A 57536-nucleotide genomic window follows, 5' to 3' on the forward strand; every position below is an offset into this window, starting at 1 on the left:
ATAATAGCGAATTCGATATGGATATTTCGCGACGCATCAAAATTCGGCATCTGGAAGCTTTCGTCGAAGTCGCTCGCCAAAAGAGCGTCGGGAGGGCGGCGATCACCCTGTCGCTGACGCAGCCGGCGGTGACGCGAACCATCCGCGAACTGGAGCAGATCGTCGGCGCGCCGCTGATCGAACGGGATGGCAGGGGCATCCGGTTGTCGCACCAGGGAGAGGTCTTTCTCTCGCATGCCGGTTCCGGGCTTGCCGCGGTGCGCGGCGGAATAGCGGCGCTTGCCAATGTTGCGACCGCGGCTGGCCCCCCGCTGCGCATCGGCGCATTGCCGACCGTGTCTGCCACCATCATGCCCGGCGCGGTGGCCGATTTCCTGGCGTCGGGGCTGAAAAGCCCGTTGATGGTAACGACTGGCGAAAACCGGGTGCTGCTCGACCAGCTGCGCAAGGGCGACCTCGACCTGGTTATGGGGCGGATGCCTGCGCCCGAGAACATGGCAAGCCTTCGTTTCGAACAGCTTTACCGGGACCGGGTGGTGTTCGTTGTCTCCAACACCCATCCGCTGGCGGGACAGCGGCAGGTGGCGGCGGATATTCTCTCGCGTCATCCGGTTCTGGTCCCGCCTGCGGGATCGATCATCCATCCCTTTGTCGAGCGGGTCATGCTGGAGCAAGGCATGGCGCCGCCGGCCCAGGCGGTGGAGACCGTGTCGGACAGTTTCGGCCGCGCCTTCCTGCGCTCAACGGACGCCATATGGATCATTTCACGCGGTGTGGTCGCCGCTGAACTCGGATCCGGCGAGTTCGTTGCGTTGCCGATCGATACCGGCTCGACCATGGGCGCCGTGGGCCTGATCACCCGCGATATCGACCGTCCGCATGATGCGGCGCTGTTTTTTGCCGACATCCTGAGGCGGCGCACGGCGCAAAGCTGAGCGGGGGGCTGTTATACGTTGCTGGCGATGGCGTCCGGCACAATCACCCGGGTTATCAAGCTGAAACAAGGAACGCATTGTGATTTTCGTTTCTTTCGTTTTAAAATGGACCCGAAACCAGCGAACGTCGGAAAATCATGCTTATGTACCTCGCGCCGCGCCATTCGGAAATTGTTGAACTCGCCAAGACCGAGGGCAGGGTTCTGGTTGACGATCTGGCCAGCCGTTTCGAAGTGACGCCGCAGACCATCCGCAAGGATCTCAACGATCTGTGCGAGCGGCAATTGCTCACACGCATCCATGGCGGCGCGGTCATCCCCTCGAGCACCCAGAACATGGAATATGCGCAACGCGGCAAGATTGCGGCTGCGGAAAAGCAGGCAATCGGCATCGCCGCAGCTGCACTGATCCCGGACAATGCATCACTCTTCATCAATATCGGCACGACCACAGAGGCGGTGAGCCAGGCCTTGCTGCGGCACGGGCGGCTGATGATCATTACCAACAACATCAATGTTGCCAACAGGATGCGTCCCTATACCCAGTTCGAGGTGGTGATCGCCGGTGGCGTTGTGCGTGCCTCTGACGGCGGTATTGTCGGCGAGGCGGCGGTGGATTTCATCCGGCAATTCAAGGTGGATTACGCGGTGATCGGCACCTCGGCGATCGATCCGGATGGCGCGCTGCTCGATTATGACTTCCGCGAGGTCAAGGTGGCGCAGGCCATTATCGCCAATGCAAGGCAGGTGATCCTTGTTGCCGACTCGACCAAGTTCGAGCGTACCGCGCCGGTGCGGATCGGTCATCTCGAGCAGGTTGACACCTTCGTCACCGATCAATGTCCGGATGACAGGGTGCGCAAGATCTGCCGCGAATTCGATGTCGAGCTGATCGAAACCATGCGGCAGCCCTAGGCCTGGCCGCAGCAAAACCGGAATTATTACCGGGCTCGACAGGTTGCTAATATCGAAAATGCGCTATCTGTTGCAGTGAAGTCACTGTATGACGGCTTTAGCGTGAAAGCCGCCATTTCTGGGCTGTTGAGCTTTTTTGGTCTCGCTGCTGCCACTATATAGCCCGAAACACTGGTATCCGATTTCAATCGATTTGCCGTCCGCATGCGCGTTGTCAACCGGTGCAGCTTCAGCTGCGCCCTTGCGCAAAACAATTTTGAGAGCAGGTTTTCTATGGCCAAGCCAAGGTTTCACACCATTGCAGCATTCGTCGTGCTGGCTGTATCCGCCGCATGGGTGCTTACCGGCGAGTTCTCGTCAATTGGCAGCGCGGCAAATGAAACGCCGGGCGAAGAGGCCGATGCCGCGAAGACGGCTGCGCCTGCGGAAAAGGTATTGCGCACGGTGGCGGTGATCGAACCTGCCTTCGTCCAGCACAACCGCATCATCCGTATCTCCGGAGTGACAACGCCGGACAAGCGCACGACGCTTGCAACCCGCAGTGCCGGGATCCTCGGTGAGCTGAAGGTGAAAAAGGGCGACACGGTTCAGGCCGGCGATGTGGTTCTGGTGCTGGATGGCGCCGAAAAACAGGCGATGGTGGATACGGCCAAAGCGCTGCTGGACCAGCGCCGCAAGGAAGCCGAGAACATCGAACGCCTGGTCAAGAACGGGATTTCGCCGACGACGCAGAGCGACAGCGCCCGTTCGGCGCTGGCGTCGGCGCGTTCGCAACTCGAAGCTGCGCAGGCCGACCTGGACCGGCTGACCGTGGTGGCGCCGTTTTCGGGTGTCATCGACCAGGTGATGGTCGAGGAGGGCAGCTGGCTGCCTTCGGGCGAAGCGGCGGCGGTGCTTTTGCAGCTCGATCCGGTGGTGGCGCTGGGCGAAGTCAGCGAGCGGGAGATCGCCTATGTCAGCGTTGGAAGCGAAGCAGATGTGCGGCTGATCAGCGGCGACGTCGTTTCCGGCACGGTGCGGCATGTCAGCCTCGAGGCCACAGCGGGCACACGGACATTTCCGATCGAGGTCGCGATTGCCAACCCGGACAACGAGATCCCGGCGGGCATGACCGCCGAAATCATGATCAAGTCCGAGGCGGTAACCGCCGTCAAGCTGCCGCGCTCTGTGGTGACGCTGGATGCGGCCGGCAATCTTGGCCTGCGCATTCTCAATGAAGACAACACGGTCGGGTTTGTGCCGATCGACCTGATTGACGATTCACCTGCAGGTCTCGTGCTCAGCGGTGTTCCGCAGAACGCCAAGATCATCGTGGCCGGCCAGGATCTGGTCAGCGACGGGGAAACCGTCAATGCGGTGCCCGCCGACACCAGCCTGATCACCGGCGCGACCGTCAAGGCTGCGGAGAAGTCGCAATGAATTTTGTCGATGTCGCGATCCGCAATGCGCGGCTGACACTGGCGGTTCTTTTGTTCCTGATCGTTGCGGGAACGATGTCCTATATCTCGATTCCGAAGGAAGCCGAGCCGGATATCCAGATTCCGATCATCTATGTCAGCATGGCATATTCCGGAATTTCACCGGAGGATTCGGAGCGTCTGCTGCTCCGTCCGATGGAAACCAAGCTGAAAAATATTACCGGCATCAAGGAAATGCGCTCGACCGCCTATCAGGGCGGCGGCAACGTGATCATCGAGTTCATGGCCGGGGCCGACCTTTCCAAGGCGCTGGATGACGTGCGCAACAAGGTATCGGACGCCAAGCCCGACCTGCCGCAGGGCGCAGACGAGCCGACGGTCAACGAGGTCAATATCTCCGAGTTTCCGGTGCTGGTGGTGACGCTGGCGGGTGATGTGCCCGAACGCGCCTTGACCCGTGCGGCGCGCGAACTTCGTGACCGGATCGAGGAAGTCAGCGGCGTGCTCGATGCTTCGCTGCAGGGCGCGCGCGATGATCTGGTCGAGGTGATCATCGACCCGGTCAAGCTGTCGTCCTACGGTATGCAGCTCGATCAGCTGATCGCCGGGGTCAACGCCTCCAATTCGGTGGTTGCCGCCGGTGCGCTGGAAGGCGTGGAGGGGCACTATGCGGTCAAGGTGCCGCTGCTGATCGAAACCGCCGAGGATGTCGCAAACCTGCCGATCATCGCCGGTTCGAATGCGGTGGTGCGGGCACGTGACCTTGCCACCATCCGCTCGACCTTCAAGGATGCCGAGACGATCACGCGGCTCAACGGCAAACCGGCCATCGCCATCGAGGTTTCCAAGCGCACCGGCGCGAACCTGATCGAGACCGTCGATGCGGTCAAGGTGGTGGCAAACGAGTTCAAGACGCTGTTGCCGGAAGGCGCGGTCATCGGTTTCAGCCAGGACAAGTCGACCTCGATCCGGCAATTGCTGAGCGATCTGCAGAACTCGGTGCTGACGGCAGTCATCCTGGTGTTCATCGTGATCCTGTATGCGCTGTCGGGCAGGGCGTCACTGCTGATCGGCTTTGCCATTCCGGCGTCGTTCCTGATGGGCATCCTGGCGCTTTCGCTGGCCGGGCTGACGGTCAATATCGTGGTGCTGTTCAGCCTTATCCTTGCCGTCGGCATGCTGGTCGACGACGCCATCATTGTCACCGAATTCGCCGAGCGCCGGATGAGTGAGGGCATGGACCGGAAAGAGGCGTTTTCGCTGGCGGCCAAGCGCATGGCCGGGCCGGTGGTGGCGGCGACGCTGACCCGTGTCGCGGCGTTTTCGCCGCTGTTGTTCTGGCCGGGCATGGTCGGCGAGTTCATGAAATACATGCCGATCACGTTGATCGCGACGCTGTCGGCTTCGCTGCTTTACGCATTGGTGTTCACACCGACGCTGGGCGCGATGTTCGCCAAGCCAACTGTCGAGGACGGCCCCAAGCGCGACGGGCTTTACATGCGGTTTGTGGCGCGTGCCGTCCGGCATCCGTTCATCGTGGTGTTCTGCACACTGGCGGCGCTGATCGTAGTGCCTGTCGCTTATGGCAAATACGGCAATGGCGTCGAGTTCTTCCCCAGTGTCGAACCCGATTACGGACTGCTGTATGTGCATGCACGCGGCAACCTCTCGCTCGATGAAAAGGACGCGGCTGTCCGCATGGTCGAAAACCGGGTCATCGGTTGGCCTGGCCTGACCAGTGTCTACACCCGTGTCGGCAAGGTCAGCGGCGGCGGCAACGATGTTGCCGAAGACGTGGTGGGCGTGATCCAGTACGAATTCGTCGACTGGCGCGAGCGCAAGCCGGCGGGTGAAATCCTTGATGATTTCCGCCGCGAGCTGACCGGATTCCCGGGCGTCGATATCGAAGTCCAGGTGCCCCAGGGTGGCCCGCCGACCGGCAAGGCGATCCAGATCCAGTTGTCCGCCGTCGATCCGGCGGGGCTTGCCGATGTGGCGAGGCAGGTGGCGGCGCAACTCAAGCAGACGCCGGGAGTGATCGACATCTCCGATGGCCTGCCGCCGCCAGGTGTCGACTGGGAAATCAAGGTCGACCGCTCGGTGGCCGCGCGTTACGGCATCGGACCGGCTTCCGTCGGTACGGTGGTGCAGCTTGTGACAACCGGGCTGAAGCTGACCGACTATCGTCCGGCGGGCGCCGATGACGCCGTCGATATCAGGCTGAGACTGCCCGAAGACCGGCGGACGCTTTCGACGCTGGACGATCTGAGGATCGAGACCAGCCAGGGTTCGGTGCCGATATCCAACTTCGTCACCCGCGAACCTGCGGCCAGCGTCGGCACGCTGACCCGGATTGACGGGGTTCGGACCATCACCGTTTCCGCCGGAATCAGCGAAGGCATCCAGGCCGACCCTCTGCGGCAGGGCATTGTCGCCGAACTGGAGAAGGCGGATCTCAATTCGATGGGGATCCGCTGGAAACTGGCGGGCGAGGATGAAGAACAGAAAGCGGCCGGCGAGTTCCTGAGCAAGGCGGCGGCGGCTGCGGTGTTCCTTATCTTTGTCGTGCTGCTGGCGCAGTTCAACAACTTCCTGTCTGTCGGACTGGTGTTGTCGGCCGTGGTCATGTCGACCATCGGTGTTTTCCTCGGACTTCTGATCACCGGACAGCCGTTTGGCATCGTCATGACCGGTATCGGGGTTATTGCGCTGGCCGGTGTGGTGGTGAACAACAACATCGTGCTGATCGACACCTACGATCATCTCAGGCGGGAGGGCAGCGACAAGCTCGACGCCATTCTCGAGACCTGCCGCGAACGCGCACGGCCTGTGGTGCTGACCGCAGTCACCGCGATCCTGGGTGTTTTGCCGATTGCCTTCGGTTTCAACCTCGAGATCATGGCGCATGAGACGACCTATGGCGCGCCTTCAACGCAGTGGTGGATCTCGCTGTCGAGCGCCATCGTGTTCGGGCTCGCGTTCTCGACCATACTGACGCTGGTGGTAACGCCGTCGCTGTTGATGATTGTCACCCGCTCGAAAGACAGCAAGGTCACGGCCTGGTGGCTGCGTGTGAAAGCGCGCGTCGGACTTGGTGGCAAGCAGGACCTGCCGGACGCGCCGGGCGAGGCTGCGGAGTAGCGGTTTTCATCTCCATGACGGATTGATCAAAGGGTGCCCGGATTTTGCTATCCGGGCGCCCTTTCTTTGGAAAGGCTGCCTGATGCCGGCCTTATTCCGGCAGGCAGATCTGCTTGCCGCGGATTGCCTGCGCGGTGCGCACCACAAGTGTTGCAACGGCGAAGGACAGAACGATCACAAGTCCAAAGCCGATCATCCTGTGGCCGTAGGAACCGGTTTCGTGGGCGAAGACGAAGGAGGCAACGGAAAGTGCGGCCACGGGGAAGGTCAGCGCCCACCAGGACAATGCGAAGGGCAGGCGGAAGAACCGCGGTGCCTGGGTCAGCACGATCAGGGCAAAGACATAGCCGGTGTTCAGAAGGACGCGGGCGAAGGCGTCGACATCACCCGTCAACCTTACCCATGCAACAAAGGCCACTGCCGGCGGGGCGATCAGGATCACCAGTGTCGGCATCAGCCGCGCAGGCAGCGGTTCGTGAAAGATCAGGCGGTTCATCACCAGTGTCAGCAGGACAATCCAGAACAGCAGGCCGGCGGAGAAGAACAGCCAGGACAATTCGATCACGCCGAAATCGACGCCGGCGAGAGGCACCAGCACATTGCCAACCGCCGGGATGAACCAGGCCGGCGACAGGTGCAGCGGCTGGAAGGAGCGGTGACCGATCCAGTTGGCGATGACACTGAGTGACAGAAGCCCCTGGGCCGCGACGCCGATGCTCCAGATAACGTAAGCGGCAGCCGGTATCTGCGGGGCCATTGCAGTTCCCAGCAGCAGCAGCGAGATCGAGATTGTCGGGAAGAAGGCAATGCGGACCGGATGGTTCCATTCGGCGAGGACGGCGCCGGGGTGCCGCACCAGCTTCAATCCGTAGAAGAAGGCCAGGACCGCAAACACGGCGACGGAAGTTCCCAGGATGAATTGCGAGACGTTGCCTGCCGATCCTGCGGCCTTCTCTGCTGCGGCCATGGCCAGCGCCAGCCCCAGCAACCCCATCATGACGGCAAAGAAAGTGACGGGGAAGTTTTCCAGCCGGTCAGGTTCGGCTCCAGACATGTCGACCATTTCGAAACAGCTCCTTAATTGGATTTCCACCGATGAATTGCCCAATCCTGTCTTGTCGGTCCATGACAAGGATCAAACGGGACGCACAGTTGCAGAACACTGGTGGAGGTGGGGCGCCAGTGCGCGCAAAGGATCGCTTGTTCAGTTGTAGCAGGCAGGGCCGCTGAATAGAACTTAACTTGTTCATATTAAAGCTGAAACCGGATCGTCAAAATTTGTTTTCCCGGTTCTGTGCGGTGAGCCTCACCCTACCCAAATCATTCGTGATCAACTCGATCCCGCTCTCGCAACCAAGCCAGTTCTTGTCGCATTTGAGACATTCCGGCGAGCTTCAGCGACGCCGAAACCGGTCGCATCAACTTGACATCATCATCTAATTGCTGAACGATCATTCAATATTAAATGGGGTTTCAGCCGCGGATGGCTGTGGTTCCCGGCGTTTCAAATCCTCTGGGGCGCAACCTGAATGCGACTTTCCGGTCGTTGAATTTTTCAAACAGGAGTGCCTTTGAAAACCTCGACACAATCTGACGGAGAGCCGTCGCCTGCAGATGACAATTGTGCGGTTGCAGTTCGCTCCCTGAGTAAAGTGTTTGGCACTGGCGCCAATGCATTTCGAGCACTCGACGATGTGTCGGTGGATATCCAGAAAAACGAGTTTTTCACCTTGCTGGGACCGTCGGGCTGCGGGAAGACGACGTTGCTGAGGCTGATCGCCGGCTTTGAACAACCATCGTCCGGCGCGGTTCTGCTCGATGGAATAGACCTGTCGTCAAAGCCGCCCTATCAGCGCCCGGTCAATACGGTATTCCAGAACTATGCACTGTTTCCGCATATGACCGTGTCGGAGAATATCTCGTTCGGTCTGGAAATGCTGGGCCGGCCCAAGGAGCAGATCAAATCGGTGACGGCGGAGATGTTGCGGCTGGTGCGGCTCGAGGCCATGGCCGACCGCAGGATCACGCAGATCTCCGGCGGCCAGCAGCAGCGTGTGGCGCTGGCGCGGGCACTGGCGCCGCAGCCAAAGGTTCTGTTGCTCGACGAGCCGCTGTCGGCGCTTGACCTGCAGCTGCGCAAGGAGATGCAGCTGGAACTCAAACGGCTGCAGACCGACACCGGCATTACCTTCGTGTTCGTCACCCACGACCAGGACGAGGCCTTGACCATGTCGGACCGGATCGCGGTGATGAATGGTGGCGAAATCCTGCAGATCGGTTCACCGCGCGAGATCTACGACAAGCCAAAACATCGTTTCGTTGCCGGGTTCATCGGCGAGATCAACCTGCTTCCGGCCAAGGCCGCGGGTGAGGGCGAGTACATGATTGCCGGTGTCGGAGGCTTGCGCTCCGACGACAGGTCCGGATTGGGAATGGGCGCGGCTGCGATGATCGCGGTCCGTCCCGAGCGCATCAGGATCGTAACGCCAACGCCGGGCGCATTGCCGGGTGTGGTGTCGAATGTCGTCTATCACGGAACCGACACGATTGTTCATTTCAAGCTTGCCGATGGGGTGGAGATGCGCGCCCGGCTGCAGAACAACACGGCGCAAAGTCGGTCGTTTGCCAAGGGTGACGAGATCGGCTGGTCGGTTGATGCGTCCTCGGTTTCCGTTCTGGCCGATGACCCGTCATGACCCGGGCCGGTAAAAACACGTTGTTTCGCGTGCTTCTGATCGGGCCGGCGCTGCTGGCGATCACAATCTTCATGATCGTGCCGCTGGGTCTGATGGCTTATATCTCGTTCAGGGGCAGGGACTATACCGGCGGTGTGCTGTGGGACCAGTTCAGTGCCGAGGCCTATGTCAGGCTGTTTTTCGAGCGCGAACTTGATGGCACCCTGGCGCTGAACTTCAATTACATGTTCATCATCCTGCGCTCGGTCTGGCTGTCGTTCCTGACCATGGTGATTTCGCTGGCCGTGGGGTTGCCGGTGGCGATGTTCATGGCCACCCGGGACCGCAAATGGAAAGCGGTTCTGGTGTTCATGGTGACGCTGCCGTTCTGGACCAATCTGCTGGTGCGCAATTACGCCTGGATCCTGCTTTTGCGCGATCACGGCACCATCAATTCCACGCTGATGTGGTTGGGCATCATTTCCGAGCCGCTGCCGCTGCTGCACAATGCCTTCGCGGTCGCTGTCGGGCTCACCTACTCGTTTTTGCCGTTCATGGTGCTACCGATCTACTCGAGTCTTGAGAAAATGGATTTCCGGCTGGTCGAAGCGTCGTTCGATCTCTACGCCAACCGCTGGCAGACCATCCGCCGGGTTATCCTGCCGCTCGCCTTGCCGGGTATCGTCGCCGGCTGCGTGCTGGTGTTCGTTCCTGCACTTGGTGCCTACATCACGCCGGAACTGCTTGGCGGCGGCAAGACTCTGATGATCGGCAATCTGATCGGGTTCCAGTTCGGTGCTGCGCGCAACTGGCCGTTCGGCGCGGCTTTGGGGCTGTTCCTGCTGGCGCTGGTCCTGTTTTCGCTGGGGGCCTATGCACGGCGGTACCGCGGTACGCTGGAGGGATCGGAATGAAGCTCAATCCATTCCGCCGCCGCTCCTTTCCCGGCGACGCCCGGCATTGGCCGGGGCTGTTTACCGCCACGGCAGCTTTCTTCGCCTATGTCTATCTGCCGATCCTGATCCTGATTGCGCTGTCGTTCAATGAAAACCGGACGGTGACCGTCTGGACCGGATTCTCGCTCGACTGGTACAAGATGGCGCTTGCCAACCGCGACATTGTCGGGGCTGCCACCAACTCGCTGATCATCGCATCAATCGCCTCGGTGAGTGCGACGACGCTGGCCACGCTGGCGGCGCTCAGGATGGCGAGCAATGACCGGTTCCTCGGCAAGACCGGCATCAACGCCGTGTTTGCCCTGCCGATCACCGTCCCCGAAATCGTGCCTGCCGTGGCCACGCTGATGTTTTTTGCCAGCCTTGGCTTCACATTCGGTCTCGGCACGGTGATCATCGGGCATATCGTCTTCTGCATTCCCTTTGCCTACCTGCCGATCCGGGCGCGGCTCGAAGGCATGGACCCGAAGATCGGGGAGGCGGCGGCTGATCTGTATGCCAACCCGATCCAGGCATTCTGGCGGGTGACGCTGCCGCAACTGATCCCGGGAATCCTTTCGGGACTGGTGCTGGCATTCATCATCTCGCTGGATGATTTTGTCACCACGTTTTTCCTCGGCGGTGCGGGCTCGACCACATTGCCCATCTACATCTTTGGATTGGTAAGAACCGGCGTTACCCCGGAGGTCAACGCGATCTCCTCGCTGATGCTGCTCTTGTCACTCTCTCTTGTCTCCCTGTCCCTGTTCCTGGGGCGGGACCAAAACCGGAAATCAGGGCCCGGTTGAGACGCAAAGCCCACAAACAATTGGAGCAACTCATGATCAAGAACAACAGGGTAGCAAGGCATACGGCCAAATTGCTGATGGCGTCGGCAATTGCGCTCACCGCTTTGAGCGGCAGCGCGATGGCGGCCGGCGAACTGCATCTTTACAACTGGTCGAACTATTTCGCACCGGAGCTGCTCGAGCGGTTCGAGAAGGAAACCGGCACCAAGGTGACGGTTGACAACTATGCTTCGGAAGAGGACCTGCTGGCCAAGCTGCAGGCAGGCGGCAGCGGATATGATGTGATCTTTCCCGGCAGCACCACTCTCGGAGTGATGGTTTCAAAGGGCATGCTGGCCAAGATCGACGTCTCCAAGATGGAGAATTTCAAGAACCTGCTTCCGGCGTTCACGACCATGGCAGGCGATGAAAACCGCGATTATTCAGCACCCTACATGTGGGGCACGACCGGATTTACCTACGATCCGGCAATGGTCCCCGGCGGCAAGATGGAAGAGAGCTGGAAAGCGATCTTCGAGCCGGCCGAAGAGCTGAAAGGCAAGATCGCCATGCTCAACGAAATGTCTGACGTCTGGAACGCGGCAGCTTATTACAAGGGCATCGACAAATGCACCGAAGACCCGGCCGAAGCTCAGGTGATCCTCGATGTGCTGATGGCGCAGAAGCCGGATGTGAAGCTTTATTCCAATGACGGCACAATCGACCGGATGATTGCCGGCGAAGTTCCCGTGCACATGCAGTGGAATGGCGCGGCGCACCGGGTGAAGGCCAAGAAGCCTGAGGTTGTCTATGTCTATCCGAAGGAAGGCACCACCTTCTGGACCGATGTGATCGCGGTGCCGAAGGATGCGCCGAACATGGAAGCGGCCAAGGTTTTCGTGAACTGGATGATGTCGCCTGAGGTGGCTGCGACCGCGTCGAACTACACGGGCTATTCCAACGCGGTTGCCGGTTCCGGCGAGTTCCTGAAAGACGATCTCAAGGCTGACCCCGCGGTCAACACACCGGCGGAATACAACGACCGCCTGCGCGCCTACAAGGCCTGTTCGCCGGCCTCCAAGGACCTGCGCGAAAAGGTCTGGACCAAGCTGAAGTCGTAATCTGGAAATATCTATGAAGGGGCCGGGCGCTTGGCTGCGTCCGGCCTTTTTTGTGCAATCAGTTCAGGCGCGCCAGCTTAGCAGCATGCGTTCGGCCCGGCTGATCAGCCAGCCGACTGTCAGGCCAAGAACCGAAAGCATGGCCACGCCTGCGATCAACTGATCTGTGGCAAACAGCGCACCGGCCATGAGGATGTAGGCACCGATGCCGAACTCGGCTCCGATCATTTCAGCGGCGACAAGCAGGATGATGGCAATGGAGGCGGAGATGCGGAAGCCGGACAGGATCGCGGGCAGGGCGCCCGGAATGATGATCTTGCGGACGATCGACATCCACGACAGGCCGAAGGACTGGCCCATGCGGATCAGGTTGCGGTCGACATTGTCGACGCCGCCATAGGTGGCGATGACGGTGGGAAAGAAGGTGCCAAACAGGATGGTGGCGACCTTGGAGCCTTCACCGATGCCGAACCAGATGATGAACAGCGGCAGAAGTGCGATCTTGGGGATCGGAAACAGCGCGGTGATGAACGGCGAGATACCGGCACGCACCAGCGAGAACAATGCGATGGCGAGGCCGACAAAGACACCGATCAGACTGCCGAGGGTCCAGCCGACAACCAGCCGGTAGAGGCTTGCCGAGAGATGCTTCCAGATCATTCCGGTCTCGAACAGATCGGACAGAGCACCGGCGGCTTCCGAGGGGGCGGGCAGGGCGATGTTGGAAATGAAGCCGGTTTGCGAGCCGATTTCCCACAGGATTATCAGTGCGACGAACAGCAGCGGTGCAATGAAGCGGTGCTGGGTGTGAACGAAACCGGCGCCGCGGAACGGCACAGGCTTGATCTTGCTGCTTTGCTGCAGGTCGCTGGCGTTGCGCCGTGGCTGGTTGCGCGCTTCGTTGGTGGCATCAAGCGACATCGGACAGCTCCCGGTCGGCGGCACGGGCCTCGTCGCGCATGGCCTCCCACAGCCTGCGCTGGATGGTGGCGGTTTCAGCCGGATAGTTGATCCGTTCGGCCAGCGGAATGTCGATGTCGACGATCTCGCGTATTTTTCCGGGGCGTCGTGACAGCATGACGATGCGATGGCCGAGCCGCACGGCTTCGGCGAGGTTATGGGTGATGTAGCAGGCGGAAAAGCCGACCTGTCCCCAAAGCTCGATAAGATCGTCCATAAGCAGTTCACGGGTCTGGCTGTCGAGCGCGGAGAGCGGTTCGTCCATCAGCATGACGGCCGGGTTGACCGACAGCGCCCGGGCGATGGCAACGCGCTGCTTCATACCGCCTGACAATTGCCTCGGCCAGGCATTGGCAAATTCGCTGAGCTTGGTGCGGGCCAGCACGTCGGCGATGATGGCGCGGGCCTTGTCCTTGCGCACCGAATGATCCTCAAGCACCAGGCTGATATTGCCCTCGACGGTGCGCCAGGGCAGCAGGGCAAAATCCTGGAACACATAAGTCAGCGGATTGAAACTGTCGGCTGGCGGGTCTCCGGCAATCAGCGCGGCACCGGCATCGGGTTTTTCGAGTCCGCCGAGGATGCGCAACAGGGTCGACTTGCCGCATCCGGACGGGCCGACGATGCAGACGATCTCGCCCGAGCCGACCGACAGCGATATGTCGCTCAAGACTTCAATATCGCCATAGGAATGGCTGACTTGATCAAGGATCAGTTCCATTGTCTCGGCATCCTGGGTTCGGGTGGTGAAGCGCACCCCGCAGCGCATGCCGTTGCGGGGTGCTGTCGTGGCTGGTTTTATTCAGATGTTCAATAGGTCTCGACGAAGCTGGTGTCGACGAGATCGGCCATGGTCACGCCTTCTGGCGCAAGCTTCTCCGACTGGAACCACATGAGCTGGTCTTCGACGCTGGAGATATTGAGCTTGGCGCCGGCATTGATGCGCATCGCGCCAGCGGCAATGCGCGGTCCCGCCTTTTCGATCGGCTGATCGGAATAGACATATTTGTGCACGATGTCGGTGATCTCGGCAACTTCATCGGCGCTCATGGTCTTGTCGACAAAGGCGGCGTTGTAGTCATCAATGCCTTTGGAAAGGCCAGCGAGGAAGCGTGTAACCAGCTCGCGGTTTTCCGTGACGTTCCTGGTCGAGGTGAAGACCGTGGTGACCTGGTAATTGTCGACGTAGTCGGAGACGTTGCCGATTTCGACCACTTCCGGGCCCTTTGTGAGCGCACCGGCGATGTTGGGAACGATCGACCAGGCGTCGATCTGGCCCGATTTCAGCGCGGCGATCACGGCGGGCACTTTCTGCATCGGGGTGATCTTGATTTCCGAACGGTCGAAGCCGGCCTTGTCGGCGATCTTGTGGGCCATGTAGTGGAATGACGAACCTGCGGTGGTGACGCCGAAGGTGTGACCGGCAAGCTTGTCGGGGCTGGTGACGCCTGAATCATAGGCGGCCTTGGAGGCGAGGACCTTCTGGCCGGAGATCTCGGGCGTTTCCTGAAGCGCGCCGCCGATGATGCGGACCGCACCCTTTTCGGCAAGGCTGATGAGGCCGCCGGAAATGGCGGTCATGCCGAAATCGATGTCACCGGATGCAATTGCGATGGCCATCGGCTGGGCGGCCTGAAACTTGACGAATTCGACCGTCAGGTCCTGCTCGCCGAAATAGCCCTTGGCTTCGGCAATCATGCTTGGCGAATGCGAGGTGAAGGCCAAAATGCCGATCTTGACCGCGTCGGCGGCCTGTGCGGCGGTGGACATTCCGGCTGCGCTCACCAGCCCGATTGCGGTGGCGGCAAACATTGAAAGTGCTGTTCTGCGTGTCGTCTTGATCATGTGATCCTCCCTTGGATGCTTTCGTGTCGATTGTCTTGTTTGTGCGTGCCGGTGTGACACTCCTCCCACACGCGAGACTAGATACCCAGATTGCCGAATGGCTCGAGAATGAGCCTTTCGAGTGCTTCGATCGCCCGCTGTTCGTTGCGGGCAAGGACCGCATCGACCAGCCGGTTGCGCGTCATCGTCAATTCCTCCGGGACGATGCCGCGTTCCTTGAGCACTGCAAAACGGAACCGGCGGCTTTCAAAAAACAGCCGGGACTGGAATTCGATCAACCGTGGTGAATTGCAGCGTGAAACCAGCACCGCGTGAAATTCGCGATTGGCCTCGTCCCACTCGAGCGCCAGCGCGTCGATGTCGCCCATGACCATCTGGTCGGCACGATCAACCGCGTGACGGGCGGCGATCAGTTCACCCTCCCAGCGCACGGCGCCATGTTTCATCGACCATTTGAGACCAAGGCCTTCGATCTCTGCGCGCAGCCGGGTGACATCCTCGAGATCGGCCTGCGAGGCCGAGGCGACACGAAAGCCGCGCTGGGTGTTGGCTTCGACAATGCCTTCATTGGCAAGCAGGGTCAGCGCTTCGCGGAAGGAGTGGGCGCTGCCGCCGTAGCGCTGGCGCAGGTCCTCGATCTTGAGCCGTGAATCGGGAGGCAGTACGCCGAAGGAAATATCCCGGCGCACCTGTTCGGCGATGAACTGGACGACCGTTGCCGCATCGTCGTGCTTGAAACCGAACACCGGTATCTCCAACAAACCAGAAAATATTGAAGATTTTGGTATTCGTTGAAGACAGGGGGAGTCAACCGGTTTTGTTGGCCGAGCGGGACCGGATGACCGCTTCAGGATCCTCGTCATCGAGATTGCAGCAGATGCGGTAGGCCTCGAGCCTATCGGCGTCGAGCTTTCCACGCTGGTAGAAATACATCGCCGCGCCATAGCGGCTCATGCCCGACCCGGGCTCACCGAGCGGCAGGGTCAACAGTGCGAGTTGTTGCTTGTCTTCTTCGGTTTCGGTTTCAATTGGCTGCATGGGGGATTGACCTTGCCTAGTCGTCCGCCGGCGGCGTCGCGGTTCGCCGCGGATGCACGAAAAATGGCTTCTTGACCAGATGGCATCTGGCCATCCGGCGCTGCCATCTAATTTCCTTCTGCAGATAGATTTCTACCCAGAGATCGCCCGTGACCGATTGGCCATAGGGGGCATCGAGCCATGCATAGGCAATGTTGCGCTTGCAGGTTGGTGACCACAGGGCTGAAGTGACCTGGCCCACTTCGCGGGTCTTCTTGTGATAGACCAGTGCATTGTGAGCCGGTTTGTCGCGCTCAATCTCGATTGCGATGAGTTTGCGCCGCGGCGTTTGCTTCGATAATTCCACGAGGGCACGGCGGCCGTTGAAATACGGTTTTTCGAGCGCCACCAGCCACTCAAGGCCGAGCTCGTAAGGGGTGCTGGCGCGGTCGGATCTCAGCACCGTTTGCGCCGAGAGGAAATCAACCTTCGGCAATAGGAAACCCGCTTCGATGCGGGCCATGTCCAGCGCCTCGTAGCCGATGATCCGCAGGCCGCGAAGCTTGCCCGCATCCATCAATGCGTCCCATACGGTGAGCGCATCGGCAGGCGCCATCCAGAGCTCGTAGCCGAGATCGCCGGTAAAGCCGGTGCGCGAGATGGTGACCGGCGCGCCGCCGATTGCAAACTCGGCGATGCCGAAGGGCTTGAGCGTTTCTATGCCGGCGAGGCCTAAATCCTTGAGCAGCGCGCAGCTGGTCGGGCCCTGCAAAGCCAGGCCGGCGATGTCGCGGGTGACATCGCTGATGGAAACATCGAACCCCCAGGCGATGTCTTCCAGCCACGACAGTTGCGGTTCCTGACAGCAGAGCCGGAATTCTGTTTCGGAGAACCGGAACACGGTACCGTCATCGACGACCTGGCCATCCTCATCACACCAGATGCAATAGGCGACGCGACCGGGCTTGAGCTTGCGGATGTCGCGGGTGACCAGCCGGTTGACCACAGCTTCGGCGTCCGGGCCGTTGATGGCGTATTTGCACATCGGCGAAATGTCGAACAACGTCGACTGATTGCGGATGGCGAAATACTCGAACTCGACATTGTCGAGCACCGAAGGGGAGGCGTAGCCCATCCAGTTGACCCAGGACTGCTGACGGTTGTGCGCGACCAGACGATCATGGAAGGGGCCGGGTTCAAGCCCGAGGGCCACCTGTGGAACCGGTTTTGCTTTCGCAGCCATCTCAGTTTCCCCCGTCGCGCAGCGCAGCACGGGCCGCATTGAAGCCCGGTGCCCCGGAAATGTCGCCTCCCGGGTGGGCGCCTGCGCCGCAGAGATAAAGCCCCTTCACCGGCATACGGTATTGGGCAGCGCCGTCGAAGGGCCGCAGTATCAGCAACTGATCGACGCGCAATTCGCCATGATGCCAATGCCCGCCGGAAGCACCGTAGCCGGTTTCGATGTCGACGGGCGACATCACCCGGCTGGCGGTGACCGCGGACGAGAGCCCCGGCAGTGCCTCTTCGAGGACGGCAAGAACCGAAGTCGTCAGTTTTGCCTTGGCGTCGCCGGTCCAGCCGCCATTGAGATCATAAGGTGTGAACTGGGCGCTGACGCAGAGCCGATTGGCGGCCAAGTCATAAGTAGCTTCCAGCACCGGCCGTTGCGGCAGGTCTCCATATTTGGCGGCGTTGAAGGCGGTCTCGATTGCCTGCATGGTGGGGGCGATCACCAGCCGTTGGCCATTTTTGAGAGCGGTGCCACTCCCGGGTATCGGTGCTTGTGCAATGTCGAAATCCAGACGGCTGACCATACCTTTGGATGCCATGTTGCGGCAGCGGCGGACGAATTCGCCATCAAGATGCTCGACACCGAGAAGCGTCATCAGGGTGGTTTTGGGTGAGGCATTGGACAGCGCCAGCGGGGCAGTAATTTCCTCGCCGGATTGGAGCCGTACGCCTGCTGCCTTGTCCTGATCGACCAGTATTTTTTCCACCGGTGCGCCTGTGCGGATTTCGCCGCCGGCAGCGGTGACGCAATTGCGCAAGGCCTCGACCAAAGCCTCCGGACCGCCTTCAGGCATCAGCCGCAGGCCGTGGCCGTGGGGAGACTGCGAGGCCATGCGGTAGAGCAGCGTCAGAACCGTGCCGGGCGAGCGTGGGCCCATGGCACCGCCGAGGGTGGAGTCCATTGCCAGAGCCCCGGCCAGCGGTCCGTCGCCGATCTCGTCGTTGAGCAGATCCCAGACGTTGGAGAGAATGATGCGCAACAGGTCGCGCATCTCCGTCTTGCCGAGCAGGCGCATCTTCAACGCCATGCGGGCGAGCGCGGTCATTTCACCAAAACTGGCCTTGCCCAATCCCGGCGGTGGTTGAAGCATCATCACGCCAAGCGCCTTGGCCTGGCGCCCAAGCCGAGCGTAAAGGGTGGCATAGGCTTGGGCCATGTCGGTTTCGACGCCGGTGACTTTTCCTCCAAGAAGGGTGACCGGCGAGCCATCCGGATTTAGCGATATGGTCTCGACGGGTCTTGATGTGCCCATCAGCTGTGCAGGCAGTCCCAGTGTCTTGATGATTTCCGGCCTAAGCGCGTAGGGCAGGGGGGCAACGCGAAAACCGGCATCACCGAGCATGCCGCCGAGATGATCGCGGGCTTCCAGCACCAGCACCTTGCGCCCCTTGCGGGCGAGCATGGCTGCGGCAACAAGGCCATTGTGGCCTGCACCGATGATGATCGCGTCGTAGTGCGCGGTCATGCCGACAATCCCATGTCGATCTTGTGGCCAAGGTCGCTCAGCACTTCGCGCGCGGCATTGGCGCCGGGCGCGCCCATGACGCCGCCGCCGGGATGGGTGGAGGATCCGCACATGTAGAGCCCCTTGATCGGCGAGCGGTACTGGGCGTAGCCGGGCACCGGGCGGTTGAACAGAAGCTGGTCGAAGGTGAGCTCGCCCTGGAAGATGTTGCCCTCGGTGAGACCGACCTGATCCTCGATGTCTTTCGGCGTCCGGATCTCCTTGTGCACGATCAGCTTGCGGAAATCGGGGCTGTGGCGCTCGATCTTGGAGATCACGGTTTCGGCGAAAGCCTCGCGGTTGGTGTCGTCCCATTCGCCGTTTGCCAGCTCATAGGGCGCGTATTGCACGAAGATCGTGGCGTAGTGTTTGCCGGGCGGGGCCATGGTAGGGTCGATCTGGGTCGGGATCAGGAAGTCGACATAGGGGCTGGCCGACCAGCGGCCGTCCTTCCAGTCGTCATAGGCGCGTTCGATCTCGGCCATGTCATCGAGGAAATGCAGGTCGCCCCGAAGGAACGCGGCGTCTTTCGGCGCGCCGGTGAAGGTGGGCATGCCGTCGAGCGCGACATTGAGTTTTCCCGATGAGCCACGGAAGCGGTAGCGCTTGACGCCCTTGACGAAATCCTGCGGCAGCTCTTTTTCCGCGGTGTGGTCGATGAAGGTGCGGCGCACATCCATGCCGGAGACCACTGTTTCAGCCTCAAGCTCGTCACCATTTTCGAGCACCACGCCGCGCACCTTGCCGTCGCGGACGGTGAAGTGGTCAAGTTCGGAGCCAGTGCGGATTTCGCCGCCCGAGGCTTCGAATGATCTGGCCATGGCCTGGGTGATCGAACCCATGCCGCCACGGGCAAACCCCCATGCGCCGATGGCGCCGTCGACTTCGCCCATGTAATGATGCAGCAGCACGTAAGCCGTGCCGGGAGAGTAGGGGCCGAGGCCGGTGCCAATGATGCCGGAACCGGCAATGTAAGCCTTGATCATCGGGGTTTCAAAATACTGGTCGAGATACTCGGCGATCGACATGGTCCAGAAGCGGACAGTCTCGGCCATCTCGCGGGCGCCGAGATTGTGAAAGCGCTTGAGGATGTAGAGCAGCTCCGAGATGTCGCGCGGTTTGAGCGACGCCGGGTCAGGTGCGGTGCGCAACAGCAGCGGCTTGATGAACTTGCACTGGCGCATCACCGCGCGGGAATAGCGTTCATAGCCATCGGCATCGCGCGGCGAATGGCGGATCAACTCGCGGCGCAGCGCGTCATGGTCGGACATGTAGGCAAAATATTCGCCCTTGGAGTTGAACACGCCGCCGCCCTCATAGGGGATCACTTGCAGACCGTGTTTGGGCAGTTCCAACGCGCGGATGATTTCGGGACGCAGCAGCGAGCAGACATAGGAGCAGTTGGAATAGGTCCAACCCGGCGTCAGCGACAGGCTGACAGCGGCGCCGCCGACGTGATCTTCCTTTTCGACGATCAGTGTTTTCAGTCCGGCCCGGGCCATGAAGCAGGCGGCGGTCAGGCCGTTGTGTCCGGCCCCTACGATGATCGCGTCATATTTCATCAGCCGCCCCGGGAATGAGAAAAAACAAGGCTAGAATAAACTGAGCGTTCAGTCAAAAAATTTGTTCTGTCATCTTTCTTTCCTGTGCGTTAGAGATTCGGCATGACGCAAGGGGCTGATACACAAAGGGTGTCTCCGACCAGCATTCGCACACAGGCGCGGGTGATCGAGGCTGTGGTTGAAGTGGTGGCTCGGCAGGGCATCAGCGGTACGACATTCGCCAGTGTATCCGCTGCGGCCGGTGTGTCGCAGGGTGTGCTGGTGTTTCATTTCAAGAACAAGGAACGGCTGCTGACCGAAACCCTGTCGCGGATGCTGCAGGAGTACCGGGAAGCCTGGCGTGAAGCGATTGCCACACCTGATCCGCTGGACCGGATCCTGCAACTGATCCGGGTCGATTTCAGCCCCGAGATCTGCAGCCAGACCAAGCTTGCGCTGTGGTTCTCGTTCTGGGGCGAAGCTGGAGCACAGCCGCTCTACAACAAGATTTGCGTGGAAGCAGAGATCGAGCGAAACGATGCGATGCTTTCGAGTTGCCGCGATCTGGTGGCGGTGTCGGGCGGGCCGGACCCGGAACTGCTGACCCAGTCCATCGACGCCTTTACCGACGGGTTGTGGCTGCAGATGCATATGCAGGGCCATCCGCTCACGCGCGAGGAAGCGCTCGAAGCGGCATTCGCGCATCTGCGCCTTCTTATCCCGGACCATGCGCACCGTTTCTGAACACAGCAGCGCTAGCCGGGCTTGCTGAACACTCTCTGTCCAGATTGCTGTCCGCGTTGTTCCGACTGGAGTGACGAGGGTGCGAAATTTCAACGACAGCCGGATCCGCAGAGTTGGCAGGTGTTTGGCGGAAGATCGCTATTGAATGAACGTTCAACAAATTTGTTGCATTGGTGGTGCTTTGCGCCAATAATTCGCAAAACCGTTTGAACGAGGAACACGACCCATCATGATGGATGGCTTTCCCGCTTCTGCACCAAAGCCCCTTGCCGGAAATCTCCCGGAGGGCGATGTGCCGGAATATGACGATACGGCGATCCGGTTTCTCGAGGCGTTGTGGGGCGAGGGCTTCCTGTCGCCGGGCGGTCCTGATGAAGTGCGCCGGGTCGTCGCCGATATGGATCTTGCGGGCAGGCAGGTGCTCGACATCGGTTGCGGGTCGGGTGGCATCACGCTGTTTCTGGCGCGACACTATCAGCCAGCGGGCATTGTCGGCTTTGATGTCGAGCAGCCGGTTGTCGACCTGGCGATGAAGCGGGCGGCAGAGCAGGGGCTTGCGGACCGGGCCCGGTTCGTGCGCGATGCGCCGGGGCCGCTTCCCTTCGCCGACGAGAGCTTTGACGTGGTGTTCTCCAAGGACGCGCTCATTCATGTGGCTGACAAGGAAGCGTTGTTTGAAGACATTTACCGTGTGCTCAGGCCCGGTGGCCGGTTTGCCGCCAGCGACTGGATGACATCGCATGATGGCGAACCATCCGATGCGATGCGGGCATATCTCGCTGCCGAGGGGTTGAGTTTCGGAATGGCGTCTGCCCGGCGCTATGAGGCGGCCATGGAAAAGGCCGGCTTCACCGATGTCCGGACACTCAACCGCAATGAATGGTATCGCGAGGTGGCACGGGTTGAACTCGAGCGGCTCAAGGGCCCATTGTATGGCCCGGTCGCCGAGGCAGTCGGCGCCGATTATGTCGACAAGAACATCAGGACCTGGAGCGCCATGCAGACGGTGCTCGACAGCGGCGAACACTGTCCGACCCATCTGTTCGGTACCAGGCCAGATGCACACTCAATGCCATGAAGAAGGATCGAGACCCTGAGCGAAGGACGTAAGAACGAGACCGCAGCGCCCGCAACGGAAGCGGCGCGGAGACGCGAACCCAAGGCATTGCGGCGGGAGCAGTTGATCAATGCGACGATCGATTCACTGGCCAAGCGCGGCTATGCGGCAACGACGCTTGCCGACGTGGCCGATGGCGCGGGGTTGTCGCGGGGGATCGTCAATTTCCATTTTACCAGCAAGGACAACCTGCTGAGTGAAACCATCAGGTACCTGCAGGATGAGTACACGTCCAACTGGCTGGCGATGGTGGGCAAGGCGAAGAGCGACACGGCTTCGCAATTGCTGGCGATGGTGACGGCCGATCTCGACCGCAAGATCTGCACGCACCGCAAGCTTGCTGCCTGGTTTGCGCTGATCACGGAAGCCAAGTCACGGCCGACCTATCAGAAGCTGGCATGGGAGCGGGACGACAAGTACCGCACCACACTGGCCCAGATGTGCCGGCAAGCCAAGGATGAGGGCGGCTATGCCTTCGATGCGCAAAGCACGGCCGATGCGATCTACGCGATGCAGGAAGGCCTGTGGCTGCGGATGATGTTGTTCGGCAAGGATTACAAGCGCGAGACTGCGCTCAAGGTCGCTCTCGATACACTGGGCACGATTTTTCCAAAGCACTTTTCAGGTGACGGTACGCCGTTGAGACTTCAGCCAGAAGATCAATGAAGGAGACTAAAATGCATAAGAAAACGTCCAGAGGCATGATTTCCAGTTTCTCCATTGCCTTGTCGCTCAGTGTTGCGCCGATGGCCGCAACGGCGGGTGACAGTGAGCTGACAGTGTTTGACTGGTCAGGCTATGAAGACCCGGCATTTCATCCGGCCTATGTCGAGAAGCACGGGGATTCGCCGACTTTCGCCTTCTTCGGGGATGAAGAGGAAGCGTTTCAGAAGCTGAGAACGGGATTCAAGGCAGATGTCGCGCACCCGTGCTCGCAAAGCGTGGTCAAGTGGCGTGATGCCGGCCTGCTAAAGCCGCTCGATACGTCCCGCATTTCAGAGTGGGACAATATTCTGCCCGGCTTCCATGCGATGAAGGATCTGATGACCACAGAAGACGGCAAGGCCTGGCTGGTGCCGTTTGAATGGGGCAACACCGCACTGACCTACCGCACCGACAAGGTGGACGAGGCTGATATCACATCGCTGTCGGCCTTTGCGGACCCCAAGTTCAAGGACCGCGTGTCCATCGGCGACAATGTTGACGATGCCTATGCGCTGGCCTCACTTGCCATCGGCCTGACCGATTGGGCCAGGATGACGGATGCGCAGTTCGAAGAGGCGTCAGCCTTCATTCGCGACGTGCACAAGAACGTGCGCCTGTACTGGACCGACAACACCGAACTGAGCCAGGCGATGGCCGGTGAGGAGGTTGATCTGGCATGGGCCTGGAATGAAACCGCGACCACGCTGATGGCAGACGACGTGCCTGTGGCGATCAAGAAGGACACGGATGAAGGCCTGTCCACCTGGGTGTGCGGTTATGTGTTGCTTGAGGATGGCGAAGGCAGCGAAGACAAGGCCTATGATTATATCAATGCCACGCTTGATCCGGCGGTGTCGTCCTACATTGTTTCCGAATGGGGGTATGGCCACTCAAATGCCAAGGGCATGGGCGCGATCGATGCGGAAACACTGGAAGGTGCCGGGTATGGCGACGTTGCGGCCTTTGCCGACAAGACGCTGTTCCAGTCACCGGTTCCGGTGGAGCTGAAGCAGAAAATGATCGCCGAATTCGAGAAGATCAAGGCCGGGTACTGATTGCACTTGCCAATCAGATTGAAGCCAATGAAGGCGCCGGGATGTCCGGCGCCTTTTCCACTTGAGCAGGCCCGCAGGGCGGCTGCCTGACAGGGAGATCCCCGTGTCGGTCAGCCCTGCATGATGACAAACGCGTCCGGGTCATAGGTGATGCGAATGTCCGAACCGATCGGAATGTCGTCGGCGCCGAAGTCGTTGGTTTCGACAACCGACAGGTACTGGCTCTGCCCCTCGATGGCGACTTCCAGCGAAGTGACTTCACCAAAGTAATTGCGGTCGACCACCTTGCCGCTGATCATCGGGTCTGCCGTTTCGCCCTCCCAGACGATGCGCAAACGCTCGGGCCTGATGCCGATGATTGCCTTGGCCGGATCGGAAATCGCCTTGCCGGAGAGATGGCCGGTAGTCTCGCCGATACCGGGAAGGGTTGCCTTGAAATCCTTGCCGCTGACAGACAGGTGCGAGGATGTGAGAAAATTCATGCCGCCGAGGAAATCGGCAACCTGCCGGGTGGCGGGATTCTGGTAGATTTCCTTGGGTTCGGCGATTTGGGCGATGCGGCCCTCGAACATCACGGCAATCCGGTCCGACATGCTCAGTGCTTCATACTGGTCATGCGTGACCAGGATGAAGGTGATGCCGATCTGACGCTGCAGGTGCCGGAGCTCGACCTGCATCTGCTCGCGCAACTTCTTGTCGAGTGCCGACAGCGGCTCATCGAGCAGCAGGACCTTGGGGCGCATCACCAATGCGCGGGCGAGAGCGACGCGCTGGCGCTGGCCGCCGGAGAGCTGGTTGCCCATGCGCGGACCGAGCCCGGAGAGCTCGACCTGTTCCAGTGCCTGCCTGACACGGCTTTCCTCTTCCTCGCGTCCCAGCCGCAACCGCTTGAGGCCGTAGGCCACGTTCTCAGAGACATTGAGATGGGGGAAGATGGCATAGCTTTGAAACACCATGTTCGTGGGTCTGAGATTAGGCGGGATGCCGGCCATGGACTTGCCGCCGATCAGGATCTCGCCCGAGGATGGGGTGTCGAAGCCGCCAATCATCCTGAGCAGCGTGGTCTTGCCACATCCCGAAGGCCCAAGAAGCGAGAAAAACTCGCCTTCCCTGATCGAAGCGTTGAGTGTGTCGAGGGCGCGGAACAGGCCGAAGCTCTTGTCGACATTCCTGATTTCGATCATCGGTGAGGGTGTCATGGTCAATCGGCCCATCTGGTCGGGTTGCTGTTCGGCATCGGCTGCAATGCTCATGGGCGGACCGCCATTTTCCGTTCGGCCCTGCGGCGGAACATTTCAGCTGCCGTGAGCAAAACCAGTGATGCGGCAATCAGGATGGAGCCGAGTGCGAGAACATTGGGAAGCTTGGCGGCAAAGCGCAGTTGACCCCAGATGTAGACCGGCAATGTCGGCTCGGCACCGCTGAGGAAGAAGGCGAGAATGAATTCGTCGAGCGAGATGGTGAAGGTGACCAGCAGGCTGGAGACGATGGATGGCATCAACATGGGGAGCGTGACGCGTCTGAGCGTCCCGAAGGCGGTTTCACCGAGGTCGCGCGAAGCTTCCTCCATGCTGGGATCGAATCCTTCGAAACCGGAGATCAGAACCGTCACCGAATAGGGAACGCAGATCAGCAGGTGGCCGAGGATGACGGTGATCAACGAGAGTTGCATGCCCAGACCCAGAAGGACGACGAGCAGGGAAATGGCGATGATGATCTCGGGCAGGATCAGCGGCGCCATGATCAGGCTGCCGGCGGCGGCCTTGCCGCGGAAGCGATGCCGGGTGATGGCGCGGGCGGCGCAAATGCCGAGTGCCGTGGAGAGAAAGGCCGCGCTGACGCCGACGATGAGAGAGTTCCAGGCCGCGCCATGCATGGCTGTGTTGCTGGCCAGGCTCTCATACCATTTGAAGGTGAAGCCGACCAGGGGCAGCTTCGGGGTGGCGGAATCATTGAAGGAGAAAACCGGCAGCAGCAGGACCGGAAAATACAGGATCGCCACATAGATGATCACGTAACTGGAAAGCAGCCGCCGGGACGTGGGAAGGAACCTCATTTGAGCAGCCTCTTCAGCCCGGCAAACAGCACGACAATGGCGCCCGCGACCATCGAGACGATCACCATGGTGCTGACGGCCAGTGCTGCACCCAGCGGCCAGTTCGAGGCCTTGCCGAACTGAACCTGAATGGCATTGGCGATCATCACGCCGTCCTTGCCGCCCACTAGCTTTGGGGTGACGTAATCTCCAACCGTCGGGATCATGACAATCATCAGGGCGGCTATGATGCCGGGCATGGTCAGCGGAAGTGTGATCCGGAAAAATCGGCGCACGGGGCCGTCGCCCAGGTCTGCGGCGGCTTCGAGAAGAGAGCGGTCGAGCTTTTCCAGCGAGACGAAAAGCGGCAGGATCGCGAATGCCGCCCAGCTGTGGGCAAGCGTGATGATGACGGCATTGACGTTGTAGATCAGCGAACTCAGCGGTTCCGAGATAACGCCGAGGTAGAGCAGACCGGTGTTGAGCACGCCCTTGTAGCCCAGGATCACCTTCCACGACAGAATGCGCAGAAGGTAGCCGGACCAGAACGGAACGGTGATGATGAACAGCCAAAGCCCCTTGTAGCGGCCTCCGTAAAACGAGACGAACCATGCGACCGGGTAGGCGAGGATGACAGTGACGAAGGCGACCGTGACCGAGACGAACAGCGAGCGCATCAACAGGTCGCGGTAGATCGGTTCGGTCAGTGCCGCCTTGTAATTCTCAAGCGTGAACGTGCGGTCGATGGTCAGGTAATCCTGAGACCAGAAGCTGTTGGCAACGATCACGATGACCGGTCCGATCAGCAAAAGCATGGCGTAAAGCAGCGGCGGGGAAATCGTCAGCCAGCCCTTGCCGGTCTCAGAGCGCAGGAACCGCATGACCGGCACCTCGCCGGCAGTCCGCTCAACGGGCAGTGTGGAGGCAGACGGATCCAAATGCAGTTCCTCGCCGTGACTGATTGGCCAGCAGGTTTCCTGCCGGCTTTTCGGGGGCCTGTCCTTTCGGGTGTGGCCCGGAACAAGTCACCCCGATTTGAGGCCAAAAGAAAGTTGAATGCAAGCCGTTTTTCTGTCAAATTGAATGAACAGCCATTCAATAAGCAATCCAGATGGCACAGAATCTCTGTCGCGATCCGTCGCCGCGCATACCTTCCGGGAAGTCCGCATCATGTCCGAAAAGCACCCCAATCTTTATGAAAATGCCACGCAGGATGCAGTCGATCACCTGATCCAGCCCTGGCCGTCGGCGGGGTCGATCGGGGCGGAATCGCGCGGCATGCTGGGAGTGGGCGAGGGGGTCTATGTGCACGACGAGAAGGGCCGCAAGCTGATCGACGGTCCGGCCGGAATGTGGTGCACGAATGTTGGCCACCGCAACGAGGCGCTGGCCGATGTTCTCAAGGAACAGGCGATGGAGCTGTCCTACAATTCTCCATGGTACACAACCAACGAGCCGTCGGCGGAACTGGCCCGGCGCATCGCCGGTCATGCACCGGGCGATCTCGATCATGTGTTCTTTACCACCGGGGGATCGACTGCGGTGGAAAGTGCGCTGCGTTTTGCGCAGTTCTACAACAATGTCCGCGGGCTAGAGGCAAAGAAGAAGATCATCTGCCGCGAAGGCGGATACCATGGCAGCACCTATCTCTCGGCCAGCCTGAACGGCAGCCAGCGCTCGCGGAACTGGATGGATTTCGCCGACGATATGATGATCCGGCTGTCGTGCCCCGATCCTTTCCGCCGTCCCCGGGAGATGAGCCTCGAGGAATTTGGCGATCAACTGGTGGCCGAGTTCGCAGAGGCGGTGCGCGAGCACGGGCCCGAGAATATCGCGGCGTTCATTGGCGAACCGATCATGGCGTCGGGCGGTGTGATCGTTCCGCCGGATGGCTATTTCCAGGCCATTCGCGATATCTGTACCGAAAACGATATCCTGTTCATCGTCGACGAAGTGGTGACCGGTTTTGGCCGGCTCGGGCATGTGTTTGCATCGGAAGCCTGTTTTGACGTGGTGCCGGACATCATCACCTTCGCCAAGGGAGTGACGTCGGGTTACTTCCCGCTCGGTGGCATGGTGGTGTCGGACCGGTTGCTTGCCAACCTGCGCACGTCCAATCATCCGGAAGCGATGTATGCGCACGGGCTGACCTATTCCAGCCATCCGATCGGTTGTGCCGTGGCGCTGAAAAACCTCGACATCCTCGAAGAGGACCTGCTCGAATATACGCGCGGGATCACCCCCTACTTTCATGAGAAAATGAAAGCACTGGAAAAACTCGAGCTGGTCGGTGAAGTTCGCGGCATGGGGTTGATGGCGTGCATCGAATGCGTTGCCGACCGGGAAAGCCACAACCCGATCCGGCTCGACACCGAAGTCGGCAACCGGATCGACAAGCATTGCCAGGAACTGGGATTGCTGGTCCGTCCGCTGGTGCATATGTGCGTGATGTCACCGCCGCTGGTGATTACCCGCGATCAGATCGACAGCATGGCGGGGATCCTGCACGAGGGCATATCGCGGACCATGCGCGATCTGCGTCAGGAAGGGATCTGGCAGGGCTGAGACCTGTCTTGCCACGGAGATCAATAATGCAAACACCCGCCCGGAAATCTGCCGGCGGGTGTTTTTGTTTGCGGAGAAACCGGATGGTTCAGGCCTTGGCCGTCATCTCCTGATTGAGGCGCGCGACATTGTCTTCGTGCGGGCGCGCCTCGATCGTGCTGACCGGCAGGATTGCACGGAGGTGGTCGTGATGGCTGCGTACGCCATATTCGAGGTCGGAGAGATAGAAACCCTTGAAGGCGCTTGAATTCATCGCCTCGTTTGACCACTCGGTCAGCCGGACATCCTCGCCCATGGTTTCATAATCAATCCGGATGGCCAGCTTGCGCGCCAGCCTCTGTTCCCGGGTCTCTTCGCGGTACCGGTAAATGCCGCCGCGCAGCAGCGTCTCGCCGGTGGAGAGCGGGAACTCCTGGTAGAACTGCACCAACTCCGGTGTCACGGCGATAACGGCGTTGGGGAACATGCCGTAATAGACCCAGGCGCGCTTGAGGTAATCGGGCATGCCGGGTCGCGGCTGCATGGCCTTGAGGTAGTTGCGGACACTCCAGCGACGGCCGTTCTCGTTGCATTCGGCGTAGGACCTGGAAACGCCATTGACGAAGGGCTCGTCGAAATAGGAGCGGCCATAGAGGTCCTGCAGGGCAGGATGGGCGAGGGCGACGTGGTAGCCTTCATTGTCGACGTCGCGGACGGATTTCCAGTTGACCCTGGAAACCATTGTCCAGGTTTCGCTGCAGGGCACCACGCTGTCGAGATCGAAGTGGGCGATTTCCCCGGCGAAGGGCGAGAACATGTCGGCGACAGAACCCTGCGGGCCTTTCTCGAACCGGACGAAGACAAAGCCGTTCCAGATTTCGGCTTCCAGTGATTGCAAGCCAAACTCGACCTTGTCGAGATCGGGGAAGGATTTCGGCCGTGCCGCGCCGCGCAGGGTGCCGTCGAGATTGTAGACCCAGCCGTGGAACGGGCAGACCAGCGCGCCCTTGCAGGAACCGTGTTCATCCGCGACGACGCGGGCGCCGCGGTGCCGGCACATGTTGTGGAAGGCGCGGACCTCGCCATCGGCTCCGCGCAGCACCAGCGCCCGCTCGCCGCACATGTCGAAGGCGATGTAATTGCCGGACTCGGGCAGATCCGAGACATGGCAGGCGATCTGCCAGTGCTTGCGGAAGAGTTCCTGCTTCTCGAGTTCGAGAAAGGCCTGGCTGTGGTAGGTCCAGCCCGGAAGGCCGCGCCGGTTCCAGTTCTCGGGTACCGAAATATCACGATGGGAAACGGGGCGGTTCATTGGGCACCTATTTTTTGAGCGAATACTCAAAAAATAGGCCGGTGCCGGCGCAAGGTCAAGTCAGGGCAGGATGGCTAACGTCCGGAGGCAGCATGACCGGCGCACAAGTCCGTCCGCATTTGCCGTGTGATGCCGTAAGGGAAGGGGAATGTTCGTTGGCATGGCTGCGCGTCAGGCAGCACGATGCTGGCCGCCTGACGAGATGGTACTGGCGAAGGCGCGGATCGAAACCGCCGGGGCGGAGGCTACATCTGCGAGGGCAGGAACAGCACCAGCCAGGGGAACAGCACCAGGATCAGCAGCCGGACGATGTCCATCATCCAGAACGGGGTGACGCCCCTGAAGATGGTGCCGACAGAGATGTCGCCGACAACGCTCTTGAGAATGAAGACGTTGAGCCCGACTGGCGGGGTGATCAGGCTGATCTCGGTGACCACCACGACGACGATGCCGAACCAGACAGGATCGAATCCGAGCCCGACAACGATCGGGAAGAAGATCGGCACGGTCAGCAGCAGCATCGACAGGCTCTCGAAGACGCAGCCAAGCGCCACGTAGATGAGCAGGATAACCGTCATCACCAGCCAGGGTGACAGATCCGCGCTGGTGATCATCTCCTTGAGGCCTTCGGGCAGGCCTGCGTAATTGACGAAGTTGGAGAAAATCCAGGCGCCGATCAGAACGCTGAACAGCTGGGCGGTTGTTGCCGCTGTTTCCTTGAGAACGGTGATGGTTTCCCTGACCGTCAGCGTGCCGCGGAACAGGGCGATCAGGAAGGCGCCCATAGCGCCCATGCCTGCGGCTTCGGTGGGGGAGAAGGTGAGGTGGATCGGCCAGAAATCCAGCGCGCCGTAGAGTCCGCCGATGACGAGGAAGAACAGCAAAAGCACCGACCAGACGCCACTGAGCGCCTGCATCTTCTCGACGAAGCTGAAACGGCGTCCTGCGGGGCCGGCGGCAGGATTGCGGTAGACCGAGATCTGAACTGCGACCAGGTAAAACAGGATACCGAGAATGCCGGGAATGATGCCGGCGATGAACAGCTTGCCGATGGAGGTTTCAGTCAGAAGACCGTAGATCACCAGAATGACGGAGGGCGGAATGAGAATTCCCAGCGTGCCGCCGGCGGCAATGGACGCCGAGGACAGCTCATCCGAATAGCCGAGCTTGCGCATTTCCGGCATTACTACCTTGGACATGGTGGCGGCTGTGGCCAGCGATGATCCGCAAATGGCGGCAAAACCACCGCAAGCGACGATCGTGGCCATCGCCAGACCGCCACGGAAATGGCCGAGAAACGCGTTGGAGACCTGGTAGAGTTCGCGGCTGATGCCGCCCTTGTTGACGAACAGGCCCATCAGGATGAACAGCGGCACGACCGACAGGCCGTAGTCCTGGCTGGTATCGATGATCAGCCTCGAGACCAGCGAAATCGCCGCCATGAAGTTGGTTTCGTAGGTCATGCCGATCATGCCGACGATGGCCATGGCAAAGGCAATGGGCATGCGCAGCAGCACCAGAACCAGCACTGCGGCAAAACCGATAAGGGATTCAATCATTGGTGCCTCGCAGCAAGCTCGGCCTGAACAGAATGATGGTTCCGCGAAGCGCCATTGTAATTGCAGTCACAAGCGTCATGAATGCGATGAACCATGTGATGTAGAAGACAGGGATCGAGAGGTATTCGGTCAAGTCACCGTAACTTCGGGCGCGGTTGGCCAGGTCGAAGGAACGCATGGCGGGCCAGACGAGCAGGATGCCGCAGACCAGGGTGACCAGGCCATCGAGAATGCGTTCGATACCGGCTTTGCGAAAGAGCGGGTCAAGCAGATCGACGACGATATGCTCGGCTCTGCCGGAGATGACCGGGAGCGCGGAAAAGACGATCACCGCCATGGCGATGCGTGTGAGCTCGGTGGCCGCTTCAATCGGGGCGGAGAAGGTGGAGCGCATGATGACGTCGGCAAATGTCAGCACCATCAGGGCAAACAATGTTGCCGCGGCGAGGAGCATCGGCAACTCCGTCAACCGGTTCAGCGCTCTGGCGATGGGTTTCATGATTGGCTCCCTGATGGCAGATTTGCGGGGGCACGACAGCGCGCCCCCGCAATGATGTTACTTGCCGTAGGATGCCATTGTCGACGCCACCATTTCGTGGGCGGCGTCTGCATCGATCCCGAGAGCCGAAATTTCGGCCAGGACCTTGGTGCGCACGCGCGCAGCCATTTCCGCGAATTCAGCCTGGTCTTCGGCGCTGGCGGTGACGATCTTGTTGTCGCCCGCGGCCATGGTGGCCTCGCGTGCCCGGACATCGCTTGCGTCCCAGGCGATGCCCATCATCTTCGATGCTGGTTCGCCGAAGACTGTTGCCTCGAGCGCGGCCTTGACGTCGTCAGGCATCGAGTTGAACTTGTCTTCGCTCATGAGGACCGCAAACGAACCGCGGTAGAAACCGCCGGGCATTTCATACACATTCTTGGCGACCTCGTTGAGCTTGAAGCTCAGGCGTTCACCCATGTTCATGGCCACGGCATCAGCCGCGCCCGAGGACAAGGTTTCATAGACCTTGGGGGCAGGGACCTGAATGCCGATGAGGCCGAGTTCAGCTCCGACGTCGGCGGAAACGCCGCCGCCGAGACGGGTCTTGAGGCCTTGCAGGTCAGACAGCTTGTTGACCGGCTTGTTGGAGTGGATCTGGCCGGGGCCGTGTGTGGTCAGGGCAACCACCTTGGTTCCCTTGAATTCGTTCAGCTGGGCCAGGTACTTTTCATAGACGCGCCAGTAAGCAACGGATGCGGCCTCGGCATTGCCTTCGTAGCCCGGAAGCTCGATCAGCTTCGTGGCAACGAACCGGCCCGGCTGATAGCCGTTGAAAATGATCGTCATGTCGGCCGCGCCGTCGAGAATGAGGTCCATCTGCGCCGGCGGAGGAGCCAGGCCCAGCTTGATCTCGCCGCTGACCTTGCCGTCGGTGGCTTCTTCCATCATGTCAACGAGGCCTTCGAGCATGTCGACGTTGATCGGATGCGATGGCGGCAGCCAGCTTGAAATGGTCAGGTTGATGTCTGCAGCCATGGCTGACGCGGAAAAACCAACCGCCAGCACTGTGCTTGCCAATAGGGTCCCAAACTTGTTCATGCACTTCCTCCCGGTGAGTGATGGCCAGAAACTCCTCTCCTGACCTCGCAGCCAGAAACATGCAATATCATATAAAAACATGCAATGTCATCTATCCATCTTTTTCACGAATCTGCGATTTCAGGGTTTCTGCCCGGCGAATCAGTAGTGCCGATCCGTCCGGGCTGGTCGGATTCGAGGTGCTGGATCAGTGCCCGCAACGTGTCCTTGATTTCGGTGCCGTCGCCGCCGTGGAATGATCGGAGCAATTCCATCTCGTGGGCTTTTGCGTCCGCAACCAGCTCATCGGCGAGCAGCCGGCCCTGGGGTGTGAGGAACACCCGGACGCGGCGGCCGTCCTTCGGATCGCTCCTGCGGGTGACGAGGCCGCGGGCATCCATCTGTATGATTATCTTTGTCAGTCGCGACTGCTCGATCATGGCGTAACGGGCCAGTTCGGTGACCATCGAGCCGTCGGTGTCCATCAGGCAGGCCATGACGCGCCATTCGGGCACGCGCAAGCCGCGGGTGCGCACGTGACTGTGAAAGCGTGCGCTCGCCGCCTCGCTGGCTGCGGCCAGCAGATAGAGCAGGTAGTTGGGGACAAAAGGGGCCTTGGGGTCGTCGGTTGTGTTGCTCATCCGGATTCCGCACTTTCAGGGGGAGCTTTCATCGCATCCCCCACATGTATCTTCAACAAAAACCTCTTGACAAGAATTATATGAAAATTCATGTTTCTTGACAAAGGGAGAACAGGGAATTGGTTGAGCCGGTCAAATTGAAAGTCGTTTCTGCCCGCATGCTGACAGAAACTGTTCGGGAATTCGAGTTTGTCCGCGCCGATGGTGGCGTGCTTGCAGGCTACACGCCGGGGGCTCATGTCAAATTCCAGTTGCCGGCCGGAGAGCGGTCGTATTCCCTGATCGATTTCGAGCCTTTTTCAACAGATGCCGGTCCCGGCACCTACCGTTTCGCGGTTCAGCTCGAGGCGCAAAGCACCGGCGGATCCCGGCATATGCATGGACTGGCGGCCGGCGATACGGTTGCGAGCTTGCCGCCCGGCAATGATTTTCCGCTGGTTGCGGGCAAGCCGGCTCTGCTGATCGCGGGCGGCATCGGCATTACGCCGATGATCAGCATGGCGACCGCTCTCAAGCACGAGGCAACACCGTTCCGCTTTCACTATGCCGGACGGACCGGTGCGGCGATGGCCTACCGCGATGATCTTGCGCGTGTCTTCGGCGATCAGCTGACGTTGCATTTCGACGACCAGCCGGAAACGATGCTGAACATCACCAGCCTTGCTGCCAGCGTAAGCGCGGACGAACATGTCTATGTCTGCGGACCGAAGGGCATGATCGAGGCAGTGAAATCGGCAATGGAATCCGCCGGTGTCGGACCGGAACGGATCCATTTCGAACTGTTCACTTCCGCTGCCGAACAGTCCGGGGATGCGGCATTCGAGGTTGAAATTCACGCGACCGGGGAAGTGTTTGAAGTGCCGCCCGGCAAGACCATCATCGAAGTGCTCGAGGCAGGCGGTGTCGATCTCATGCATGACTGCCTGCGTGGCGACTGCGGGATCTGCAGGACGGATGTCATCGATGGTGTGCCTGATCATCGGGATGTGGTGCTCAGTGACAGTGAGAAGGCCGAAGGCAAGGTAATGCAGATATGCGTGAGCCGGGCGAAATCCGCCCGTCTCGTGCTCGATCTTTAGGGAGGTATCAATGGGGCGATATGCACAGAACCCGGATGCGATCAGGGCACTGTTTCGCGGCAATGAAGTTCATCGCGATGTCTACATCGATCAGGAAATCTACCGGCTCGAGATGAAGCACCTGTTCGCCAATGCGTGGGTGTTTGTCGGTCATGAAAGCCAGACGCCGAACAAGGGCGACTATTTCTCAACCCAGGTTGGCGATCAGCCGGTGATCCAGGTTCGCCACAGCGACGGCGAGGTGCATGTGCTGCACAATCGCTGCCCGCACAAGGGAACCAAGATCGTCATCGACCGGGCCGGCAACACCGGCAAGTTCTTCCGTTGCCCCTATCATGCCTGGTCCTTCAAGACCGATGGTTGTCTGCTGGCGATCCCGCTGAAAAAGGGCTACGAAAACACCGGTTTCCAGAACAGCGACAACAGCAAGGGCATGCGGGCCGTTGGCGATGTGAAAAACTATCGCGGCTTCATCTTCTGCCGGCTGGCCGAGACCGGAATCTCCTTCGAGGAGTATTTCGGGGAGTCTCTTTCCTCGATCGACAACATGGTCGACCGTTCGCCGGCAGGCAAGCTCGAGGTTGCCGGGCCGCCGCTCAGGTACATGCATCACTGCAACTGGAAAATGCTGGTCGAGAACCAGACCGACACCTGCCATCCGATGGTGGCGCATGAAAGTTCGGCTGGAACCGCGGTCAAGCTGTGGGAAGAACTCGACATGCCGGAAGGCACGCCGTTGCCTGCCGCGATGGAAATCATTGCCCCGTTCATGTCGCCCTATGAATTCTTCGAGAACATGGGCATCCGGACCTGGCCCAACGGCCATGGCCATACCGGTGTGCATCACTCGATCCACTCCAACTACTCGGAAATTCCCGGATACATGGACAAGTTGGTCGAGGCTTACGGCGAGGAGAAAGCCAAGGCGATCCTCAACGAGAACCGCCACAACACGGTGTATTTCCCCAATATCATGATCAAAGGGCCGATCCAGCAGCTGCGGGTGTTCATTCCCCTGGCGGCCGACAAGACGCTGGTGGAAAGCTATATCTACCGGCTGGTCGACGGGCCGGAGCAGCTGACGGCGCGCACTGCGATGTACAACCGGATGATCAATGCGCCGACATCAATCGTCGGGCATGACGATCTGGAAATGTATGAGCGCGCGCAGGAGGGGCTGCAGTCCGACGGGCTGGAGTGGGTCAATATCCAGCGGCTTTACGAGGAGGGTGAGGACTTCACCCAGGAAAAGGTCGAGAACGGTACCACCGAACGGCAGATGCGCAACCAGTTCAATGCCTGGGTCAAGTTCATGACCTGCGACATGGATGATGAGCGGGAGGCCGCAGAATGAGTGTTTCCAAGGACCAGCTGATCGACTTTATCTATGAAGAGGTGCGGATGCTTGACGAGGGGCGCTATGATGAATGGCTCGCCCTCTGGCTCAAGGACGGTCACTACTGGATGCCGCTTGATTACAACCAGACAGATCCGCTCAATGTTACCTCGCTGATGTATGAAGACCTGTTCATGCTGAAACTGCGGGTCGAGCGCCTCAACGGTGCGCGGACATTCTCGCAAAAGCCCAAGAGCCGGTGTCATCACGTCATCCAGCGTCCGTTTGTTGACGAAATGGATCAGGCCGCCGGTACCTTCGTGACCAAGACCTTCATGCATTATGTCGAGACCCGGCTGGACGAGCAGTTCCTGCTGGCATTGACGGCGCGGCATGAACTTGCGCTGGTCGACGGAAAGCTCCGGATTGCCAACAAGCGTGTCGACATTCTCAATTGCGACGCGGCCTTCCGCAACATCCAGCTGCTGCCATGATCGAGCCGGGGAGCGAAACCATCTGGCAGGCCTTTGCCGCTTCCGCCGAGCTTTATCCGGAACGGCCGGTGTTCAATGTCATGGCGGAGACGGCGGAGATTTATGGCATCGAGCCGGGCGAGATGAGCTACCGGCAAGTTCATGATCAGGTCACGCAACTGGCCGCTGCCTTGCAACAAAAAGGCTACGGGCCGGGTTTCCGGGTGATGATCCTGCTGGAAAACCGGCCGCAGTTCTTTGTCTGGCTGCTGGCGCTGAACCGGATCGGTGCCTCGGTGGTTCCGGTCAATCCGGATCTGCGGCATTCCGAACTGACCTACATGGCCGGTCATTCCGAGCCGTCGCTGATTGTCGGGCTTGCGCCACGGTGCGACGACCTCGCCGCCGCCGCCAGGGAAGCAGGACTTTCCGTTCCCGTGATCGCGCCGGGCGATGCCGTGCCCCATCCCGGAACGGCAGGACCGGTTGCGCTGCGAGCCGACGAGACCGGACAGGCATTGGATGGCGAGGAGATGGAAGCGGCGCTGCTTTATACCTCCGGCACCACCGGCAGCCCCAAGGGCTGCATTCTCACCAACACCTATTTTCTCGAAGCCGGGCGCTGGTATGCCGATGCCGGCGGCCTGTGTGCGCTTACAACCAATGGCGAGCGGATGATCACGCCGCTGCCGATCTTCCACATGAACGCCATGGCCTATTCGTTCATGGCGATGGTCGCTGTCGGCGGATGCCTGACCGTGCTCGACCGGTTTCACCCGTCGAGCTGGTGGCGCAGCGTGAGTGAAAGCGGGGCGACGTGCCTGCATTATCTCGGCGTCATGCCGTCGATGCTGATGGGTGCGCCAGAGAGTACGGCAGATCGCAATCATTCGGTGCGGTTCGGGTTTGGCGCGGGCGTCGATCCGAAACTGCATGCAAGCTTCGAGGAACGCTTCGGTTTCCCGCTGGTCGAGGCCTGGGCGATGACGGAAACCGGTGCTGGTGCCGTGATCTGCGCCAACCAGCTGCCGCGCCGGGTGGGCGAGAGTTGCCTTGGCAAACCCGGGCCGGAGCTCGATGTGCGGATTGTCGATTCAGACGGGTCTGTCAGCCAGAGCGGTCCCGGCGAATTGCTGGTCCGGCGGCAGGGCGATGATCCCCGCCGCGGTTTCTTCGCAGGCTATTTCAAGAATGCGGAAGCTACCGATGAAGCCTGGGAGGATGGCTGGTTTCACACCGGTGACATTGTCCGGCGGGAAGCAGACGGCTCGATGTTCTTCGTCGACCGGAAAAAGAACGTGATCCGGCGGTCCGGCGAGAACATTGCTGCGGTCGAGGTGGAATCGGCACTGATGCGGCATCCCGCGGTCACGGCTGCGGCCGTCGCCGCGGTTGCCGATCCGGTGCGCGGCGACGAGGTGTTTGCCTGCCTGAAGGTCGATGGAGAGCCGGGCGAGGCATTGGCCCTGGAGATTGTCGGCTGGTGCCTGGGGCAGCTCGCCTATTACAAGGCGCCGGGTTATGTGGCCTTTGTCGACGCCTTGCCGCTGACATCGACACAGAAAATCCAGCGCCGCGAACTCAAGGACCTGGCAGAGCGGCTTGTGCAAGACCCGGCAACCGTGGACACTCGCGCAATGAAGAAGCGGACAGCAGCGTGAGGCGGCAGAATTACGACGGGGTGGTGCTGACGGCGCCTGTCTCCGTGCCCTATGTCCGTTACAGCCAGGAAACAGCTCACTGGTGGATCGCACGTGCCCTGAAGCAGACGCTCGAGGTGGCAGGTCTTGCGCCGCGCGAGCTGGACGGGTTTTCGGTTTCCAGTTTCACCCTGTTTCCGGACTCGCCTGTGGGGCTGACCCAGCATCTTGGACTGAGCCCGCGATGGCTCGACAGCATTCCGATGGGGGGCGCCAGCGGAGTGGTGGCGCTGAGGCGGGCTGCGCGGGCGGTACAGGCCGGCGACGCTGACGTGGTTGCCTGCATTGCTGGCGACGCCAACCGGATCGACAGTTTCCGCCAGCTTCTGTCGTCGTTTTCGCGCTTTGCGATGGATGCGTCCTACCCCTATGGCTCTGGTGGGCCGAATGCCAGTTTTGCGCTGATCGCCGACGCCTACATGGCTGAATATGGCGTGACGCGGGAGGATTTCGGCCGCATCGCGGTGGCCCAGCGCGCCAATGCGCTTCACTATCCGGACGCCATCATGAAAAAGCCGCTGACGCTCGAGCAGTACCTGTCAGCACGGCCGATTTCCGAGCCGTTCGGGCTGTTTGACTGCGTCATGCCGTGTGCCGGAGCGGAAGGGTTCCTGGTGATGCGCGAGGACGAGGCAGAGCGCCGCGGCCTGGCCTATGCCCGGATTGCCGGAACGATCGAACGGCACAACGCCTTTCCCGAAGACCCGGTGCAGCTGCGTGGCGGCTGGGTGATGGATATCGACGAGCTTTACGAGATGGCAGGTTGCGGACCTGAGGCCATCGATCTTTTACAGACCTATGATGATTACCCGTTGATCTCGATGATGCAGTTCGAGGACCTGGGCTTTTGCGCCAAGGGCGAGGGGGCGCAGTTTGTGCGCGAGCACGATCTGACGATTGGCGGGGATTTTCCGCACAACACCTCGGGTGGCCAGCTCTCCGTCGGGCAGGCCGGAGCCGCCGGCGGTTACCTCGGACTTGTCGAAGCGATCCGTCAGGTAACCGGAAAGGCGGGCCCCACCCAGGTCGCCAAGGCCCGGACTGCCATGGTCTCCGGCTTCGGAATGATCAATTACGACCGCGGCCTGTGCACCTCTGCGACAATCATTACGGGGGCAGGCCAGTGACCGACAAGCTTCTGCCGCCGGCAAAGAAAAACCCGCAACTGCGACAGCGTGTGCCGACCCTGCCGCCGCAAATGCGTTCGCGCGCCGCCCTTGGACTGACGGCTGCAGCAGCGCGCGGGGCGTTTTGCCTGCAGCATTGCGACGCGTGCGGGACGGTGCAGTATCCGCCACGCGATGCGTGCTGCTCCTGCCTTTCGGTTGATCTGGCCTGGCGTGATACGCCCCGGGGCGGAACTGTGATCGCCGAGACCCGGATTCATGCGTCACCCGATCCGTTTTACCGTGAACGGCTGCCGTGGCGGTCCGGCCTGGTGCGTCTTGATGCCGGGCCGACGGTGTTGTGCCATCTGCATGGCGATGTGGGCCGGGGTGACCCGGTTCGCATGGATCTCAAGCTCGACAAAGCCGGGCAGGGCGTGATGATTGCCTTGCCCAAGGAAAGGAGTCCCGACATGGAGGACGATCCGCAACTGCGCAGCCTGACGGCGCATCCGAAGCACCGGCGGGTGCTGATTACCGATATCCGCTCTCCGGCAACGCGACCGTTGATCGAGGCGCTTCTCAAGGCCGGCGTTTCGCAGATCTTTGTCGGCGAATCCGAAAGCTGGCGGCGTGGCTCCGATCATGCGGCAATTGCCGCGCTGGAAGGTGTTTCGGTGATGCCGCTCGATGTCTCCGATCCATCCTCGCTCAAGAAACTTGCAGCCGAGATCGGCGGCAAGACCGATATCCTGATCAACACAGCGCGCTACGTGCGTCCGGGCGGCGTGCTCGGTGCAGACACGGTGTTTGCGCGGGAAGAATTCGAGGTCAACGCGCTTGGGCTGATGCGGCTGGCGCAGGCTTTTGGTCCGGGGATGACGTCGCGCACGGCCGACGGGATCAATTCCGCGGTGGCTTTCGTCAATATCGTCTCCGTGCATGCCTTGTCGGCGGATCCGCAATATGGCGCGTTTTCCGCCAGCCAGGCTGCCGCGCTGTCGATCAGCCAGACACTCAGGGCCGAATTCCGGGCCTCGGGCCTGAGGATGATCAATGTCTTCACCGGTCCGACAGATGATGAATGGCATCAGCCGCTGCCACCGCCAAAGGTGCCGCCGAAAGCGCTTGCCAAATCCGTTGTCGAAGGCCTGTGCGAAGGGCTTGAGGATGTGTTCTGCGGCGATGTCGCCAAGGATCTCGAAGAGCGCTGGCGGCGCGATCCAAAAGTGCTGGAACGTGAACTCGCCGGAGGCGGCCAATGACATCTCCACTCAACACTCTCGCCGCTGCACTGGGGGACGGATCTGTCGAGGTTGTCGACCTCACCCATACGCTGGATCCGGACTTTCCGGTGATCGTGCTGCCGCCGGAATTCGGCCAGTGCGCCCGGTTCCGGATGGAAGAAGTCTCTGCCTATGATGGCCGCGGCCCGGCGTGGAAATGGCACAACATTTCGATGAATGAGCACACCGGCACACATTTCGATGCGCCGATCCATTGGGTCTCGGGTCGTGATGTCGCCAATGGCGCTGTCGACGAAATCGATCCCTCGGTCTTTGTCGGGCCTGTGGTGGTGATCGACTGTTCCAAAGGTGCTTCGGCCAATGATGATTTCGAGCTGACGCCCGAGATCATCGAGGCATGGGAGGCCGAGCATGGCACAATTCCAGCTGGTGCCTGGGTGCTGATGCGGACCGACTGGTCGAAACGGCGCGGTGCCGAATATCTCAACATGGCCGATGACGGCCCGCATTCGCCGGGACCGACGCCGGCCGCGATCGAGTTGCTGCTTGCCCGCGATATCCGCGGCTTCGGCACAGAGACAGTCGGCACCGATGCGGGGCAGGGGGCTCATTACACGCCCCCCTATCCGGCGCATTACCTTCTCCACGGCGCAGGCAAATACGGGTTGCAGTGCCTTTCCAACCTCGACCGCCTGCCGCCAACCGGTGCGATGCTGATTGCGCCGCCGCTGAAGATCAAGGGCGGGACCGGCAGCCCGCTGAGGGTGCTGGCACTCGTGCCGGGCAAGACAGGTTCGGGAGAGAAAGCATGAGCGAGTACACAGCCGTCATCACCGGCGCTTCCAAGGGGATTGGCGCGGATCTGGCAGGCAAGCTGATCGAACGCGGTTACACGGTGATCAACCTGTCGCGCAATGCGCCCGAGCAGGCGCATGAGCGGATGATCAGTGTTTCGTGCGACCTGCTTGATGCGGATGCGGTCAGCCAGGCAGCGCGGCAGATTGCGGCCGCGCACGAGGTGACGCATTTCGTCCACAATGCCGGCCTGATCTGGCCGAACCTCGTGGAAGAGGCAAAGCCCGAGGACATTACCGGGCTGGCGCAACTCCACCTGGGGTCGGCGCTGACATTGCTGCAGAGCTTCCTGCCGGCGATGAAGGCCAGGAAATTCGGCCGGGTGATGTTCAATGGCTCCCGCGCGGCACTGGGCGTGCCGACCCGGACGGCCTATTCCGCCACCAAGGCCGGCATGATCGGCATGGCGAGGACATGGGCGCTGGAACTGGCGCCGCACGGCATCACCGTCAATGTTGTTGCGCCGGGACCGGTCCAGACCGACAATTTCTGGGGCATCATCCCGAAAGGCAGCGAGCGCGAATCCGAGCTGGCCGCCAAGATCCCGGTTGGCCGGCTTGGATCCGTCGATGATGTCAGCAATGCATTTCTGTTTTTCTGCGATCCCGCCAGCAGCTTCGTGACCGGGCAGACGCTTTATGTCTGCGGCGGCACCAGCATCGGGATGATCAACCTGTAGGGTTTGCTCCTGTGGAGACCATGCGCGCAGAGATCGACCAACTCTCTGCGTCCAGACAATCCTGCTTCGTTTGATCAGTATCAATGGCTATTGCGCCCACTCATGCGCAAATGGGCCGAGATTCGTGATGCCGTGGGTTTTGCCGCGGCTTCCCGATGCGATCCTGATCAAGGAACTGACGCATGAACATCTTCGTCTGGTTGAACGACCAGCTTCTGCGCATGCAATGGCTGTCGGACCTGGTCACTGCCGGTGTGTCTGCCGTGGGGCTCGATCCTGCCTCCAGGCTTGGCGGGTCGGTGCAGTTTTTTGTCTATGACGTGATCAAGATCTTCATCCTGCTTTCGGTGCTGATCTTCGCCATTTCCTATGTCCAGAGCTTCTTTCCGCCCGAGCGCACCCGGCGCATCCTCGGCGGTCGGTCCGGAATATGGGCGAACACGCTTGCAGCGCTTCTGGGCACGATTACGCCGTTCTGTTCGTGCTCGTCGATCCCGATCTTCATTGGTTTCACCGCTGCCGGGCTGCCGCTGGCGATCACCTTCTCGTTCCTGATTTCATCGCCGCTTGTGGACCTCGCTTCGGTCATCCTGCTGGCATCCATCTTCAGCTGGCCGATCGCACTGGCTTATGTGGTCGTCGGCCTTGTGGTGGCTGTTGTCGGCGGCACGCTGATCGGCAGGGCAGGGATGGAAGATCAGGTGGCAGAGTTCGTGCACGGTGTTCCTGTCCAGGATGGAGACCAGGACATGACCCGGAGCGAGCGGCTGGGCTTTGCCCGTGAACAGGTGGCCGAGATCGTTCAGCGCGTGTGGCCCTATGTCCTGATCGGTGTCGGCATCGGTGCGGCCATCCACAACTGGGTGCCGGGCGAGATCATCACCATGCTTCTGGGGCAGGACAACTGGTGGTCTGTGCCGGTGGCGACGCTGGTCGGGATACCGATGTATGCGGATATCTTCGGTACGCTGCCGATCGCCGAGGCGCTCGTCGGCAAGGGCGTCGGGCTCGGCACGGTCCTGGCCTTCATGATGGCCGTCACGGCGCTGTCGCTGCCTTCCATCATCATGCTCAAGCGCGTGGTCAAGATGCCGCTCCTGGTGCTTTTCCTAACCGTGGTGACCGTCGGAATCCTCGGTATCGGACTGACCTTCAACACCATCTCCGACTGGTTCGTATGAAAGGAATGCTTCCATGATCATCAAGATCCTCGGTTCGGGCTGCAAGAAATGTGTGGCACTGGGCGAAAATGCCAAGGCAGCGGCGAAAGCCGCTGGCAAGCAGGCAGAAATTGTCAAGGTCACGGATTTCGCCGAGATTGCCGGATACGGCGTGATGTCCACCCCGGGCCTCGTCATCGACGAAAAGCTGGTCTCTGTCGGCAAGGTTCTGACGGCTGAGGAAATCGGCAAGCTGCTTTGAAAAGCATAAGACTTTCCGGCAGGCGCAAACCCTGCCGGAAAGTTGGTAGTCAAACCTGATCGCGTGTGTGCCTAGATGGCCAGGTAATCATGGCGCAGTTGCTCATTTTCGAGCACTTCCTTGGCTGTTCCATCGAAAACGACTTCTCCGGATTCAAGTATGACTGCGCGATCGGCGAGCTTGAGCGCGCGGACGGCATTCTGTTCGACGAGGATCGTGGTGATGCCCTGCTGCTTGATGATGTTGAGCGTCTTTTCGATCTCGTCGACGATGACAGGTGCGAGGCCTTCGTAAGGCTCATCAAGAAGCAGTACCTTGATGTCGCGGGCGAGAGCCCGGCCAATTGCCAGCATCTGCTGTTCGCCACCGGAAAGGGTTATGCCCTCCTGTTTGCGGCGTTCGCCCAGACGCGGGAACAGCTCATAGATCCGCTCAATCGACCAGCCGATGGGCGGTGCGATCTGGGCCAGTTCGATGTTTTCCTCGACCGTCAGGCCGGCGATGATGCGGCGGTCTTCGGGGACCAGCGACAGCCCGGCGCGGGATGCTTCGTGCGATGCCATCAGGTGCAGCGGCTGGTGATCGAGCCAGACTTCGCCATGGGTCATGGCAGGCGAGCCGATCTGCGCGATGGCACGCAGCGTCGAGGTCTTGCCCGCGCCGTTGCGGCCGAGCAACGCCAGGATCTCGCCCTCATGGACGTTGAAGCTGACGCCCTGAACGATGTAGCTCTCTCCGTAATAGGCGTGGATGTCGTGGACGGAGAGAAAGGCCGGCGCGGTTGCCGCCTGGTTGGCGTTCTTCGAAAAATCCGGTTGATCTGTCGGCTGAGCGCCGGTTTCGGGTTGGATCTGGCTCATGCTGCGGCCTCTCCCAGGTAGGCTTCTTTGACTTTCGGATGGCCCTTGATGTTCTCAGGCGTATCCTCGACCAGCGGTGTGCCCTGTGCCAGCACGGTGATGCGCTTGGCCAGCGAAAAGACCACATGCATGTCGTGCTCGATGATCACCATGGTGATGTCGCGCTTCTCATGGATCTCGTTGAGCAGGTCGATGGTGTTGTTGGTGTCGGCACGCGCCATGCCGGCTGTCGGTTCGTCGAGCAGCAGCAGCTTGGGCTCCTGGACAAGGCACATCGCCATTTCCAGACGCCGCTTGTCGCCGCGTGACAGCGAGCTTGCAATCATGTGCCGCTTGTCGGCCATGTTGACCTCGCTCAGCATATGCTCGGCCTTCTCGATCAACTGCTTTTCCGCAGCGATCGATTCAAGTGCGTGCAGCCGGAAAGCGCCATCCCGCTTGGCAAAGCAGGGGATCAGCATGTTTTCGAACACCGTGAGATCGCTGAAGATTTCCGGCGTCTGGAAGACCCGGGAAATGCCCAGCTGGTTGATCTCGTAGGGTTTGCGGCCAAGCACCGAGGTGCCGTTGAACATCACTGTCCCGGTGTCGGGGATCAGCTTGCCGACCAGAACGTTGAGCAAGGTCGACTTGCCAGCCCCGTTCGGTCCGATGATGGCATGGACCGTGCCAGCGGCAATGTCGAGATTGACATCGCCGAGTGCCTGCAGGCCGCCGAACCGCTTGTTGACGTTAGAGACTTCAAGAATTCCCATATCCGATATCTCCGCAGATCAGTTTACGTGGGCCGATGGCTTCGGGTGGTGGTCGGCATGGTCCTGCTTCTTTTTCCGGTTCTTGCCGCTGGCGGCATTCCAGATCCGGGTTCCGCCTTCAATCAGGCCTCCGGGCAGGAATATGACGACCAGCATGAACAGCAGGCCCAGGGTCAGGTGCCAGCCCTTGCCGATGAAGGGATGCAGAAGGAAGACGATTGCATCTTCCAACCCGTCGGGAAGGGCCGAGAACCAGGCATGCAGGATGTTGTCGTTGATCTTCGAGAAGATGTTCTCGAAATACTTGATGAAGCCTGCACCCAGGACCGGTCCCATCAGGGTGCCTGCGCCACCGAGAATGGTCATCAGCACCACTTCACCCGATGCCGTCCACTGCATGCGCTCGGCGCCTGCAAGCGGATCCATCGCGGCAAGCAATCCACCGGCGAGACCGGCATACATGCCTGAAATGACGAAGGCTGCGAGCGTGTAGGGCCGCGGGTTGAGGCCGGTGTAGTTCATGCGGGTCTGGTTGGTCTTGATCGCACGCAGCATGATGCCGAAGGGCGAGCGGAAGATCCGCATGGACAGGTAGAACACCACGATGGCGATGATGGCGCAGAAATAGTAGCCGTTGGAGAAGGTGAACTGCCAGCCGCCGACTTCGAGTTTCGACACGTCGTTCATGACAATGCCGAAGAAATGCGGGGAGGTAGGGCTTGCTGCGTCCATCAGCACCTGCGGGTCATCGGTGTAGACCTGCAGGCCGGTCTCGCCATTGGTCAGCGGAGTAAGCACCGAATAGGCCAGGTTGAACGACATCTGTGCAAAGGCCAGCGTCAGAATCGAGAAGTAGATGCCCGACCGGCGAAGAGAGATGTAGCCGATCAGCAGCGCGAACAGTCCCGACACGATCACCGCCAGAATGAGACCCGGCAGGACGTTGTAGCTCAGAAGCTTGTACATCCAGACGACAGAGTAGGAGCCGACGCCGAGGAAGGCTGCGTGACCAAAGGAAAGGTAGCCGGTCAGGCCGAAGAGGATGTTGAAGCCAATCGCGAAGATGCCGAAGATGGCAAACCGCTGCATCAGGTCCGGATATCCGGCATTGAACTGCGCCAGTGCCGAGGCCTCGGGAAAGGGCTGCAGCAGAATCGGCGTCGCCAATGTCAGGAACATGACGATTAGGAGAAAGGTAGTGTCTTTCTTACTCAGACCCAGCATGGATTATTCCTCCATCACGCCTTTGCGACCCATAAGACCGCGTGGGCGGGTCAAAAGGATGATGATTGCAACAAGATAGATGATGATTTGGTCGATCCCGGGGATCAGCGACTTGACTTCATTCATCGAGGCAAAGCTCTCGAGAATGCCGAGCAGGAAGCCGGCCAGGACAGCGCCGGGCAGGGAGCCCATGCCGCCGACAACAACCACGACGAAGGACAGCACGAGGAAGTCCATGCCCATGTGGTAGTTGGGCGAATTGATCGGCGCGTACATGACCCCGGCGAGGCCTGCCACAGCGGCGGCGATGCCGAACATGATGGTGAAGCGCTTGTCGATGTTGATGCCGAGCAGACCGACGGTCTCGCGGTCGGCCATACCGGCCCGGACCACCATGCCGAAGGTTGTGAAGCGGAGGAAGGCGAAGACCGCGCTGATGATGAGTGCCGAGAACAGGAAGTACACCAGCCGCCAGTAGGGATAGATAATCTCGTTCTGGGCGAAGCCGATGAGCACGCCGAAATCGACCGACCCGCGGAAGGCGTCCGGTGCGGGTGTCGGGATGGGGTTGGCGCCGTAGAAATACTTGACGATTTCCTGGATGACGATGGCCAGGCCGAAAGTGACGAGGATCTGATCAGCATGTGGGCGTTTGTAGAAATGCTTGATCAGGCCACGTTCCATCACATAGCCGACCAGAAGCATGACGGGTATGGCAAACAGGATGGCCAGCGGGACGGACCAGTTGAGAATGGCATTGCCGGTCGCATCGCCAAACCAGCTGACGATGTAGGGCGTGTCGACCTTCAGGGGATTGCCCAGAAAGTCCTTCTGGCTCGGATCTTCAACCGTGAAGGAAAGCGACAGGATTTTCTGAAGCGTGACGGCACAGAAGGAGCCGAGCATGAACAAGGCGCCGTGGGCGAAGTTGACCACGCCCAGTGTGCCGAAAATGAGTGTCAGTCCGAGCGCGATCAGGGCATAGGCGCTGCCTTTGTCGAGACCGTTCAGAACCTGGAGAATGATTGCGTCCATAGTGAAGCCCGCATCGATAAAACCGCGTGCAGGGCGCACGCCGGCTCTAGTCCCAATTCAAGTAGAAAGCCGCGCCACCGGAAGGCGGCGCGGCAGACTTGTGGTGTGGCTTAGGCGCCCGAATTGCACTTGCCGAGCTCGCCACCGGCAAACATCGGATGATCCGGAGCGTATTCGACCTGTGCACGCGGGGTCACTTCGACGATTTCCAGCGTGTCGTACTCGTTGGTCGGATTGTCGGCGCCCTTCATGACCAGCACATCCTTGAAGCACTGGTGGTCATCGGCACGGTACAGTGTCGGACCATTGCCCATGCCGTCGAATTCAAAGCCTTCAAGGGCTTCGACAACACCGCAAGGATCGAAAGTGCCGGCCCGTTCACAGGCGTCTGCATAAAGCAGGGTCTGGACGTAGCAGGTGTGGGCCGAGTTTGAAGGCGGACGGCCGTACTTTTCGCCGAAGGACTTCACGAAGGCCTTGGAGCCTTCGTCCTGCAGCTGCCAGTTCCAGTTCATCGAGCCATACACGCCGCGCACGTTTGCACCGGCACCAGCCGCCATCAGTTCGGAATAGAGCGGAACGATGATTTCGAACTGTTTGCCGTTGACCATCTTGTCGCGCAGGCCGAACTGCACAGCGTTGGTCAGCGAGTTGACCATGTTGCCGCCGTAGTGGTTCAGGATCAGCACATCGGCGCCGGAGTTGAGAACCGGGGCGATGTAGGACGAGAAGTCGGTCGAAGCCAGCGGCGTGAGCACGTTGTTGACGGTTTCCCAGCCCATGGCTTCGGTCGCGGTCGCAATCGATTCCTGCTGTGTCCAGCCCCAGGTGTAGTCGGCGGTCAGGTGATAGGCACGGCGATCGGTGCCGTAGGCCTTCGCCAGCACCGGTGCGAGTGCAGCACCCGACATGTAGGCGTTGAAGAAGTGCCGGAAACCGTTCGCCTTGCGGTCCTTGCCGGTGGTGTCGTTGGAGTGTGTCAGACCGGCCATGAAGATGACGCCGGCTTCCTGGCAGAGACCCTGAACAGCCACGGCCACGCCCGAGGACGAGCCACCGTTGATCATGATGGCGCCGTCTTTTTCGATCATCGACTTGGCCGATGCGCGAGCTGCGTCAGACTTGGTCTGGGTGTCGCCGGAAACGAACTGGACCTTCTTGCCCAGAATGCCGTTGCCCTTCAGAGCCTTCGACGAGAAGGTGTTGAGCATGCCGCCGTCGCCTTCACCGTTGAGGTGCTGGACAGCCAGTTCCTGGGCGCGAAGCTCGTCAAGACCTTCGTCCGCATAAGGACCGGTCTGAGGAACGTTGAAGCCGAGTGTGACAGTGCCGCCCTTGGGCTCGTTCAAATACGCACGAGCGGAACTGGTAAAGATCGTCGGCAGCGCAAGGCCGGCACCGACTGCGGCACCAGACTTGATCAGCGTACGACGATTCAATTGGAATTTTGACATAAAATCCTCCCTGGAGTGGAATGCGCAAGGCCTCCCAGCCTTGCCACCATAGCTACGCGAATAGCAGTCTCCAAAGAAACATGACCGGCGGGTCGATGCCATTAGACTATTGTATATTCATGCAATATTTTGGATGTGCTTACGGGTTGGCAGCCAAAACGGACGCCTGGTTTTCGCCCCTGTCGAGGGTGTAAACGCCCTGAATGGCCCCATTATATGGCCTTGTGGCCTGCAATCGGGTGGCCGGGGGTGAGGCCGCCGCAGGTTCTCCGGGCGAGGTTTCAATCCCGTCTGCGCGGTTAATACCAGTGTCCATGGCTATTGATTTGCCTGCTTTTGCCTTGTCGTGAAGGTGGCCGAGTCAAAACCGGGGTTTTTACCTGCCTGTAGAGGAGAATCACTTCGGTCTTCAGGCCATGCGCCAACAAGGGAATCGGCCCGGCGTTCATGCGCTTCGCACGCGTTGGAGATCGATGGTCCGGAGGCTTGGCGCGGGCAACCGCCGGGTCAGTAGCGGCGGGGCACCAGTCCTGCCTGGAACCAGCTGATGAAGCTCTCGATGGTAAACACCGGCACGCCGGTGGCAGCCCTTATGTCGGCAGCATAGGGCACCATGTTGGTGCATTCGAGAACAATGGCGCCGATGTCAGGATGCCGGGCACACAATTCCAGCGCTGCTTCGATGTTGTCCTGCCGGGCCAGGTCGACATCGAGTTCAAGCTCGTTACCGAGGATTGCCCGGGTGAACTCGCGCCCGCCCTCGGTGGAGCCGACCGGGGTGTTGGCCGGCACACCTGCGGCTTCAAGATGGCGCGGTGTCAGGGTCGAGGCGGAAATGGTCAGAATGCCGGCTCTCTTGCCGGGCGGGAGCAGGCGATTGACCAGTTCGACCTGCATCAGCGACGACGTTGCCACAGGAACCTGCAATGCTTCGGAGAGTTGCTGCTGGAACAGGGACAGGAAGCCGCAATTGGTGGTGATGCCGTCGGCTCCGTCGCGGACCAGATCGCGGCCTGCCTCTATGAATGCGTCGAGGGTTCCTGCCGCACCCTGCCGGACGACAAGGTCAGGGGTGGCTTTCCGGACCACGCGGTAAAGCACCGGGAACGGCCAGGTGGTGGCATTGCCGACATCGCCGGGGATGCGCGGGAACCGGGCGTCCAGCATCAGGATGCCGACCGATGCGCCGTACACTGCCTTTCCTCCGATGGCCTTCGCGTTCAAGCTGCATTCCTTTTGCTAAATCAAGCCGCTAGATTGGGACGGCTGATTGGAATGTGTTGACACAGCTTCGCCGGCTTCACAAGATGCGCGCTTCGGGGCGGTCAAGAGCAGGGCAGGCGTTGGAGCAGCAGTCAACAAACCAGATGGTTGGGGCCGAAGCCTTGGTGCGAATGCTGCAAGCCTACAAGGTAACCCACATGTTCGGTCTGTGTGGCGATACCAGCCTGCCACTTTATGATGTGCTTGCGCGCCAGGACCACGGGATCACGCATTTTCTGACACGCGATGAACGTCACGCCGCCTACATGGCGGACGGCTATGCGCGGGTTTCAGGCAAGCCCGGCGTCTGCGAGGGGCCTTCGGGCGGCGGGGCGACCTACATGCTGCCCGGCGTTGTCGAGGCGAACGAGAGTTCGATACCGGTGCTGGCGATCACCAGCGATGTCGCAACCACCTCGCGCGGCCGCTATCCGCTAACCGAGCTTGACCAGATCGCGGTGTTCCGTCCGGTCACCAAGTGGAACGCATCGCTGGATGATGCAGCGCGTTTGCCGGCGATGATCAGGCAGGCATTTCGCGCCATGACAACCGGCCGGCCCGGGGCCGTGCATCTGGCGCTGCCATTCAATACACAGAAATCCGGCACCGATCTGGCAGAGGTCTGGGCGGAAGAACGGCATTGCACTTTCCCGTCGGAAAGAGCCGGGCCGGACCCGGATGCCATCGCTGAAGCTGCTGCAGTCCTCAAAAACGCCAGGTCTGCCGTGGCGATCTGCGGTGGCGGGCCGGTGATCGCGGGTGCTTTTGATGAGTTGAAGCGGCTCGCGGATCTTATTGAACTGCCGATTGCGACCACGGTCTCGGGGCAGGGCGCTCTGGCCGAGACCGATTCGCTTGCGGTTGGTGTTGTCGGCTCCAACGGTGGCAATCCGGCCACGCGCGCCGTCATCGATGGGGCCGATGTGGTGCTGTTCATCGGCTGCCGCGCGGGATCCGTTACCACGGAGCGCTGGCGGTCACCGGGCAAGGACAAGACCATCCTCCACATCGACAGCGATGCCATGGTGATCGGCGCCAATTATCCCACGGCGGTGGCAATCTGCGCTGATGCGAAACTGGCGCTTTCGGCGCTGGCCGATGCGCTTGAAGCCGGGGCAGGCGTGACCGCGCAGGATGGCATTCGCCGGGCGCAAGCTGCATGGGACGCCAAGCTGGCGGATTTCGCGCCGCTGGCCGCGAGCACCGAGACCCCGATCCGGCCAGAACGGGTGGTGGCCACGCTGGCCAGGTTGCTGGATGATGACGCTGTCATCGTGGCCGACCCCGGAACGCCGTGCCCGTATTTTTCTGCGCATTACCGCTGGCCCCGTGCCGGACGCAACTTCATCACCAACCGCGCCCATGGTGCGCTCGGTTATGCGCTGGCGGCCTCCATGGGCGCGCATGCGGGGCGGCCGGGCGTCAAGACGGTGGCCGTGATGGGCGACGGCTCGTTCGGGTTTTGCTGTGGTGAGCTGGAAACGCTGGTGCGCTACCGGATGCCGATCACCTGCATAGTGTTTTCCAATGCCACGTATGGCTGGATCAAGGCGGGACAGAATGCCGGCTTCGGCGGGCGGTTCTACAATGTCGATTTCAACCGTACCGACCATGCCGCGGTCGCAAGCGCCTTTGGTGTCAAATCCTGGCGGGTGGAAGATCCCGACGATCTCGAAACGGTCCTGCGTCAGGCGCTGGCTCATGACGGCCCGACGCTGGTCGATGTCATTTCCCAGCCATTGCATGAAGCGGCGGCCCCGGTTTCGGAGTGGGTGGCGTGAGTGCAGCAGGCAAGACAGTTGCCATCATCGGCGCCGGGATCGTTGGTGTCTCAACGGCGATCTGGCTGCAGCGCGACGGACACAAGGTCGTGCTCATCGACGGCAAGGGAATTGGCGAAGGCGCAAGCTATGGCAATGGCGGCGTGCTGGCCTCGTGTTCGATTGTCCCGGTGACCGCGCCGGGCTTGCTGCGCAAAGCTCCGGGGATGCTGTTTGATCCCGACCAACCATTGTTTCTCAAATGGCCCTACCTGCCCAAACTGGCGCCTTGGCTGATCAAGTATCTCAGCCACGCCAATGCTGCCGACACAAAGCGCATTGCCGCCGCGATGGCGCCGCTGGTGGGAGACAGCCTTGGCGAGCACCAGGCGCTTTCGGCCGGCACCGGCGCTGAACACTGGGTGAAGCCGGACAATTACCTGTTCCTCTACCGTGACCGCGCCCATTACGAGGCCGACGCCTTCGGCTGGTCGATCCGCAAGGCTCATGGTTTCAAGTGGGAAGAACTCGAAGGGGCTGCCTTCAAGAGCTTTGATCCGGCATTCGGACTGGAGCAGGGCTTTGCCGTCAGGCTTGGCGATCATGGCCGGATTTCGGATCCGGGCGCCTATGTCAAGGCGCTGGCCGCTCACGTGATGGCCTCGGGTGGCCGTTTTGTCAAAGCCAATGCCGAGGCGGTTGTTGAAGAGAACGGCAAGGTGAGCGGCGTGCGGACCGGCGGCGAAACCGTAGCCTGCGACGCGGTGGTGCTTGCAGCCGGTGCATGGTCGGGACCGCTGGCCGGACAGCTTGGTCTCAAGGTGCCGCTCGAAAGCGAACGCGGATATCATCTGGAACTATGGGAACCCAGCATCATGCCGCGGTCGCCGGTGATGATCGCTTCGGGCAAATTCGTCGCCACGCCGATGGAGGGCCGTCTGCGGCTTGCCGGCATTGTCGAATTCGGCGGGTTGAATGCGCCGCCATCCAGGGCGCCACTGGCGCTTCTGGAGAAAAACATCAAGGCCGCCATTCCGGGCATCAGCTGGAAACACAAGACCGAATGGATGGGCCATCGGCCGGCGCCGGCGGATTCAATCCCGGTCATCGGGGAATTGCCCACCATCCGCGGTGCCTTCCTCGGATTCGGCCACCATCATGTCGGCTTGACGAGCGGGCCGAAAACGGGCCGGATGATTGCCCAGATGATCTCCGGGCGACTACCAAATTTCGATACTTCGCCTTACGCTCCGTCGCGTTTTCGATCAGGTTAGACGGAGCATCGGACCAACGAGCTTTTCAACAGGGAGAATGCCATGAAAATGATAGTGAAATTCCTTGGCGCAGTTGCCGTACTGGCCACCGGCGCAACTGCCGCGCATGCGGACAAGTGGGACATGCCGATGGCCTATCCGGCCGGCAATTTCCATTCCGAGAATGGTGCGGTCTTCGCCAAATGCGTGACAGAGGCAACCGGCGGTGCAATCGAGATCGTTACCCACCCGGGCGGATCTCTGTTCAGCGGCAACGACATCAAGCGCGCGGTGCAGACCGGGCAGGCGCCGATCGGTGAGCGGTTGCTGTCGGCCCATGCCAACGAGAACGTGCTGTTCGGTTATGATTCAGTGCCGTTCCTGGCCACCTCGTTCGACGATTCGGCAAAATTGCTGAAGGCTGCGAAAGAGACGGTCGCCGAGGCGCTGGACGAACAGAACCTGGTCTATGTCTATTCGGTGCCGTGGCCGCCACAGGGCTTCTACGCCAAGAAGGAAATCAATTCCGTGGCCGACATGAAGGGCATCAAGTTCCGTGCCTACAATGCCGCGACCGCTCGGATTGCCGATCTTGCCGGCATGGTTCCGGTGCAAATTGAGGCAGCCGAACTCAGCCAGGCGTTGGCAACAGGGGTGGCGGAAGCCTTCATTTCCTCAGGCTCGACCGGGGTGGATTCCAAGGTATGGGAAAGCCTGACGCATTTCTACAACGTCCAGGCATGGCTTCCGCGCAACACCGTGTTCGTCAACAAGGACGCCTATAATGGCCTGGATGATGCCGGCAAGAAGGCACTCATGGAATGCGGCGCAACCGCGGAAGCGGCGGGCGAAGCCAAGTCGCGCGAACTGACCAGCGGCTATCTCAAGACCCTGGCTGAGAACGGCATGACAGTCAGCGGCCCGAGCGATCAGCTCAAATCCGAGCTGCAGGGATTTGGCGACACCATGACCGAGGAATGGATCAAGGCTGCCGGCGACAAGGGCAAGGCCATCGTCGACGCTTACAAGTCCATGTAAGCCCAACCAGATGACAACGCGGGCGCCCGTACTCCCGGGCGCCCGAATTCGGAGGCACGGCATGACGTCCGCAGTCGACAAACATCCCGTCAGGCGTGCACTTGATGCCGTCTATGATTTTGCCGGCTATGTGGCGGCGTTCTGCCTGCTGGCTATCCTGCTGGTGATCGTGGCGCAGATGGCGACACGCTGGTTGGGAATATCGGTTCCGGGCCTGTCGGAATATGCCGGTTACCTGATGGCAGCAGCCTCGTTTCTGGCCTTTGCCCATGGGCTCAACCGGGGTGTCCATATTCGGGTCAATCTGTTTCTGACCGCACTGGGCGAGCGAAGGTTCTGGGGCGAACTCTGGTGCATGGTCATTGGCACGGCGGCGTCGGGCTATCTCGCCTGGTACGCGGTCAAGCTGGTCTACTGGTCGCGCAAGCTCAATGATGTCAGCCAGGGGCAGGATGCCACGCCGCTTTGGATCGTGCAGACGCCGGTGGCGATTGGTGCGGTGTTGCTGGCGGTGTGTTTTGCCGACAACCTGATCACGCTGCTTGTCACCAGAGGCGACAATATCGGTTCGGATCTCGTTGACCAAAGCCATGGGGAGTAGAGCCGCACATGGCTGAGATTGCACCGATCATCGTCTTTCTGTTTGTTCTGTTCCTGCTCCTCGGTACCGGCGTCTGGGTCGGACTGGCCCTGTTGGGGGTGGCCTGGCTGGGGATGGAGCTGTTTACGCTGCGCCCGGCGGGAGACGCGATGATGACCATCATTTGGCGTTCGGCCTCGTCCTGGTCGTTGACGGCGTTGCCGCTGTTCATCTGGATGGGGGAAATCCTGTTCAGGACACGGCTTTCGGAGGACATGTTCCGTGGCCTGTCGCCCTGGATGGCGCGGCTGCCGGGCGGGCTCCTGCATACCAATGTGGTTGGCTGCACCGTGTTTGCGGCTGTTTCCGGTTCGTCTGCGGCGACGCTGACCACGGTCGGCAAGATGTCGATCCCGGAGCTGCGCAAGCGGGGCTATCCCGAGCACATGGTGATCGGAACGCTGGCGGGGGCGGCAACGCTCGGCCTGATGATCCCGCCATCGCTGACGCTGATCGTCTACGGGGTGACGATCAATGAATCGATCACCAAGCTGTTCATGGCCGGCATCGTGCCAGGCCTGGTGCTGGCGTTGATGTTCATGGCCTATGTCGGGCTCTATTCGAAATTCTCGAGCCGTTACGCGCCGATGAATGAGCCCGAGATGTCATTTGGCGAGAAACTGGCCAATTCGCGGTTTCTGATCCCTGTGCTGCTGCTGATCGCCGCCGTGATCGGCTCGATGTATTTGGGATATGCAACGGCGACGGAGGCCGCGGCCATCGGTGTGATCGGCGCATTGCTGCTCGCCATCGCGCAAGGGTCGCTCAACCGGTCGACATTCGTCGAGAGCCTGATGGGCGCCATGCGCACGTCGGCGATGATCGCGCTGATCCTGTCCGGCGCCGCGTTCCTGTCGCTGTCGATGGGCTTTACCGGCCTGCCGCGGGCACTGGCGGAATGGATCGGGTCGCTGGCGCTGACCCGGTTCGAGCTGCTGATGGCGCTGCTGGTGTTCTATATTGTCATCGGCTGCTTTCTGGACGGCATCTCGTCGGTCGTGCTGACCATCGCCGTCGTCGAGCCGATGATCCGCCAGGCCGGCATCGACATCATCTGGTTCGGCATCTTCATCGTCGTGGTTGTGGAAATGGCGCAGATTACGCCGCCGATCGGGTTCAACCTGTTCGTGCTTCAGGGCATGACAGGCCACGAGATGAGTTTCATCTCGCGTGCGGCCTTTCCGATGTTTCTGATCATGGTCGTGATGGTGTTCGTGCTGATCGCCTTTCCCGATCTGGCAACATGGCTGCCGGACAACATCCGTCAGAGTCCGGGGGGCTAAAGCGCTCCATGACGCCAACCAGAAATGAAGTGTTGTAAGTGTTTCTCGGCGGCTTCCCACTTGCCGATCAGCCGTGGCTGATCCTGGCTGTTTTTCTCATCGTCATGGCCGCGAGCGTCGTCCAGGCCGGGCTTGGTATGGGGTTTGGGCTGACCGCCGCGCCGCTCCTGGCCCTGATCGACCCGCACCTGGTGCCGGTGCCGACGCTGATCATCGGCATGGTGACAGCAAGCATGGGCGGGTGGCGCGAGCGTGGTTCCATCATCTGGCCGGAAGTCGGCATTGGCATCGCCGGGCGGCTGGCCGGTGTGGCTTGCGGCGCGCTTGTGCTGTCCCAACTGGAAGACCGCAAGGCTTTCATGCTGGTGTTCGGTATCATGGTGGCCATTGCCGTCATCCTGTCGCTGAGCGGCTGGCGGTGGGCCTTCTCGCGCTTCAGTCTTGTCTCCATGGGGTGGCTTTCGGGATTGATGGGCACCATCACTTCGGTCGGCGCGCCGCCGCTGGCCCTGATCTACCAGGACCGGAAACCGGGCGAGGCGCGGCCGACGCTTTCGGCCTTCTTTGCGTTGGGTTGCGCGGCATCGCTGGCCGGCCTTGCGTTGAGCGGCTGGGCGCATGCCGGTGATATCTATCTTGCCCTGGCGATGGTGCCGCCGATGCTGGTGGGGATCTGGGTGGCGCGACGTATCGGCGGACGCCTCGACAGCCGGTTCCGCCCGGCGCTGATGGCGATTTCGGGTGCTGCGGCTGTCATGCTGATCGTACGGGGAGTGATGTGATGGGTGCGCTACGGAAGCTGTTTCTCACGCTTGCCCATCATGGCCGGCTGGTTCTCATTGCCGGTCTTCTCGGCGGGATCCTGTTTCCGGGCCTGGCAGGCGCGGTGAGGGACGTGCTGCCGGAACTGGTTGCCTGCATGCTGGGGGTGGCGGCGCTTCGCATCGGACCGTCGGCGGCGCGGGGCAGCCTGGCTGACATCCACATTTCCCTGCGGCTGGTTGCGGTCTACCAGTTGTTGCTGCCCGCTGTTTTGGCCGGTCTTTTTCTGGCTCTTGGCTGGGACGGAACGCTGGCGACTGCGATGGTGCTGATGGCGGCAGCGCCGTCGATCTCCGGCAGCCCCAACCTGACCATCATGACCGGCCATGATCCGGCACCGGCGCTCCGGCTGATGATTGCCGGTGTGGCCCTGCTGCCGCTGACCGTCGCGCCGGTGTTCGTGCTGTGGCCGATATTCGGATCACTCGGCGCCATCGCGCTTGCCTCGGGCAAGCTGTTGCTTCTGATCGGTTGCTCTTCAGCGGTGGCCTTCGTGATCCGCAAACGGTTTTTCCCGCAGCCCTCGGTCGAAACGCTGGGCGTCATCGATGGTGTGTCGGCGCTGTTGATGGCGGTGCTGGTGATCGGCCTGATGTCTGCGCTGGGGCCGGCGATCACCAGGACACCGGGGCTGGTTGTGCTCACGCTGGCTGCAGCCTTTGCGATCAATTTCTCGCTGCAGATCGCAGCCTACATGTTGACCGGCGGGCGCGGTCATGAGCGCTCGCGGGTTGCCTGGTCGATCATTGCGGGCAATCGCAACATCGCGCTTTTCCTGGTGGCGCTTCCCGCGGCGATCACCGATCCGCTGCTGCTGTTCATCGGCTGCTACCAGATCCCGATGTACCTGACGCCGATCCTGATGAAACCCCTGTACGCCAGCCACGCGGAAACCCG

The 57536-nt window shown here is 60.7% G+C and carries 53 protein-coding genes (1 of these 53 only partly in view); 30 read left to right on the forward strand and 23 right to left on the reverse strand.

Going from position 1 to position 57536, the window contains the following annotated elements; all coding sequences use genetic code 11:
* Positions 1-17: 17 nt before the first annotated feature.
* From pcaQ to WNY80_RS00540, 4 genes are all read left to right on the forward strand, one after another.
* A complete protein-coding gene (gene pcaQ / locus WNY80_RS00525) occupies positions 18-935 on the forward strand; it encodes a pca operon transcription factor PcaQ (protein ID WP_342885386.1) in 918 nt (305 codons plus the stop codon).
* Between the two features lie 143 nt (positions 936-1078).
* Positions 1079-1849 carry a DeoR/GlpR family DNA-binding transcription regulator gene (locus tag WNY80_RS00530; RefSeq protein WP_342886274.1) on the forward strand — a complete coding sequence of 257 codons (771 nt, stop codon included), beginning with the start codon at positions 1079-1081 and terminating at the stop codon, positions 1847-1849.
* Between the two features lie 273 nt (positions 1850-2122).
* A complete protein-coding gene (locus WNY80_RS00535) occupies positions 2123-3268 on the forward strand; it encodes an efflux RND transporter periplasmic adaptor subunit (RefSeq protein ID WP_342885387.1) in 1146 nt (381 codons plus the stop codon).
* On the forward strand, positions 3265-6408 hold the full coding sequence (locus WNY80_RS00540) for an efflux RND transporter permease subunit (protein WP_342885388.1): 3144 nt from the start codon (positions 3265-3267) through the stop codon (positions 6406-6408). The genes WNY80_RS00535 and WNY80_RS00540 overlap by 4 nt, the downstream gene beginning before the upstream one ends.
* A 91-nt stretch (positions 6409-6499) precedes the next feature.
* Here the strand turns inward: WNY80_RS00540 and WNY80_RS00545 are convergent, their stop codons facing one another.
* On the reverse strand, positions 6500-7471 hold the full coding sequence (locus WNY80_RS00545; RefSeq protein ID WP_342885389.1) for an SLAC1 anion channel family protein: 972 nt from the start codon (positions 7469-7471) through the stop codon (positions 6500-6502).
* 589 nt (positions 7472-8060) lie between these two features.
* Here WNY80_RS00545 and WNY80_RS00550 point away from each other — a divergent pair.
* From WNY80_RS00550 to WNY80_RS00565, 4 genes are read left to right on the forward strand one after another with little or no spacing between them, the layout of a single operon-like run.
* On the forward strand, positions 8061-9104 hold the full coding sequence (locus tag WNY80_RS00550) for an ABC transporter ATP-binding protein (protein ID WP_342885390.1): 1044 nt from the start codon (positions 8061-8063) through the stop codon (positions 9102-9104).
* Positions 9101-9997, forward strand: coding sequence for an ABC transporter permease (locus WNY80_RS00555; RefSeq protein ID WP_342885391.1), 897 nt, complete (start codon positions 9101-9103; stop codon positions 9995-9997). Before WNY80_RS00550 ends, WNY80_RS00555 begins: the two co-directional genes overlap by 4 nt.
* Positions 9994-10827 (forward strand): ABC transporter permease, encoded by an 834-nt coding sequence (locus tag WNY80_RS00560; protein ID WP_342885392.1) that lies wholly within the window; start codon positions 9994-9996, stop codon positions 10825-10827. Before WNY80_RS00555 ends, WNY80_RS00560 begins: the two co-directional genes overlap by 4 nt.
* Before the next feature lie 32 nt (positions 10828-10859).
* A complete protein-coding gene (locus WNY80_RS00565) occupies positions 10860-11927 on the forward strand; it encodes an extracellular solute-binding protein (protein ID WP_342885393.1) in 1068 nt (355 codons plus the stop codon).
* Between the two features lie 63 nt (positions 11928-11990).
* Here the strand turns inward: WNY80_RS00565 and WNY80_RS00570 are convergent, their stop codons facing one another.
* From WNY80_RS00570 to WNY80_RS00605, 8 genes are all read right to left on the reverse strand, one after another.
* The gene (locus WNY80_RS00570; RefSeq protein ID WP_342885394.1) at positions 11991-12848 is read right to left on the reverse strand and encodes an ABC transporter permease; all 858 of its coding nucleotides are present in this window, start codon (positions 12846-12848) and stop codon (positions 11991-11993) included.
* Positions 12838-13608, reverse strand: a complete 771-nt coding sequence (locus WNY80_RS00575; RefSeq protein ID WP_342885395.1) for an ABC transporter ATP-binding protein — start codon at positions 13606-13608, stop codon at positions 12838-12840. Before WNY80_RS00575 ends, WNY80_RS00570 begins: the two co-directional genes overlap by 11 nt.
* An 89-nt stretch (positions 13609-13697) precedes the next feature.
* Entirely contained in the window at positions 13698-14732 is a 1035-nt protein-coding gene (locus tag WNY80_RS00580; protein WP_342885396.1) for an ABC transporter substrate-binding protein, read from the reverse strand.
* Positions 14733-14809: 77 nt separating this feature from the next.
* Positions 14810-15478: a GntR family transcriptional regulator gene (locus tag WNY80_RS00585; protein WP_342885397.1), complete on the reverse strand. Its 669-nt coding sequence runs from the start codon at positions 15476-15478 to the stop codon at positions 14810-14812.
* Between the two features lie 61 nt (positions 15479-15539).
* A complete protein-coding gene (locus tag WNY80_RS00590; protein ID WP_342885398.1) occupies positions 15540-15770 on the reverse strand; it encodes a hypothetical protein in 231 nt (76 codons plus the stop codon).
* A gap of 16 nt (positions 15771-15786) precedes the next feature.
* Complete coding sequence (locus WNY80_RS00595) at positions 15787-16992, reverse strand: aminomethyltransferase family protein (RefSeq protein ID WP_342885399.1); 1206 nt, start codon at positions 16990-16992, stop codon at positions 15787-15789.
* Position 16993: 1 nt separating this feature from the next.
* Positions 16994-18505, reverse strand: coding sequence for an NAD(P)/FAD-dependent oxidoreductase (locus WNY80_RS00600; protein ID WP_342885400.1), 1512 nt, complete (start codon positions 18503-18505; stop codon positions 16994-16996).
* The gene (locus WNY80_RS00605; RefSeq protein WP_342885401.1) at positions 18502-20106 is read right to left on the reverse strand and encodes an NAD(P)/FAD-dependent oxidoreductase; all 1605 of its coding nucleotides are present in this window, start codon (positions 20104-20106) and stop codon (positions 18502-18504) included. Before WNY80_RS00605 ends, WNY80_RS00600 begins: the two co-directional genes overlap by 4 nt.
* 102 nt (positions 20107-20208) lie before the next feature.
* On the opposite strand from WNY80_RS00605, the gene WNY80_RS00610 reads away from it, so the two are divergent.
* From WNY80_RS00610 to WNY80_RS00625, 4 genes are all read left to right on the forward strand, one after another.
* Positions 20209-20829, forward strand: coding sequence for a TetR family transcriptional regulator C-terminal domain-containing protein (locus WNY80_RS00610; RefSeq protein WP_342885402.1), 621 nt, complete (start codon positions 20209-20211; stop codon positions 20827-20829).
* A 229-nt stretch (positions 20830-21058) separates the two neighbouring features.
* Positions 21059-21907 (forward strand): methyltransferase domain-containing protein, encoded by an 849-nt coding sequence (locus WNY80_RS00615; RefSeq protein WP_342885403.1) that lies wholly within the window; start codon positions 21059-21061, stop codon positions 21905-21907.
* Positions 21908-22009: 102 nt separating this feature from the next.
* A complete protein-coding gene (locus WNY80_RS00620) occupies positions 22010-22612 on the forward strand; it encodes a TetR family transcriptional regulator C-terminal domain-containing protein (protein ID WP_342885404.1) in 603 nt (200 codons plus the stop codon).
* Between the two features lie 11 nt (positions 22613-22623).
* Complete coding sequence (locus WNY80_RS00625) at positions 22624-23706, forward strand: extracellular solute-binding protein (protein ID WP_342885405.1); 1083 nt, start codon at positions 22624-22626, stop codon at positions 23704-23706.
* 110 nt (positions 23707-23816) lie between these two features.
* On the opposite strand, the gene WNY80_RS00630 is transcribed toward WNY80_RS00625, so the two are convergent.
* From WNY80_RS00630 to WNY80_RS00640, 3 genes are all read right to left on the reverse strand, one after another.
* A complete protein-coding gene (locus tag WNY80_RS00630) occupies positions 23817-24890 on the reverse strand; it encodes an ABC transporter ATP-binding protein (RefSeq protein ID WP_342886275.1) in 1074 nt (357 codons plus the stop codon).
* A 65-nt stretch (positions 24891-24955) separates the two neighbouring features.
* The gene (locus WNY80_RS00635; protein WP_342885406.1) at positions 24956-25762 is read right to left on the reverse strand and encodes an ABC transporter permease; all 807 of its coding nucleotides are present in this window, start codon (positions 25760-25762) and stop codon (positions 24956-24958) included.
* Complete coding sequence (locus tag WNY80_RS00640) at positions 25759-26622, reverse strand: ABC transporter permease (protein WP_342886276.1); 864 nt, start codon at positions 26620-26622, stop codon at positions 25759-25761. The genes WNY80_RS00635 and WNY80_RS00640 overlap by 4 nt, the downstream gene beginning before the upstream one ends.
* A 289-nt stretch (positions 26623-26911) precedes the next feature.
* Here WNY80_RS00640 and WNY80_RS00645 point away from each other — a divergent pair, with 289 nt between their 5' ends.
* On the forward strand, positions 26912-28306 hold the full coding sequence (locus WNY80_RS00645; RefSeq protein ID WP_342885407.1) for an aminotransferase: 1395 nt from the start codon (positions 26912-26914) through the stop codon (positions 28304-28306).
* Positions 28307-28394: 88 nt separating this feature from the next.
* Here WNY80_RS00645 and WNY80_RS00650 read toward each other — a convergent pair whose 3' ends face one another.
* The 5 genes from WNY80_RS00650 to WNY80_RS00670 all read right to left on the reverse strand — a co-directional run bounded on the left by WNY80_RS00650 (position 28395) and on the right by WNY80_RS00670 (position 33355).
* Positions 28395-29597 carry an aromatic ring-hydroxylating dioxygenase subunit alpha gene (locus WNY80_RS00650; protein ID WP_342885408.1) on the reverse strand — a complete coding sequence of 401 codons (1203 nt, stop codon included), beginning with the start codon at positions 29595-29597 and terminating at the stop codon, positions 28395-28397.
* Between the two features lie 245 nt (positions 29598-29842).
* Entirely contained in the window at positions 29843-31156 is a 1314-nt protein-coding gene (locus WNY80_RS00655) for a TRAP transporter large permease (RefSeq protein WP_342885409.1), read from the reverse strand.
* Entirely contained in the window at positions 31149-31655 is a 507-nt protein-coding gene (locus WNY80_RS00660) for a TRAP transporter small permease subunit (protein WP_342885410.1), read from the reverse strand. The genes WNY80_RS00655 and WNY80_RS00660 overlap by 8 nt, the downstream gene beginning before the upstream one ends.
* Before the next feature lie 57 nt (positions 31656-31712).
* Complete coding sequence (locus tag WNY80_RS00665) at positions 31713-32735, reverse strand: TRAP transporter substrate-binding protein (protein ID WP_342885411.1); 1023 nt, start codon at positions 32733-32735, stop codon at positions 31713-31715.
* A gap of 104 nt (positions 32736-32839) precedes the next feature.
* The gene (locus WNY80_RS00670) at positions 32840-33355 is read right to left on the reverse strand and encodes a MarR family winged helix-turn-helix transcriptional regulator (protein WP_342885412.1); all 516 of its coding nucleotides are present in this window, start codon (positions 33353-33355) and stop codon (positions 32840-32842) included.
* A gap of 119 nt (positions 33356-33474) precedes the next feature.
* Here WNY80_RS00670 and WNY80_RS00675 point away from each other — a divergent pair, with 119 nt between their 5' ends.
* The 10 genes from WNY80_RS00675 to WNY80_RS00720 all read left to right on the forward strand — a co-directional run bounded on the left by WNY80_RS00675 (position 33475) and on the right by WNY80_RS00720 (position 43252).
* Entirely contained in the window at positions 33475-34434 is a 960-nt protein-coding gene (locus tag WNY80_RS00675; RefSeq protein WP_342885413.1) for a PDR/VanB family oxidoreductase, read from the forward strand.
* Between the two features lie 10 nt (positions 34435-34444).
* Positions 34445-35788 (forward strand): aromatic ring-hydroxylating dioxygenase subunit alpha, encoded by a 1344-nt coding sequence (locus WNY80_RS00680; protein WP_342885414.1) that lies wholly within the window; start codon positions 34445-34447, stop codon positions 35786-35788.
* Positions 35785-36264 carry an aromatic-ring-hydroxylating dioxygenase subunit beta gene (locus tag WNY80_RS00685; RefSeq protein ID WP_342885415.1) on the forward strand — a complete coding sequence of 160 codons (480 nt, stop codon included), beginning with the start codon at positions 35785-35787 and terminating at the stop codon, positions 36262-36264. Before WNY80_RS00680 ends, WNY80_RS00685 begins: the two co-directional genes overlap by 4 nt.
* Positions 36261-37904 (forward strand): AMP-binding protein, encoded by a 1644-nt coding sequence (locus tag WNY80_RS00690; protein ID WP_342885416.1) that lies wholly within the window; start codon positions 36261-36263, stop codon positions 37902-37904. The genes WNY80_RS00685 and WNY80_RS00690 overlap by 4 nt, the downstream gene beginning before the upstream one ends.
* Positions 37901-39070 carry a thiolase family protein gene (locus WNY80_RS00695; RefSeq protein WP_342885417.1) on the forward strand — a complete coding sequence of 390 codons (1170 nt, stop codon included), beginning with the start codon at positions 37901-37903 and terminating at the stop codon, positions 39068-39070. The genes WNY80_RS00690 and WNY80_RS00695 overlap by 4 nt, the downstream gene beginning before the upstream one ends.
* Positions 39067-40314, forward strand: a complete 1248-nt coding sequence (locus WNY80_RS00700; RefSeq protein ID WP_342885418.1) for an SDR family NAD(P)-dependent oxidoreductase — start codon at positions 39067-39069, stop codon at positions 40312-40314. The genes WNY80_RS00695 and WNY80_RS00700 overlap by 4 nt, the downstream gene beginning before the upstream one ends.
* Positions 40311-41108 carry a cyclase family protein gene (locus WNY80_RS00705; RefSeq protein WP_342885419.1) on the forward strand — a complete coding sequence of 266 codons (798 nt, stop codon included), beginning with the start codon at positions 40311-40313 and terminating at the stop codon, positions 41106-41108. The genes WNY80_RS00700 and WNY80_RS00705 overlap by 4 nt, the downstream gene beginning before the upstream one ends.
* On the forward strand, positions 41105-41830 hold the full coding sequence (locus WNY80_RS00710; RefSeq protein ID WP_342885420.1) for an SDR family oxidoreductase: 726 nt from the start codon (positions 41105-41107) through the stop codon (positions 41828-41830). Before WNY80_RS00705 ends, WNY80_RS00710 begins: the two co-directional genes overlap by 4 nt.
* 182 nt (positions 41831-42012) lie before the next feature.
* The gene (locus WNY80_RS00715) at positions 42013-43011 is read left to right on the forward strand and encodes a permease (RefSeq protein WP_342885421.1); all 999 of its coding nucleotides are present in this window, start codon (positions 42013-42015) and stop codon (positions 43009-43011) included.
* A 13-nt stretch (positions 43012-43024) separates the two neighbouring features.
* Entirely contained in the window at positions 43025-43252 is a 228-nt protein-coding gene (locus WNY80_RS00720) for a thioredoxin family protein (protein WP_342885422.1), read from the forward strand.
* A gap of 71 nt (positions 43253-43323) precedes the next feature.
* Here the strand turns inward: WNY80_RS00720 and WNY80_RS00725 are convergent, their stop codons facing one another.
* The 6 genes from WNY80_RS00725 to WNY80_RS00750 all read right to left on the reverse strand — a co-directional run bounded on the left by WNY80_RS00725 (position 43324) and on the right by WNY80_RS00750 (position 49804).
* Positions 43324-44112 (reverse strand): ABC transporter ATP-binding protein, encoded by a 789-nt coding sequence (locus WNY80_RS00725; RefSeq protein ID WP_342885423.1) that lies wholly within the window; start codon positions 44110-44112, stop codon positions 43324-43326.
* The gene (locus tag WNY80_RS00730) at positions 44109-44867 is read right to left on the reverse strand and encodes an ABC transporter ATP-binding protein (protein WP_342885424.1); all 759 of its coding nucleotides are present in this window, start codon (positions 44865-44867) and stop codon (positions 44109-44111) included. Before WNY80_RS00730 ends, WNY80_RS00725 begins: the two co-directional genes overlap by 4 nt.
* An 18-nt stretch (positions 44868-44885) precedes the next feature.
* Positions 44886-46091, reverse strand: a complete 1206-nt coding sequence (locus tag WNY80_RS00735; RefSeq protein ID WP_342885425.1) for a branched-chain amino acid ABC transporter permease — start codon at positions 46089-46091, stop codon at positions 44886-44888.
* A 3-nt stretch (positions 46092-46094) separates the two neighbouring features.
* The gene (locus tag WNY80_RS00740; RefSeq protein WP_342886277.1) at positions 46095-47126 is read right to left on the reverse strand and encodes a branched-chain amino acid ABC transporter permease; all 1032 of its coding nucleotides are present in this window, start codon (positions 47124-47126) and stop codon (positions 46095-46097) included.
* Between the two features lie 110 nt (positions 47127-47236).
* Positions 47237-48580 (reverse strand): substrate-binding protein, encoded by a 1344-nt coding sequence (locus WNY80_RS00745; protein ID WP_342885426.1) that lies wholly within the window; start codon positions 48578-48580, stop codon positions 47237-47239.
* Positions 48581-49087: 507 nt separating this feature from the next.
* Entirely contained in the window at positions 49088-49804 is a 717-nt protein-coding gene (locus WNY80_RS00750) for an aspartate/glutamate racemase family protein (protein WP_342885427.1), read from the reverse strand.
* Between the two features lie 143 nt (positions 49805-49947).
* Between WNY80_RS00750 and WNY80_RS00755 the strand changes: the two genes are divergently transcribed.
* From WNY80_RS00755 to WNY80_RS00785, 7 genes are all read left to right on the forward strand, one after another.
* Complete coding sequence (locus WNY80_RS00755; RefSeq protein WP_342885428.1) at positions 49948-51624, forward strand: thiamine pyrophosphate-binding protein; 1677 nt, start codon at positions 49948-49950, stop codon at positions 51622-51624.
* Positions 51621-52877 carry an FAD-binding oxidoreductase gene (locus WNY80_RS00760; RefSeq protein ID WP_342885429.1) on the forward strand — a complete coding sequence of 419 codons (1257 nt, stop codon included), beginning with the start codon at positions 51621-51623 and terminating at the stop codon, positions 52875-52877. Before WNY80_RS00755 ends, WNY80_RS00760 begins: the two co-directional genes overlap by 4 nt.
* A 42-nt stretch (positions 52878-52919) precedes the next feature.
* Positions 52920-53894, forward strand: a complete 975-nt coding sequence (locus tag WNY80_RS00765) for a TRAP transporter substrate-binding protein (RefSeq protein WP_342885430.1) — start codon at positions 52920-52922, stop codon at positions 53892-53894.
* Between the two features lie 61 nt (positions 53895-53955).
* The gene (locus tag WNY80_RS00770; protein WP_342885431.1) at positions 53956-54495 is read left to right on the forward strand and encodes a TRAP transporter small permease; all 540 of its coding nucleotides are present in this window, start codon (positions 53956-53958) and stop codon (positions 54493-54495) included.
* Between the two features lie 8 nt (positions 54496-54503).
* Positions 54504-55817 (forward strand): TRAP transporter large permease subunit, encoded by a 1314-nt coding sequence (locus WNY80_RS00775; RefSeq protein WP_342885432.1) that lies wholly within the window; start codon positions 54504-54506, stop codon positions 55815-55817.
* 38 nt (positions 55818-55855) lie between these two features.
* Positions 55856-56599, forward strand: coding sequence for a sulfite exporter TauE/SafE family protein (locus WNY80_RS00780; protein WP_342885433.1), 744 nt, complete (start codon positions 55856-55858; stop codon positions 56597-56599).
* On the forward strand, positions 56599-57536 hold the 5' portion of the coding sequence (locus WNY80_RS00785; RefSeq protein WP_342885434.1) for a hypothetical protein. Its footprint extends 4 nt past the window's final position; 938 of the gene's 942 nt are visible here — the first part of the coding sequence; it begins with the start codon at positions 56599-56601; its stop codon lies beyond the right edge, outside the window. Before WNY80_RS00780 ends, WNY80_RS00785 begins: the two co-directional genes overlap by 1 nt.

Origin of the sequence: Hoeflea sp. AS16, from assembly GCF_038900095.1 — a bacterium.
GTDB lineage: Bacteria > Pseudomonadota > Alphaproteobacteria > Rhizobiales > Rhizobiaceae > Hoeflea.

Coding starts and splice junctions, on each gene's coding strand:
- WNY80_RS00685 (WP_342885415.1), top strand. CDS start 35,785: ATGAGTGTTTCCAAGGACCAGCTGATCGACTTTATCTATGAAGAGGTG.
- WNY80_RS00665 (WP_342885411.1), bottom strand. CDS start 32,735: ATGAACAAGTTTGGGACCCTATTGGCAAGCACAGTGCTGGCGGTTGGT.
- WNY80_RS00730 (WP_342885424.1), bottom strand. CDS start 44,867: ATGGGAATTCTTGAAGTCTCTAACGTCAACAAGCGGTTCGGCGGCCTG.
- WNY80_RS00710 (WP_342885420.1), top strand. CDS start 41,105: ATGAGCGAGTACACAGCCGTCATCACCGGCGCTTCCAAGGGGATTGGC.
- WNY80_RS00535 (WP_342885387.1), top strand. CDS start 2,123: ATGGCCAAGCCAAGGTTTCACACCATTGCAGCATTCGTCGTGCTGGCT.
- WNY80_RS00540 (WP_342885388.1), top strand. CDS start 3,265: ATGAATTTTGTCGATGTCGCGATCCGCAATGCGCGGCTGACACTGGCG.
- WNY80_RS00755 (WP_342885428.1), top strand. CDS start 49,948: ATGGTTGGGGCCGAAGCCTTGGTGCGAATGCTGCAAGCCTACAAGGTA.
- WNY80_RS00690 (WP_342885416.1), top strand. CDS start 36,261: ATGATCGAGCCGGGGAGCGAAACCATCTGGCAGGCCTTTGCCGCTTCC.
- WNY80_RS00655 (WP_342885409.1), bottom strand. CDS start 31,156: ATGATTGAATCCCTTATCGGTTTTGCCGCAGTGCTGGTTCTGGTGCTG.
- WNY80_RS00745 (WP_342885426.1), bottom strand. CDS start 48,580: ATGTCAAAATTCCAATTGAATCGTCGTACGCTGATCAAGTCTGGTGCC.
- WNY80_RS00715 (WP_342885421.1), top strand. CDS start 42,013: ATGAACATCTTCGTCTGGTTGAACGACCAGCTTCTGCGCATGCAATGG.
- WNY80_RS00555 (WP_342885391.1), top strand. CDS start 9,101: ATGACCCGGGCCGGTAAAAACACGTTGTTTCGCGTGCTTCTGATCGGG.
- WNY80_RS00625 (WP_342885405.1), top strand. CDS start 22,624: ATGCATAAGAAAACGTCCAGAGGCATGATTTCCAGTTTCTCCATTGCC.
- WNY80_RS00570 (WP_342885394.1), bottom strand. CDS start 12,848: ATGTCGCTTGATGCCACCAACGAAGCGCGCAACCAGCCACGGCGCAAC.
- WNY80_RS00705 (WP_342885419.1), top strand. CDS start 40,311: ATGACATCTCCACTCAACACTCTCGCCGCTGCACTGGGGGACGGATCT.
- WNY80_RS00775 (WP_342885432.1), top strand. CDS start 54,504: ATGGCTGAGATTGCACCGATCATCGTCTTTCTGTTTGTTCTGTTCCTG.
- WNY80_RS00615 (WP_342885403.1), top strand. CDS start 21,059: ATGATGGATGGCTTTCCCGCTTCTGCACCAAAGCCCCTTGCCGGAAAT.
- WNY80_RS00565 (WP_342885393.1), top strand. CDS start 10,860: ATGATCAAGAACAACAGGGTAGCAAGGCATACGGCCAAATTGCTGATG.
- WNY80_RS00720 (WP_342885422.1), top strand. CDS start 43,025: ATGATCATCAAGATCCTCGGTTCGGGCTGCAAGAAATGTGTGGCACTG.
- WNY80_RS00725 (WP_342885423.1), bottom strand. CDS start 44,112: ATGAGCCAGATCCAACCCGAAACCGGCGCTCAGCCGACAGATCAACCG.
- WNY80_RS00645 (WP_342885407.1), top strand. CDS start 26,912: ATGTCCGAAAAGCACCCCAATCTTTATGAAAATGCCACGCAGGATGCA.
- WNY80_RS00560 (WP_342885392.1), top strand. CDS start 9,994: ATGAAGCTCAATCCATTCCGCCGCCGCTCCTTTCCCGGCGACGCCCGG.
- WNY80_RS00660 (WP_342885410.1), bottom strand. CDS start 31,655: ATGAAACCCATCGCCAGAGCGCTGAACCGGTTGACGGAGTTGCCGATG.
- WNY80_RS00670 (WP_342885412.1), bottom strand. CDS start 33,355: ATGAGCAACACAACCGACGACCCCAAGGCCCCTTTTGTCCCCAACTAC.
- WNY80_RS00575 (WP_342885395.1), bottom strand. CDS start 13,608: ATGGAACTGATCCTTGATCAAGTCAGCCATTCCTATGGCGATATTGAA.
- WNY80_RS00740 (WP_342886277.1), bottom strand. CDS start 47,126: ATGGACGCAATCATTCTCCAGGTTCTGAACGGTCTCGACAAAGGCAGC.
- WNY80_RS00600 (WP_342885400.1), bottom strand. CDS start 18,505: ATGACCGCGCACTACGACGCGATCATCATCGGTGCAGGCCACAATGGC.
- WNY80_RS00770 (WP_342885431.1), top strand. CDS start 53,956: ATGACGTCCGCAGTCGACAAACATCCCGTCAGGCGTGCACTTGATGCC.
- pcaQ (WP_342885386.1), top strand. CDS start 18: ATGGATATTTCGCGACGCATCAAAATTCGGCATCTGGAAGCTTTCGTC.
- WNY80_RS00610 (WP_342885402.1), top strand. CDS start 20,209: ATGACGCAAGGGGCTGATACACAAAGGGTGTCTCCGACCAGCATTCGC.
- WNY80_RS00680 (WP_342885414.1), top strand. CDS start 34,445: ATGGGGCGATATGCACAGAACCCGGATGCGATCAGGGCACTGTTTCGC.
- WNY80_RS00605 (WP_342885401.1), bottom strand. CDS start 20,106: ATGAAATATGACGCGATCATCGTAGGGGCCGGACACAACGGCCTGACC.
- WNY80_RS00545 (WP_342885389.1), bottom strand. CDS start 7,471: ATGGTCGACATGTCTGGAGCCGAACCTGACCGGCTGGAAAACTTCCCC.
- WNY80_RS00650 (WP_342885408.1), bottom strand. CDS start 29,597: ATGAACCGCCCCGTTTCCCATCGTGATATTTCGGTACCCGAGAACTGG.
- WNY80_RS00630 (WP_342886275.1), bottom strand. CDS start 24,890: ATGATCGAAATCAGGAATGTCGACAAGAGCTTCGGCCTGTTCCGCGCC.
- WNY80_RS00635 (WP_342885406.1), bottom strand. CDS start 25,762: ATGAGGTTCCTTCCCACGTCCCGGCGGCTGCTTTCCAGTTACGTGATC.
- WNY80_RS00580 (WP_342885396.1), bottom strand. CDS start 14,732: ATGATCAAGACGACACGCAGAACAGCACTTTCAATGTTTGCCGCCACC.
- WNY80_RS00595 (WP_342885399.1), bottom strand. CDS start 16,992: ATGGCTGCGAAAGCAAAACCGGTTCCACAGGTGGCCCTCGGGCTTGAA.
- WNY80_RS00590 (WP_342885398.1), bottom strand. CDS start 15,770: ATGCAGCCAATTGAAACCGAAACCGAAGAAGACAAGCAACAACTCGCA.
- WNY80_RS00640 (WP_342886276.1), bottom strand. CDS start 26,622: ATGCGGTTCCTGCGCTCTGAGACCGGCAAGGGCTGGCTGACGATTTCC.
- WNY80_RS00735 (WP_342885425.1), bottom strand. CDS start 46,091: ATGCTGGGTCTGAGTAAGAAAGACACTACCTTTCTCCTAATCGTCATG.
- WNY80_RS00530 (WP_342886274.1), top strand. CDS start 1,079: ATGTACCTCGCGCCGCGCCATTCGGAAATTGTTGAACTCGCCAAGACC.
- WNY80_RS00765 (WP_342885430.1), top strand. CDS start 52,920: ATGAAAATGATAGTGAAATTCCTTGGCGCAGTTGCCGTACTGGCCACC.